The 57,671-nt window shown below is 65.3% G+C and carries 42 protein-coding genes and 4 tRNA genes (1 of these 46 running past the window's edge); 24 read left to right on the forward strand and 22 right to left on the reverse strand.

Going from position 1 to position 57,671, the window contains the following annotated elements; all coding sequences use genetic code 11:
- The first annotated feature begins 138 nt into the window (after window positions 1–138).
- The gene (gene hutH / locus AC4CS3_RS06775; RefSeq protein WP_490782765.1) at window positions 139–1,737 is read left to right on the forward strand and encodes a histidine ammonia-lyase; all 1,599 of its coding nucleotides are present in this window, start codon (window positions 139–141) and stop codon (window positions 1,735–1,737) included.
- A 193-nt stretch (window positions 1,738–1,930) separates the two neighbouring features.
- Window positions 1,931–2,179 (forward strand): hypothetical protein, encoded by a 249-nt coding sequence (locus AC4CS3_RS06780; RefSeq protein ID WP_059388455.1) that lies wholly within the window; start codon window positions 1,931–1,933, stop codon window positions 2,177–2,179.
- 102 nt (window positions 2,180–2,281) lie between these two features.
- Here the strand turns inward: AC4CS3_RS06780 and AC4CS3_RS06785 are convergent, their stop codons facing one another.
- The 9 genes from AC4CS3_RS06785 to AC4CS3_RS06825 all read right to left on the reverse strand — a co-directional run bounded on the left by AC4CS3_RS06785 (window position 2,282) and on the right by AC4CS3_RS06825 (window position 14,373).
- Window positions 2,282–2,503 carry a hypothetical protein gene (locus AC4CS3_RS06785; protein WP_490782766.1) on the reverse strand — a complete coding sequence of 74 codons (222 nt, stop codon included), beginning with the start codon at window positions 2,501–2,503 and terminating at the stop codon, window positions 2,282–2,284.
- 99 nt (window positions 2,504–2,602) lie between these two features.
- Window positions 2,603–7,549: an NAD-glutamate dehydrogenase gene (locus AC4CS3_RS06790; RefSeq protein WP_490782767.1), complete on the reverse strand. Its 4,947-nt coding sequence runs from the start codon at window positions 7,547–7,549 to the stop codon at window positions 2,603–2,605.
- 177 nt (window positions 7,550–7,726) lie between these two features.
- Window positions 7,727–8,587, reverse strand: a complete 861-nt coding sequence (locus tag AC4CS3_RS06795) for a phosphogluconate dehydrogenase C-terminal domain-containing protein (protein WP_490782768.1) — start codon at window positions 8,585–8,587, stop codon at window positions 7,727–7,729.
- Between the two features lies 1 nt (window position 8,588).
- Window positions 8,589–9,386: a sugar phosphate isomerase/epimerase family protein gene (locus tag AC4CS3_RS06800; RefSeq protein WP_490782769.1), complete on the reverse strand. Its 798-nt coding sequence runs from the start codon at window positions 9,384–9,386 to the stop codon at window positions 8,589–8,591.
- Window positions 9,383–10,222 carry a triose-phosphate isomerase family protein gene (locus AC4CS3_RS06805; protein ID WP_490782770.1) on the reverse strand — a complete coding sequence of 280 codons (840 nt, stop codon included), beginning with the start codon at window positions 10,220–10,222 and terminating at the stop codon, window positions 9,383–9,385. The genes AC4CS3_RS06800 and AC4CS3_RS06805 overlap by 4 nt, the downstream gene beginning before the upstream one ends.
- Window positions 10,206–10,676, reverse strand: coding sequence for a ribose-5-phosphate isomerase (locus AC4CS3_RS06810; RefSeq protein WP_234752804.1), 471 nt, complete (start codon window positions 10,674–10,676; stop codon window positions 10,206–10,208). The genes AC4CS3_RS06805 and AC4CS3_RS06810 overlap by 17 nt, the downstream gene beginning before the upstream one ends.
- The gene (locus AC4CS3_RS06815) at window positions 10,673–12,442 is read right to left on the reverse strand and encodes a dihydroxyacetone kinase family protein (protein ID WP_490782771.1); all 1,770 of its coding nucleotides are present in this window, start codon (window positions 12,440–12,442) and stop codon (window positions 10,673–10,675) included. Before AC4CS3_RS06815 ends, AC4CS3_RS06810 begins: the two co-directional genes overlap by 4 nt.
- A 211-nt stretch (window positions 12,443–12,653) precedes the next feature.
- Window positions 12,654–14,021 (reverse strand): MFS transporter, encoded by a 1,368-nt coding sequence (locus AC4CS3_RS06820; protein ID WP_490782772.1) that lies wholly within the window; start codon window positions 14,019–14,021, stop codon window positions 12,654–12,656.
- 163 nt (window positions 14,022–14,184) lie between these two features.
- The gene (locus tag AC4CS3_RS06825) at window positions 14,185–14,373 is read right to left on the reverse strand and encodes a hypothetical protein (RefSeq protein ID WP_490782773.1); all 189 of its coding nucleotides are present in this window, start codon (window positions 14,371–14,373) and stop codon (window positions 14,185–14,187) included.
- A 20-nt stretch (window positions 14,374–14,393) separates the two neighbouring features.
- On the opposite strand from AC4CS3_RS06825, the gene AC4CS3_RS06830 reads away from it, so the two are divergent.
- Window positions 14,394–15,137, forward strand: a complete 744-nt coding sequence (locus AC4CS3_RS06830) for a FadR/GntR family transcriptional regulator (protein WP_490782774.1) — start codon at window positions 14,394–14,396, stop codon at window positions 15,135–15,137.
- 46 nt (window positions 15,138–15,183) lie between these two features.
- Here AC4CS3_RS06830 and AC4CS3_RS06835 read toward each other — a convergent pair.
- Window positions 15,184–15,254, reverse strand: a tRNA-Cys gene (locus tag AC4CS3_RS06835).
- Window positions 15,255–15,465: 211 nt separating this feature from the next.
- Here AC4CS3_RS06835 and AC4CS3_RS06840 point away from each other — a divergent pair.
- Together AC4CS3_RS06840 and AC4CS3_RS06845 are read left to right on the forward strand one after the other, a co-directional pair.
- Window positions 15,466–17,217 (forward strand): D-apionate lactonase family protein, encoded by a 1,752-nt coding sequence (locus AC4CS3_RS06840; RefSeq protein ID WP_490782775.1) that lies wholly within the window; start codon window positions 15,466–15,468, stop codon window positions 17,215–17,217.
- Window positions 17,218–17,235: 18 nt separating this feature from the next.
- Complete coding sequence (locus AC4CS3_RS06845; RefSeq protein WP_490782776.1) at window positions 17,236–17,991, forward strand: SDR family NAD(P)-dependent oxidoreductase; 756 nt, start codon at window positions 17,236–17,238, stop codon at window positions 17,989–17,991.
- Window positions 17,992–18,065: 74 nt separating this feature from the next.
- On the opposite strand, the gene AC4CS3_RS06850 is transcribed toward AC4CS3_RS06845, so the two are convergent.
- The 6 genes from AC4CS3_RS06850 to AC4CS3_RS06875 form a co-directional block, all read right to left on the reverse strand.
- A complete protein-coding gene (locus AC4CS3_RS06850) occupies window positions 18,066–18,698 on the reverse strand; it encodes a TetR family transcriptional regulator (protein WP_490782777.1) in 633 nt (210 codons plus the stop codon).
- Window positions 18,699–18,700: 2 nt separating this feature from the next.
- Window positions 18,701–20,578 carry a glycoside hydrolase family 3 protein gene (locus AC4CS3_RS06855; RefSeq protein WP_490782778.1) on the reverse strand — a complete coding sequence of 626 codons (1,878 nt, stop codon included), beginning with the start codon at window positions 20,576–20,578 and terminating at the stop codon, window positions 18,701–18,703.
- Entirely contained in the window at window positions 20,575–21,423 is an 849-nt protein-coding gene (locus AC4CS3_RS06860; protein WP_490782779.1) for an ATP-binding cassette domain-containing protein, read from the reverse strand. The genes AC4CS3_RS06855 and AC4CS3_RS06860 overlap by 4 nt, the downstream gene beginning before the upstream one ends.
- A 3-nt stretch (window positions 21,424–21,426) precedes the next feature.
- Window positions 21,427–23,274, reverse strand: a complete 1,848-nt coding sequence (locus AC4CS3_RS06865; RefSeq protein WP_490782780.1) for a dipeptide/oligopeptide/nickel ABC transporter permease/ATP-binding protein — start codon at window positions 23,272–23,274, stop codon at window positions 21,427–21,429.
- Window positions 23,271–24,212, reverse strand: coding sequence for an ABC transporter permease (locus AC4CS3_RS06870; protein ID WP_490782781.1), 942 nt, complete (start codon window positions 24,210–24,212; stop codon window positions 23,271–23,273). The genes AC4CS3_RS06865 and AC4CS3_RS06870 overlap by 4 nt, the downstream gene beginning before the upstream one ends.
- A gap of 81 nt (window positions 24,213–24,293) precedes the next feature.
- Window positions 24,294–25,841 (reverse strand): ABC transporter substrate-binding protein, encoded by a 1,548-nt coding sequence (locus tag AC4CS3_RS06875; protein WP_490782782.1) that lies wholly within the window; start codon window positions 25,839–25,841, stop codon window positions 24,294–24,296.
- A 197-nt stretch (window positions 25,842–26,038) separates the two neighbouring features.
- On the opposite strand from AC4CS3_RS06875, the gene AC4CS3_RS06880 reads away from it, so the two are divergent.
- The gene (locus tag AC4CS3_RS06880) at window positions 26,039–28,225 is read left to right on the forward strand and encodes a glycoside hydrolase family 3 protein (protein ID WP_490782783.1); all 2,187 of its coding nucleotides are present in this window, start codon (window positions 26,039–26,041) and stop codon (window positions 28,223–28,225) included.
- A 111-nt stretch (window positions 28,226–28,336) separates the two neighbouring features.
- Here AC4CS3_RS06880 and AC4CS3_RS06885 read toward each other — a convergent pair whose 3' ends face one another.
- The gene (locus AC4CS3_RS06885; protein ID WP_490782784.1) at window positions 28,337–28,972 is read right to left on the reverse strand and encodes a TetR/AcrR family transcriptional regulator; all 636 of its coding nucleotides are present in this window, start codon (window positions 28,970–28,972) and stop codon (window positions 28,337–28,339) included.
- A gap of 186 nt (window positions 28,973–29,158) precedes the next feature.
- On the opposite strand from AC4CS3_RS06885, the gene AC4CS3_RS06890 reads away from it, so the two are divergent.
- From AC4CS3_RS06890 to AC4CS3_RS06930, 9 genes are all read left to right on the forward strand, one after another.
- Complete coding sequence (locus tag AC4CS3_RS06890; RefSeq protein WP_490782785.1) at window positions 29,159–30,682, forward strand: ABC transporter substrate-binding protein; 1,524 nt, start codon at window positions 29,159–29,161, stop codon at window positions 30,680–30,682.
- A gap of 108 nt (window positions 30,683–30,790) precedes the next feature.
- Window positions 30,791–31,732: an ABC transporter permease gene (locus AC4CS3_RS06895; protein ID WP_490782786.1), complete on the forward strand. Its 942-nt coding sequence runs from the start codon at window positions 30,791–30,793 to the stop codon at window positions 31,730–31,732.
- Window positions 31,729–33,585 (forward strand): dipeptide/oligopeptide/nickel ABC transporter permease/ATP-binding protein, encoded by a 1,857-nt coding sequence (locus tag AC4CS3_RS06900; protein ID WP_490782787.1) that lies wholly within the window; start codon window positions 31,729–31,731, stop codon window positions 33,583–33,585. Before AC4CS3_RS06895 ends, AC4CS3_RS06900 begins: the two co-directional genes overlap by 4 nt.
- A complete protein-coding gene (locus AC4CS3_RS06905) occupies window positions 33,582–34,442 on the forward strand; it encodes an ATP-binding cassette domain-containing protein (protein ID WP_490782788.1) in 861 nt (286 codons plus the stop codon). Before AC4CS3_RS06900 ends, AC4CS3_RS06905 begins: the two co-directional genes overlap by 4 nt.
- Window positions 34,443–34,490: 48 nt before the next feature.
- On the forward strand, window positions 34,491–35,927 hold the full coding sequence (locus AC4CS3_RS06910; protein WP_490782789.1) for a GH1 family beta-glucosidase: 1,437 nt from the start codon (window positions 34,491–34,493) through the stop codon (window positions 35,925–35,927).
- A 41-nt stretch (window positions 35,928–35,968) separates the two neighbouring features.
- Window positions 35,969–38,470, forward strand: coding sequence for a beta-glucosidase family protein (locus tag AC4CS3_RS06915; RefSeq protein ID WP_490783042.1), 2,502 nt, complete (start codon window positions 35,969–35,971; stop codon window positions 38,468–38,470).
- Complete coding sequence (locus AC4CS3_RS06920; protein ID WP_490782790.1) at window positions 38,467–39,996, forward strand: glycoside hydrolase family 43 protein; 1,530 nt, start codon at window positions 38,467–38,469, stop codon at window positions 39,994–39,996. The genes AC4CS3_RS06915 and AC4CS3_RS06920 overlap by 4 nt, the downstream gene beginning before the upstream one ends.
- 45 nt (window positions 39,997–40,041) lie before the next feature.
- The gene (locus AC4CS3_RS06925) at window positions 40,042–42,948 is read left to right on the forward strand and encodes a family 78 glycoside hydrolase catalytic domain (RefSeq protein WP_490782791.1); all 2,907 of its coding nucleotides are present in this window, start codon (window positions 40,042–40,044) and stop codon (window positions 42,946–42,948) included.
- A 15-nt stretch (window positions 42,949–42,963) separates the two neighbouring features.
- On the forward strand, window positions 42,964–44,745 hold the full coding sequence (locus tag AC4CS3_RS06930) for a DUF5605 domain-containing protein (RefSeq protein ID WP_490782792.1): 1,782 nt from the start codon (window positions 42,964–42,966) through the stop codon (window positions 44,743–44,745).
- An 81-nt stretch (window positions 44,746–44,826) separates the two neighbouring features.
- On the opposite strand, the gene hutG is transcribed toward AC4CS3_RS06930, so the two are convergent.
- Both hutG and AC4CS3_RS06940 read right to left on the reverse strand, forming a co-directional pair.
- Window positions 44,827–45,792: a formimidoylglutamase gene (gene hutG, locus AC4CS3_RS06935; RefSeq protein WP_490782793.1), complete on the reverse strand. Its 966-nt coding sequence runs from the start codon at window positions 45,790–45,792 to the stop codon at window positions 44,827–44,829.
- Window positions 45,793–45,866: 74 nt separating this feature from the next.
- Window positions 45,867–47,309: an NCS2 family permease gene (locus AC4CS3_RS06940; protein ID WP_490782794.1), complete on the reverse strand. Its 1,443-nt coding sequence runs from the start codon at window positions 47,307–47,309 to the stop codon at window positions 45,867–45,869.
- A gap of 114 nt (window positions 47,310–47,423) precedes the next feature.
- Here AC4CS3_RS06940 and AC4CS3_RS06945 point away from each other — a divergent pair, with 114 nt between their 5' ends.
- Window positions 47,424–48,095 carry a copper resistance CopC family protein gene (locus tag AC4CS3_RS06945; protein ID WP_490782795.1) on the forward strand — a complete coding sequence of 224 codons (672 nt, stop codon included), beginning with the start codon at window positions 47,424–47,426 and terminating at the stop codon, window positions 48,093–48,095.
- On the opposite strand, the gene AC4CS3_RS06950 is transcribed toward AC4CS3_RS06945, so the two are convergent.
- The gene (locus AC4CS3_RS06950; protein WP_490783043.1) at window positions 48,092–48,712 is read right to left on the reverse strand and encodes an FAD-binding protein; all 621 of its coding nucleotides are present in this window, start codon (window positions 48,710–48,712) and stop codon (window positions 48,092–48,094) included. The genes AC4CS3_RS06945 and AC4CS3_RS06950 overlap by 4 nt on opposite strands.
- A gap of 397 nt (window positions 48,713–49,109) precedes the next feature.
- Here AC4CS3_RS06950 and AC4CS3_RS06955 point away from each other — a divergent pair, with 397 nt between their 5' ends.
- Window positions 49,110–50,159 carry a universal stress protein gene (locus AC4CS3_RS06955; RefSeq protein WP_441412886.1) on the forward strand — a complete coding sequence of 350 codons (1,050 nt, stop codon included), beginning with the start codon at window positions 49,110–49,112 and terminating at the stop codon, window positions 50,157–50,159.
- A gap of 39 nt (window positions 50,160–50,198) precedes the next feature.
- Complete coding sequence (locus AC4CS3_RS06960) at window positions 50,199–52,937, forward strand: PEP/pyruvate-binding domain-containing protein (protein WP_490782796.1); 2,739 nt, start codon at window positions 50,199–50,201, stop codon at window positions 52,935–52,937.
- A 73-nt stretch (window positions 52,938–53,010) separates the two neighbouring features.
- Here AC4CS3_RS06960 and AC4CS3_RS06965 read toward each other — a convergent pair whose 3' ends face one another.
- Window positions 53,011–53,370 (reverse strand): metallopeptidase family protein, encoded by a 360-nt coding sequence (locus AC4CS3_RS06965; RefSeq protein WP_490783044.1) that lies wholly within the window; start codon window positions 53,368–53,370, stop codon window positions 53,011–53,013.
- Window positions 53,371–53,698: 328 nt separating this feature from the next.
- Here AC4CS3_RS06965 and AC4CS3_RS06970 point away from each other — a divergent pair, with 328 nt between their 5' ends.
- Window positions 53,699–54,751, forward strand: coding sequence for a LacI family DNA-binding transcriptional regulator (locus AC4CS3_RS06970; protein ID WP_490782797.1), 1,053 nt, complete (start codon window positions 53,699–53,701; stop codon window positions 54,749–54,751).
- Between the two features lie 27 nt (window positions 54,752–54,778).
- Window positions 54,779–55,699, forward strand: coding sequence for a carbohydrate kinase family protein (locus tag AC4CS3_RS06975; RefSeq protein WP_490782798.1), 921 nt, complete (start codon window positions 54,779–54,781; stop codon window positions 55,697–55,699).
- Between the two features lie 46 nt (window positions 55,700–55,745).
- Here the strand turns inward: AC4CS3_RS06975 and AC4CS3_RS06980 are convergent, their stop codons facing one another.
- On the reverse strand, window positions 55,746–56,654 hold the full coding sequence (locus AC4CS3_RS06980) for a DMT family transporter (protein ID WP_490782799.1): 909 nt from the start codon (window positions 56,652–56,654) through the stop codon (window positions 55,746–55,748).
- A gap of 300 nt (window positions 56,655–56,954) precedes the next feature.
- Here AC4CS3_RS06980 and AC4CS3_RS06985 point away from each other — a divergent pair.
- The 4 genes from AC4CS3_RS06985 to AC4CS3_RS07000 all read left to right on the forward strand — a co-directional run.
- Window positions 56,955–57,027: transfer RNA gene (locus AC4CS3_RS06985), tRNA-Glu, on the forward strand.
- Window positions 57,028–57,130: 103 nt separating this feature from the next.
- Window positions 57,131–57,204, forward strand: a tRNA-Asp gene (locus AC4CS3_RS06990).
- A 50-nt stretch (window positions 57,205–57,254) separates the two neighbouring features.
- Window positions 57,255–57,330 (forward strand) — tRNA-Phe (locus AC4CS3_RS06995).
- A 288-nt stretch (window positions 57,331–57,618) separates the two neighbouring features.
- Window positions 57,619–57,671, forward strand: partial view of an Asp23/Gls24 family envelope stress response protein gene (locus AC4CS3_RS07000; RefSeq protein ID WP_441412881.1) — the start only. It continues 421 nt past the right edge of the window; the window shows 53 of its 474 coding nt (coding positions 1–53); the start codon lies at window positions 57,619–57,621; its stop codon lies beyond the right edge, outside the window.

The raw sequence follows: 57,671 nt of genomic DNA on the forward strand, positions 1-57,671 counted from the left end.
CCCACGAACGCGGCGTCCGCATCCCCATGGAAGAAACCCGCTAACCAGACCCGACAACCCCAACTAGCTCGCAATAGTTGTCGTTATGGGACCCCAAAACGACAACAACTGCCAGCTAGTTGGGAAGAACGAGGAAAAATGACCATCACAGCAACATCCCTTGGCCGCCAGACGGTCATCCTCGGCTCCAGCGGAGTCACGCCCGAGGACGTCGTCGCCGTCGCGCGCTACGACGCCAAGGTGACCATCTCCCAGGAAGCCCTGGACACGGTCGCCAAGGTCCGCGCCCACATCGACGGCCTCGCCCACAGCGAAGTTCCGGCGTACGGCGTCTCCACGGGCTTCGGTGCCCTGGCAAACCGCCACATCCCCAACGAACTCCGCACCCAGTTGCAGAAGTCGCTCATCCGCAGCCACGCCGCCGGCATGGGCCCGGCAGTGGAGCGCGAAGTGGTCCGCGGCATCATGTTCCTGCGCGCCAAGACCCTGGCCTCGGGCCGCACGGGCGTTCGTCCCGTGGTCCTGCAGACCATGGTGGACGTCCTCAACGCGGGCATCACCCCCGTTGTCCGTGAATTCGGCTCCCTGGGTTGCTCGGGCGACCTCGCACCGCTGTCCCACTGCGCCCTGGTCCTGATGGGCGAAGGCGAAGCCACCGGCCCCGACGGCGAGCTCTACGGCGCCGCCGGAAAGAAGCCGGTTGCCGAGCTCCTCGCCGCGCACGGCATCGAGCCGGTGGTCCTCGCGGAAAAGGAAGGCCTCGCGCTGGTCAACGGCACCGAGGGCATGCTCGGCATGCTCCTGATGGCCATCGCCGACCTGCACCTGCTGCTTACGACGGCGGACATCACCGCCGCGCTCAGCGTCGAGGCGCTGCTCGGCACCGACCAGGTGTTCCTGCCGGAGCTCCACGCGGCCCTGCGGCCCCACCCGGGCCAGGCTGCAAGCGCAGACAACATGTTGCGCGTGCTTTCCAACTCGCCGATCGTTGCTTCGCACCGCGTCAACGACACCAAGGTCCAGGACGCGTACTCGCTCCGCTGCGCACCCCAGGTTGCCGGCGCGGTCCGCGACACCGTGACGCACGCTGAACTCGTGGCCTCCCGCGAGCTGGCAGCAGCCATCGACAACCCCGTGGTGCTCCCGGACGGCCGCGTGTCCTCCAATGGCAACTTCCACGGCGCTCCCGTGGCCTACGTGCTGGACTTCCTGGCCATCGCTGTGGCAGACCTGTCCTCCATCGCCGAGCGCCGCACGGACCGCATGCTGGACCCGGCCCGCTCGCACGGACTCCCGGCGTTCCTTGCCGACGATCCCGGCGTGGACTCGGGCCTCATGATCGCCCAATACACCCAGGCCGGACTCGTCTCGGACAACAAGCGACTGGCCGTTCCGGCATCGGTGGACTCCATCCCGAGCTCCGCCATGCAGGAAGACCACGTCTCCATGGGTTGGCACGCGGCCCGCAAGCTCCGCAAGGCCATCGAGAACCTGCGCCGGGTCCTGGCCGTGGAACTCGTGACGAGCGCCCGTGCCCTCGACATCCGCACCAAACTGTCCGGTGGGGAACTCACTCCGGGGCCAGCCGGCACCGCCGTGATCGAGGTGCTGCGCGGCGTCGTCGACGGTCCCGGAACTGACCGTTTCCTCTCACCTGAACTGGAAGCGGCAGACCGTCTTGTAGGCGCCGGCGACGTGCGAGCGGCCGCCGAATCCGCCGTCGGAATTCTCGCCTGACGCCGAACAAAATACTGTTCGAGTGAACAATAGGAAGCGCCCCGGAAATGTTTGGCAAAACGTACCTCGGGGCGCTTTCTGTGTAGTAGAACTTATGAGGTACGGCATGTCCGCGCCGACGATGTCGTGGGCCTGCCGGGAAAGTCCGTTTACAACTGAAAACAACGAACATCCACAAAGGGGTAGAAGTTCAATGAAGGCACGCGGGACAGTCCTGTCCAGGCGAATCGCACAGTCCGCCGTCGTTTCCAACTGGGGAACGTTGAAGGTGGGGGAGCGGATCGAAGTCGTAAGGCACGCACATGTGGTCGCGGCGGGGGAGGTGCAGGAAGTCTCGGGCAGCGGCAACGTTGTGTGGCTTGAACCCGCAGGGCCTGGCGCCGACGAAGCCGCCAAACAGCTTTTCATGAAGTCCGACGGCGTGGAGTTGCGCCGGGTGTGATGACCGCTTAAAGAACCGGGGCTTGTTTCCCATTCCGCGCCTTCTTGGCGTGGTCTGGAAAACAAGCCCCGGTTTTGTTGTGCGAACCTGTTCCTAGGCTTCCTAGGCGGCGAGGACCTCGCGGGTCTGGCCGAACGGGACCGACTCGTCCAAGGCAACCGTGTAGTTTCCAGGCTCCCGGCGGGTCACCAGGATCCCGCAGCTGCCGTTGTCGGCAGCGGCTTCGATGAGCGAGCTGACGGCTTCGTCAAGTCCTGCATGGACTTCGTCGACGGACGCAAAGGACAAATGGATTTCGTTGCGTTCTATTGTTGCGGTGTTCATTGGGGGGCTCCTTCTGCAGGGTGCCGCAGGGGGGAGCGGCAATTCCTGCATAAAAAGATAGCAAAGTGTCATGGGATGTCCGGCATTCTGGGAGCTGGATCACCGGCGGACCATAGCGCGCAGTAGCTTCACGGCCACGGAGAGTGCCGCGATGTCTACCGGGCCGGGCTTGATGGCTTCCTTGATGGTGTCCTGGATGCGGGCGAGTTGTTCGATGTTTCCGCGTTCCCAATCCATGATCCTCGCTACGGGGTCGGCGACTGCCTCGGAGGAGCGGGGAGTATGCCGGACTACGGCCTTGGTCATGTCGGCAAGGACCAGGTACATGTCGTCACGGAGGGCTGCCCGGGCCAAGGCCTCCCAGTGGGTGTCCCGCGGCAACAGCGTGATGTGTTCCAACAGGGGGATAGCCGAGATCCGTTCGAACACGGCGAAGTAGACCTCCGCCACGTCCTCAACGGGCTCCTGCAATTCCTCGGCAATCGCGGAAATGTCCAGAAGGCCGTAGCTGACGAGGAGTTCCGAGGCTCGAAGTCCCAGTTCGTGTGGCAAGCCCACCGAATCCGAATGGGCGAGGCGCGTCAACGAGTGTTGCAGGTTGATCCCGTGCAGGAGGCGCGTGAAATTTGCCCGCATCAGCGACATGGTCCGTTCGAGCCGCGCGAGGGCGTCCGCAATGGGCTTGTCCCGGAAATCGTGGGTGACGTACCAACGGGTGGACCGGTCGAGGAGGCGGCGCATGTCCAGTGCCACAGCGCATCCGTGCTCGCGCGGGATGCTTGCCGGCACCCGGGCGATGGCTTCAGTGACCGAATCGAAATCCCAGATTCGGCGCATGACCACGAATCCACGCGCCACCGCGGCCGCCGAAACCGTGGTTTCCTCCATCGCGCGGAATGCAAACGCTATGCCGCCGAGGTTGATCATGTCGTTGGCCACCACGGTGGCGACGATTTGGCGGCGCAAGGGATGCGTGGAGAGGTCATCGCCGAACCGTTCTGAAAGTTGGCGGGGGAAATACTCGCGCAGCGTTTGCGAGAACCACGGATCGTCAGCGAGCCCGCCCTCCGTCAGTTCCCGGACGAGCTCGATCTTGGCATAGGCCGCCAGCACAGCCAGTTCGGGCGAGGTCAGTCCAACTCCGGTCCCTACGCGTGCCTGGATTTCCTCGGTAGTCGGCAGGCCTTCGAGCTGCCGGTCCAGGTCCGTGGCTGATTCGAGCCAGTCCATAGTCCGTTCGAAGCTCGGGCTCCACTCAAGGACCAGCTGTTTGTCATTGAGGAGGAGGACGTTTTGGTCAACGTTGGTTTTCAGCACGAGCCGCCCCACCTCGTCCTGGAGTGAGTGCAGGAATTTCGTTCTTTCATCCGGGGACATCTTGCCCGCGGCGATCATCCGGTCGAGGAAGATCTTGATGTTCACCTCGTGGTCCGAGCAGTCCACGCCGGCGGAGTTGTCGATGGCATCGGTGTTCACGAGGATTCCGGCAAGCGCGGCCTCGATCCTGCCGCGTTGGGTTATGCCGAGATTGCCACCCTCAGCGATGATCCGGGTACGCAGTTGGGCGGCGTCCACCCGGATGGCATCGTTTGACTTGTCTCCGACCTCGGCATTCGTCTCGCTGGAGGCCTTGACGTAGGTGCCGATTCCGCCGTTGTAGAGCAGGTCGACGGGGGCCATGAGGACGGCCCTGAGCAGCTCAGGCGGGCTCATCGCCGTCGTGCCCTCATCCAATCCCAAGGCGAGGCGGACCGGTTCGGTGATGCTGATTGACTTCTCGGCCCGGGAGAACACCCCTCCACCGGGACTGAGCTTCGCGGGGTTGTAGTCGGCCCAGGACGAACGGGGTAGCTTGAAGAGCCGTTTCCGCTCGGCGAAGGAAGTGGCTGGGTCCGGGGCGGGATCCAGGAAGATGTGCCGGTGATCGAAGGCTGCCACCAGCTTGATGTGGTTCGAGAGCAGCATGCCGTTGCCGAACACATCGCCGCTCATGTCGCCGACGCCCACCACGGTGAAATCCTCGGTCCGGGAGTCGATGAGCAGTTCGCTGAAATGGTGCCGCACGGACTCCCAGGCGCCTCGGGCCGTGATGCCCATCTGCTTGTGGTCGTAACCCACTGAACCGCCGGACGCGAACGCATCGCCCAGCCAGAATCCGTACTCTGCGCCGAGGTCGTTGGCGATGTCGGAGAACGTGGCTGTGCCCTTGTCAGCGGCGACCACGAGGTAGTAGTCGTCGCCGTCGTGCCTCACCACGCGGGTCGGCGGAACAACGCGCTGCGGCGGAACAGTGCGTTGCGGCGGTACACCGCGGCCGTGCGAACCGCCGTCGGGTTCGGCAACCAGGTTGTCCGTGATGTCCAGTAGTCCACGAACGAAGATCCGGTAGCTTTCCTGACCCGCGGCCAGCCAGGCCGCGCGGTCCTCGGCGGGGTCCGGGAGCTGTTTGGGGTAGAAACCGCCCTTGGCTCCGGTGGGAACGATGACGGCGTTTTTCACCGTCTGGGCTTTCACAAGTCCCAGGACCTCTGTGCGGAAGTCCTCACGACGGTCGGACCAGCGCAAGCCTCCGCGGGCAATCGGGCCGAAACGCAAGTGGACGCCTTCCACCCGCGGCGAGTAGACCCAGATTTCGAACTGTGGCCGGGGTGCCGGTGCGGCGGGGATAGAGGAGGGATTGAGCTTGAAACTCAAATACGGCTTGTTCAGGTAGAAGTTGGTGCGCAGGGTGGCCTCCACAAGGCTCGCCAGAGAACGAAGCAGGCGGTCGGCGTCGAGGACCGGTACGGCGTCGATCGCTTCCGCCAGTTCCTTGCGCGCGGCGTTCGTGGCTTGTGTCCGCGAGCTGTATTTGCTGCGGTCCGTTTCGAACAGATCGCCGCCAGCGGGAATCTGCCCGGTCGGCGTCGGTTCAGACGGCGTCGGCTCAGCAGGCGTCGGCGCGCGCAGTTCAGGATCGAACAGATCGGGTTCGAACCGGTCCGGATCGAATTTCGCTTCGAACAGCGAAAGCAAAGCGTGGGTTGCACGCACATTCTCACGGAGGGTATCCGCGATGAATCCGTAGGAATTGGTGCTCCCCAGCTGCCGAAGGTACTTCGCATACGCGCGCAGGATGGCTGTCCGCCGCCAGTCGATCCCCTCCCGGATGACCAGGATATCGAAGGCGTCCGACTCCGCGTCTCCCCGCATCGCGGCACAGAACGAAGCGGCCAGCAGATCGCCGGTTCCCACGGGATCAACTCCCCGCGGATACACGAGGCCGAGGTCGTAAAGGAAGAAGGACCGCCCGTCGGCACGCTGCACATCGAACGGCCGCTGATCCAGCACGCGCAAGCCCAGGTTGTGGAAGAACGGCAAAATCTGGCTCAGGCTCTGCGGGCGGGTCAAATAGAGCCGAATCCGCGCATCCTCAGCGAGGACGGCAGTTCCCGGGCGCTTGTAGACGGTGAGCAGCGGGTCCGCGGCGTCGCCGTCTGTCACGTCTCCGTCCCGGGGCGCGAAGCTCTCGAACCGGACGATGTCCTGAACCGCGTCTTCCACCTCGTAGTCTGCTTTGTAGCTGGCCGGAAAGGCGGTGGCCCACTGCCGGGAGAGCCGTGCGGCCTCCTCCGAGGGGAACCTCGCCCGCAGGGCTTCGTCCAGGCCTTCAGCCCAGGACCTTGTGGCGGCGATGATCCGCTGCTCCAGTACTGCAGGGTCGACGACGGCGGGCGCCCCCTCGCGGGGCAACAGGACCCGGAAAAACACTCGGGCCATGGCGGATTCGCCCAGGCGGAGCTCGAACTCGATGGCCTCGGAGCCGAAGGCATCGCGAAGCTCGCGTTCAATGTTGAGCCGGACCGCCGTGCTGAAGCGTAGGCGCGGCAGGAAGACCAGGGCTGTCATGAAGCGGTTGCGCGAGTCCGGACGAAGGAGCAACCGTGTGCTGTGCCGTTCTTGGAGGCGCAGGATGTCCCGCGCGTGCTCGGCCAGCTGCCGGGCATCGATGTGGAAGAGTTCGTCGCGCGGATAGGCCTCGACCACCGCCAGGAGTTCCTTGCCTCGGTGTGATGTGGCCGGGTAGTCGAACGTGCGCAGCACCTCGTCCACGGTGTCCCTGATGACGGGAATCTGGAGTGCCGAGCGGGACGCCGAGCTGGGAGCGAAAAGTCCGACGAAGGTGCGCTCCCCGATTCCGTCAGCCCCGCCGAGGCTGATTTCGTCGAGGTAGGCGCGCCGGAGGACCGTCGAGCGGAGCGTCGATTTGGTGAGTGTCAGGAGGGGCGCCGCGGACGGCTCGCCTGCGGACGCGGTGGCCGCCACATTCCTGAGCAGGCCGAGACCCTTCCGGCCGCAGTAGCCGAGGAAGACGAAATTCCCGTCGTCCAGCCAGCGCAGCAACTCCTGGACCTCCCGCGCTGCGGGGGCGGCTTGCGCGAGCCCGTCCAAGCCCCTGACCTCGTTGGCTAGTTCCTGGTGGATGGCAGCCGCGTCTTCCGCGGCGGCCCGGACATCGCCAAGGACGGTCTGCAGCCGTTCAATGAGGTGCTCGGCACTCGTTTCGTCTGGAAGCCGGGAAATCTCGACGGCGATCCAAGCCTCCGTGAGCGGCCCGCCGTCGTCGTGGTCCATAGGGGTGACAGCTGCGGAAGGCTCGACGCCGGACGGGAGTCCCGTCCGCAGGGGACCGCGGCGGACGTCGATCAGGCGATGGGTGGCTGCATCACGGGTGACTGTGAAAATGGGGTGGACCAGGAGCCGGATGGAGGCGTTGTCCCTGGCAATTTCCGCGGTGACCGACGGGACCAGGTAGGGCATGTCCTCGGTGACAATAGCTACGAGGCTGGCGTCGGCCTCGTTCAGGATGCCGATCACAGCTTGACCGGGAGCCCGCCGTTCCGCCAATGAGCGATGGTACCGCGCACGCTCCAGGAGTGTGTCCGTGGTGTAGTCGCGGACATCGTCATCGGCCACGTGCTCGTAGTAGTCGGTCAGGAATCGGTCCGGGGAGCCGGGGGCGGTGCCTCCCAAGGCGTCGTCCGCGGGCTCGATCCTGGGTGACATGTCGCTGCGCCTCCGCCGCGCAAGGAGCGGCCGTGCTGTAGCGGTCGGCGAAGTCCTGCGCCTGATTTCATGATGGCTGGCGCGGGCCGGGCAGTAAAGGCTTGGAATGCACTGCGAGATGGCAGTTCGCGGCAGTAATTGCAGTGAACTGCCATCTCGCGAGTGGCGAGGAGGAGACTAGCGCTTGACGGCGTCGAGCTTGAGCATCTTGGCGATGACGCCGTCGAGTTCGGAGTCGTCGAAGATCTTCTTCCAGTCGTCCTTGATGATGGTGTCCTTGCCGTACTGGATGGCGATTTCGCAGGCCTCGGAGAACGGGTTGGAGCCGCGCAGTGCGTTGGTCAGGGCGATCTGCACGTGGCCGAACAGCATGGCCTTGGCTGCTTCTTCCGGAACGCCGGCGGTGTGCACGGTCTCGTGCAGGGCTTCGTTGAGAAGGGTGCCGATCATGCAGGCCACAGTCTCCACGAGGGTGGGTTCGAGGATGGCGAGCTGCTTCACGGTGACCCAGTGGACGTCGATGACCGGCGCGTAGATGGTGCGGATGGTTGCTTCGGCTGCATCCCGGGTTGCTGCGGGGGCGCCCTCGTCGATGGCTGCGACGACGTTCTGCGGGGCCCCCTGGCCGCCGAAGGTGTCGGCCCATTCTTCCTTGGTGGTGCGCTCGAGGAACACGGACGGGTGGCAGGGGTGGGCGACGGCCTGGACGACGTCGTCGCGCTTTGCCAGCAGTCCGGCATAGGCGGCGGCGGGGTCCAGGGTGAGCAGGATCGAGCCCGGCTTCATCTGCGGGACGACGCCTTCGGAGACGATGCCGAGGACGGTGTCCGGCACGGCAAGGATCACGACGTCGGCGCCCTTGACGGCGTCGTCCGTTGCGGTGATTTCGCGGCCTTCGGCGCGGACGCGGTCCTGGCCGGCGGGGGAGTTCTCGCTGTAGGTGACGGTGTGGTTGGACTTCTGGAGGTTGGCGGAAACGCGCATCCCCATCTTGCCACCGGCTCCGACAACGGCGACGGTCAATTGTTCTGCTGACATTTCACTTGCTCCTTAGGAATTCGAGGCTTTGTTGGGTCCACTGGTTTTCGAGGCGGATGGTTTCCGCTTCGGAGTCCTGCCAGGGCAGCCAGTGTTCGACGATCTGGTTGATGTTTCTTTGCGCGGGCTGGAATTTTCCGGCCATGTAGTCGTAGTCCAGGAGTCCTTCGCCGAGCGGTGCGCCTGAGTACGTGAACCCGACCCACCCCTCCTGGCGGCTGAACGCAAAGTCTTTGATGTGCATGTTCAAGACATAGGGCGCGACGGCGTCAATCACCTCGCGGGGCATCTCCAGCGCCGCGACGGTGTTGGCAGGGTCGCTGCAGATGCCGAGGTACGGGTTGTCCACCCGGCGGATCACTTCCAGGATCCGTGCGGTGGGCACCTGCTCGTAGGTTTCGACGGCGATCCGCACGCCTGCCGCTTCGAAGGCCGGCAGGACCTCGGTGAAGATCGCGGTGGCTTCGTCGGCGTCGGGCGTGTGGCCGGGGACGTTGAACATGGTCCGCAGCAGCTTGGCTTCCAGGGCCACAGCGATGTGCAGGAACCTGTGCAGGTGATCCGGGCGGATGCCCTTCGTGCCGAGTTCCAGCGTGATGCCCAGGGAGTCCGCGGTGGCGCGGACCGCGGCGAGTTCCTGGCCGGACATGTGCTCAAGGGGAGCGTAGTCGCAGATCTGGAACAGCTGCACGCCCAATTCCGCGGTGCGCGCCAGCGCGTCGTGGATGCTCAGCGGCGCCGAGACGGCGTCCGAGAGCTGCCAGAAGAACGCGTAGCTGCTGAGGCCGATGCGGCTCATACTGTCCCCCCGTTTGCCGGAACTGCAGCGGTAGCCGCGAGGCGTGCTGCTGCCTCATCAAGGATGGTCTTGAGCGCTTCCGGATCGTGCGCGAAGCGCCCCAGGAATAATCCGGCGACGGACACGTCCAGTTGGCTGATCAGTCCGGGGCCGGCGCTCCCGCCGTAAATGACCCGGCTCTCGGACTGTCCCGGAAGGTTCCGGAGGTGCTCGTCCAAACCCCGGACCACGGCGCTGATGTATCCGGGCGTCGCGGGTTCCGGTGCGCCGATGGCCCACTGGGGTTCGTAGGCCACGATCGTCCGCTTGGCGAGATCGAGGCTGGATGCACGATGAAGGACCGCGTCTAGCTCACGGGCGCAGTAGGCGACAGCCTCTGCGGCCGTGCCTTGCACGGGTTCGCCGATGCAGAGCACAGGAGTGAGCCCGTTGCGGTAGGCTGCCGCGGTCTTGAGCCCGACCACGTCATCGTCTTCGCCGAAGATGCGGCGGCGTTCGGCGTGGCCCACCTCTACGTAGGACCCGCCGAGTTCGGTGATCATGGGACCGCCGACCTCACCGGTGTACGCGCCTTCGTCTTCCCAGAAGATGTCCTGGGCTCCCGTCCCGGTCCCGGAGGGGGCAAGGACGCTCCCGGCCTCGCTGATGACAGGGAAAGCGGGGAGGGCGAAGAGCTCGATGCTGCCGTCTTGGACGGCCGGGTGGGCTGCGGCGATATCGGCCACGGCGCGGCACCATTCGAGCGTGCGTTGGTAGCCGAAGTACATCTTCAGGCTGACGCCGATGATGGCCTTCTCATTCGTCCCGCCACCGGCGGGTTTAGCAGGAAGTGACACCCTCGTAGTCCTTAATGAGCGTGACTTTCTCGGCGGAGGCAGAGGACTCGTCGAAGGTGTATGTGAGCCATTCCTTGGCGAGGCGGCGGGCCAGTTCCAGTCCGACGACGCGCTGGCCGAAGGTGAGGACCTGGGCATTGTTGCTCAGGACGGCCCGTTCCACGGAGAAGCTGTCGTGGGCGGTGACGGCGCGGATGCCGGGGACCTTGTTGGCAGCGATGGCCACCCCCAGTCCCGTGCCGCACACGAGCAGGGCCCGGTCGGCCTTGCCCGCGGCGATGAGCTCGGCAGCAGCGATGGCCACGGAGGGGTACGGGGTGTGGCTGATGGCGTCCACTCCGACGTCGGTCACGGATTCGACCAGTTCGCTGGACTCGAGGTCCGCCTTCAGGGCTTCCTTGTATTCGAATCCGGCGTCGTCCGATCCGATGACCAGGCGCAGTTTGGTGCTCATGCTGTCTCCTTAATGCTGTTTTCGACGGTGTTCTCATTGAGAAGCGACTCGTGGATTGCCTTGACGATCAGGGCCATCGAGACAGCTCCGGCGTCCGGGGTGCCCAGGCTTTTTTCGGCATGCGGGCGGGCACGGCCCATGAGCGGCAGCAAGTTCGCGGTGGCTTCCGCGGCCTGTTGGGCTGCCACGACGGCGGTGCCCCACGAGTCCGTCAGGGACCGGCCGTCCTGTACCCCTGCTCCGAGGGCGTTGCGGAACGGGACCAGGACATCCACCAAGGTCTTGTCGCCTACCTTGGCCTTGCCGAAGTTCATGATGGCCGCGGCAGCGTCTGCCACGCCGGTGGCGACAGCGCCGCCGTCGGGCGCGTTGGCGTCGCCCAGGGCGTCACCGACGGCCCGCAGCGCCATGCCCCACAGCGCACCGGAGGTTCCGCCGGCCTTGTCGGCCCAGGCGTCCCCGGCGAAGTGCAAGGTGGTGGCCGCACCGGCACCGCGTTCGACGGCGCCTGCCGCGGCTTCCACGGCGGCGCGGACTCCGCGTTCCATGCCGATGCCGTGGTCGCCGTCGCCGGCGATCGCATCGATCCGGCCGAGTTCGTCGGCGTTGGCGTCTACGACGTTTTTGGCGGCGCCAAGTGCGGCGAGGACGCGGACGGCGGCCGCGCGGGACTCAGCCGAGGCGGCAGGGATGGAAAGTTCGACGTCGGCCAGCTCGCCGTTGTCTGTGCCTGCGGCGTCGGTTGCCAGGGCTTGCGAGGTGATCGCGCCGCGGCGGAAAGCAGGCGCGTCGGCCGGCGCGAGCCAGAATTGTTCGAGTTCCTCGTCCAGCCAGAAGAGGGTCAAGGATGTGCCCGCCATGTCGAAACTGGTCACGAGCTCGCCCACCTGCGGATCCACGACGTCGAGCCCCGCTTCTGCGAGAAGTTGCGCGACGCGGCGGTACACCACGAACAGTTCCTCGTACTTCACGCTGCCCAGGCCATTGAGGATCGGGACGACGCGGGCAGCGCTGATTTCGACGCCTTCGGGAACCTCGGCGAGGAGCTTGGTGACCATCAGCTCGGCGAGCTCGTCCGCCGTCGGGATGTCCGTTTCGCCGATGCCAGGTTCGCCGTGGATTCCCATGCCGACGGCCATCCGACCCTCGGGGACGGTGAAGAGCGGCTGCTCCGCACCGGGAAGCGTGCATCCGGTGAACGCGACGCCGAAGGAGCGCGTGCGGTGGTTGGCGCGTTCTGCGATCTGTACGACGTCGTCCATCGTGTAGCCGGCTTCGGACGCTGCAGCCGCGACCTTGAAGACGGTCAGGTCCCCGGCGATACCCCTGCGCTTCTCCTTCTCGCTTGCGGGGGCGGAAAAGATGTCATCCGTCACCGCGATGCTGCGGCAGTCGATTCCCTCCTTGCGGAGCTTCTCCTGGGCCTGGGTGAAATGCAGGACATCGCCGGCGTAGTTGCCGTAGCCCAGAAGCACGCCGCCGCCGTTGTCCGCAGCCTTGGCCACGTTGTAGACCTGCTGCGCGGACGGCGAGGCGAAGAGATTGCCCATCGCTGCGCCGTGCGCCAGGCCCTGGCCGACGAGGCCCCCGAAAGCCGGGTAGTGGCCCGAACCGCCCCCGATCACCAGCGCTACCGTGCCGGGAGTGCTCCGGGTGCTGCGGGCAACGCCGCCGGAGACGCGCCGTACCCAGCGGCCGTGCGATGCGACGAAACCTTCGATCATTTCGTCAGCGAAGGCTGGGGGTTCATTGAACAAGCGGGTCATGCGGAACTCCTGGACCTAATAGCGAGGATTGGGGTGGTGCCGGATGGCGGGACTGGGGGCGTGATGCATGGGGACCCAACTGACTAACAGTTGTTGTCGTTCTGAGCCCCCAAAACGACAACAACTGCGTGGGCCCACGCCGCCAGGGTTCCCTGGCCGAGCTTGCGAGGCGAGGGTGGCGGTGGGGACTAGTTGGGTGTGCCGGGCGGGGTTAGGGCTCTGCGTGGTGGCCGGCGCCTGCGGGATCCAGTGCCTCGGCGGGGATGCCGTCGCTGGCCTTGCCCCGGCGGCTGAGGACAACCATCAGGATCGAGGACAGGAGCATGAAGCCACCCACCACGAACATGGGCACCACGTAGCTTCCGGTCCAGTCCTTGAGCCAGCCTGTGATGTAGCCAGCGCTGAAGCCCGCCAGGTTGCCGACGGTGTTGATCAGCGCGATGCCGGCTGCGGCCGCTGCCCCGGTGAGGAACTGCGTAGGCACCGTCCAGAAGTTCGGCAGTGCCGCGAAGATGGACATGGCGGTGATGGTGATGACGGCGATCGTGGCAGCCGGGGATCCTGCGAACAGCGCCAACGGGATACTGACGGCGCCGGTCAGTGCGGGAAGCGCAATGTGCCACGTCTTGACGCCGCGCTTGGTGGCGTCCCTGGACCAGAAGTACAAGACGACAGCGGCAGGCAAGTACGGGATGGCGGTGATGAGGCCTTGCTGGAAGACATCGAATTTCGTGCCGAACTGGGACTCGAATCCCTTGATGATGGTCGGCAGGAAGAAGCCCAAGGCGTAGAGACCGTAAATGAAGCCGAAGTAGATCAAGGAGAGCATCCAAACGCGGCCGTTGCCGAACACTGTGCGGACACTGACGTGCTTGTTGCTGGCAGCGGTCGTCGCCTTTTCCCTTGCGAGGGCACCGGTCAGCCAGGTCTTTTCCTCCGACGTCAGCCACTTGGCCTTGGCGGGGGAATCGGCCAGATAGAACCAGGAGATGACGCCGATGGCGATCGCCGGGATGGCGACGCCGAAGAACATGAACCGCCAGCCTTCAAGGCCGAAGAACACGCCGTGCTGCTGGATCAACGCGCCGGCCAGCGGAGCACCGATCACCGTGGTCAAGGGCTGTGCCAAGTAGAAGAGGGCAAGGATCTTGCTGCGGTGCTTTGCGGGGACCCAGAGGCTCAGGAAGAGGATGGCGCCGGGGAAGAATCCGGCCTCGGCCACGCCCAGGATGAAACGCAGGATGTAGAGCTGGTCCACGTTGCCCACCCAGGTGAACACGAGGGACACAACGCCCCAGCTGACCATGATGCGGGCCAGCCAGCGGCGTGCGCCGAACTTGTGCAAGGCCAGGTTGCTGGGGATCTCCAGCAGGATGTAGCCGATGAAGAAGACTCCGGATGCGAAGCCGAACTGCGCTGCGGAGAGCGCCAGGTCCTTGTTCATGCCGTTGGGGCCGGCGAACGAGATGGCCGTCCGGTCCAGGTAATTGATGAAGAACATCAAGGCGACGAACGGCACCAGCCGGATCGCGACCTTCTTGATGGCCGATCTTTCGACCACCGATTGTGTGGTGTCCACATTGACTCCTAGAGGTTGCCGGGGCGCGTTGTCCTTCTGCGGACCAGGCGGCTCGGGTTTTTCTTAGTGCCGATCCGTGGACTTCTATGCCTCAGGACCGAGCTAAGCGTGTGATAAAAACCATAAGCCCTGAAGCGTAAATTGGTCAACCGGTTGACTGATCTCAATTTTCGGACGCCGGGCTCGCGAACGCCGGGCTCGCGGACGCCGGGCTCGCGGACGCCGGGCTCGCGGACGCCGGGCTCGCGAACGCCGGGCTCGCGAACGCCGGGCTCGCGAACGCCGGGCTCGCGTGGCGGCGGGACCGCGTGACGCCGGCACCCGCGATTTCGCGGCGGCAGAAATTGGTCATCCGGTTGCTACGCTGTGAAGATGTCAGCGAATTCCGCCGCCGCAGCGGCCCATATGACGGCAGCCCTTGCCCCCATGGAGCACGGCTCCGTCGTCTCCGAGGTTGCAGAGAGGCTGCTCGCGTACTTCACCAGCGGCGACATCGCGGCGGGGACGCGCCTCCCGGCCGAGCGGCAATTGGCGGCATCGCTCGGCGTCGGGCGTTCAGCGGTTCGCGAAGCGTTAGCCGCTTTGGAAATCCTCGGCATTGTCATCGTGCGGCCTGGATCCGGAACGTACTTGCGCGACGGCGTCTCCGAATTGCTGCCCCGCACCCTCAGTTGGGGGCTCATGCTGGGCGAGCCACGCACGCGCGAACTCGTTGAACTCCGCAGTGGCCTGGAGGTCCAGGCGGTTCAATTGGCCGCGGCCCGCATTACCGACGAGGCCTTGGAGCGCATGCGAACCAACCTCGACGCGATGGAGGCCGGCTTGGACAACCTCGCGGTCTTCGTCGAGGCCGACGCAGCATTCCATAAGGAAATCGCGTCCGCTTCAGGGAATCAGGTCCTCCAGGAACTCCTGCAAAGCATCAGGTCGCTTTTGAGAATCTGGGTGGACCGGGCGCTGACCGATGAAGGCCACGCGGCCGCCGCGCTCGCCGAGCATCGAGCGATCTTCAAGGCCCTCGAGTCCCGGGACGCCGCCTCGGTGACAGAGGCCATGGTCTCGCACATGGGCACGGCGTCTCGCCGTCTGCTGGCGGGCTACGACGCGGCCCAGTAGCTTCGCCGCCCGCGCAGGGCCGTTTTCGCCCGGGACAACACATGAGACGTGGTGGCGGGATTCGAACCCGCGTGCGCTGCTTTGCAGGCAGCTCCCTGGCCTCTCGGGTACACCACGTGCATCGAGGTTAGGCAGGCTGTGGCGCGCGAACCAACAATGGTTTCGAAGCCTTTCGCCGGGTTTCGCGGCGTTGCTTCAGGTGACCTCCCGCGACGCGGACGCCGCGCTTGCGTTCTCAAATATTGGTCAACCGGTTGACTTGTCGCATGGCGCGCATCACAATTGATTCCGATTACGCTTACTTCCGTCCTCGCTGCAAAGGCCTGTTGTGATCAATGACGAAAACCACTCCAGGCTGTTTGCTCCATCGGAAGCGGTGGAGGCGGCAGGATGGCGTGCCGAGCTGCGCAACGATGAGCTCTCGGACATCACGTTCAACGGCATTCCGGTCCTCCGCGCCATCCGGGCAGTGGTCCGCGATCACGACTGGCGCACCCTCGTGCCCACTGTCAGCCGGGTCGCGCAACACGCCCGCGACGGCGGTGTCACGCTCCTGCTCGACATCGACTTTGCCGGTTTCGGCTCCAGCTACGCCGGCGAGCTCGCCATTCACCTCACGGAGGACAGTGTCAAAATGACGTTCGACGGCGTCGCTCCCGCTCCCTTCCGCAGCAACCGGATCGGGCTGGTGGTCTTGCATCGCCCCGACGACGCCGGCCGCGCGGTGAGCATCGGCGGCCCCGGCGGCGCTAGCACGCCGTCTTTCTTCCCCATGGACGTCAGTCCGCATCAACCCTTCATGGACGTTTCTTCCATGGGATGGGAGCGCGACGGAACGCGATTCAGGCTCGACTTCCACGGCGACGTCTTCGAGACCGAAGACCAGCGGAACTGGACTGACGCCTCGTTCAAGACGTACAGCACGCCGCTCTCGAAACCATTCCCGGTGGAGATTTCCGCCGGCCACCGCGTCCACCAGTCGGTGCTCCTGACGGCGACGCCCGGGCCTGTGGCGCCGTCAGTTCGGCAGCCAGACGGTGTGCTCACAGTGCTCGACGGCGGCACGGCCCGGGTGCCGGCGCTTTCGGTTTCGGCAACCTCCGTCTCGGCAACCTCGGCTTCCACGACAACATCCAAGACCCGTTCCGAACCTATCCCCGGCTTGGACGCGCTGCTTCTGGAGCTGGCGCCCGGCCTGGACGCAGAACACATACTCCGGCGCGCGACGGCAGAAGCCGCAGATCTGGACGTTTCGCTGGATGTGCGTCTGTCGGTCGATTCGGCGGATCGCATCGGGGAACTCCTCGACCTCCTGACGTTGGGCGATGTCGTGCGGCTCGCGGTGTTCGACGCTTCCAGCCACGTCACGGAGCCGGGGCTCTGGGTTGAACTCAAGGACCAGGCTCGGCGGCGCGGATTTAGCGGCGCACTGCTTGCCGGCGCGCGGTCGCACTTCACTGAGCTGAACCGCAACGCGGACCGCCTCCCCCCGGACGCCGACGCCGTGTCCTTCAGCATCACCCCGCAGATGCACGCCACCGAGGTGCCGCACGTCGTCGAAACTCTGCCCATGCAGCGGCTCGTCGCGCTCAATGCCCTGCGGATCGGCTCTGGACGGCCGCTGCACCTTGGGCCGGTGACCCTGAAGGCGCGGTTCAACGCCGTCGCCACCGAAGGCGACGAGGCGGCAGCCGAAGCCATGGCCACCGACCCGCTGCAGCCTGCGACACTTACAGCCGCTTGGCTATTGGGCAGCATCGCGGCGCTCAGCGTTCCCGGCGTCGAATCCGTCAGCTATTTCGAGGCAACAGGACCGCGCGGTATCCGTGAAACCGGCGGCCTCACGCCTGCGGGCGAGTTGCTGGCCGCCGTCGCGGCCGTGCGCGGGTGCGAGGTCCTTGACGTGGCCGGCGAGGTGCCCGGCGTCGTGCTGTATCCCGTGCGCGACGGCGGCCGGACGGTTTTGTTTTCCGCTAACCTCACTGCCGAATCGCTGAGCGTCGTCGTCCGGCTGCCGGGCGGCGACAGTACCAATCTTGAACTTGAGCCGTGGACTGCAGATGTCCGCCGCGTGGACTGAACTGAAAGAGGAACCACTATGAGCAATAGGCTTGACGGCAAAAGCGCGCTGGTCACCGGCGCAGGCTCAGGCATAGGACTGGCGGTGGCCCAGCGCTTCGTTGTCGAAGGCGCCCGGGTGTACTTCGCCGACATCAATCTGGAAGCCGCCGAGAAGGCTGCCGCTGTCACGGGGTCGGCCCTGGGCCGGGCTGTGCGCATGGATATTTCGGACGAAGCCAGTGTGGTTGCGGCCTACGCCGCCGTTGCCGAGGGCGGCCCGCTGGACGTCGTGGTGGCCAATGCCGGGGTACAGCTATTCGGCCAAGATGCCCGCGTGGGAGACCTGGATCTGGCGGTCTGGGAGAAAACCGTCGCCATCAACCAGCGCGGCGCATTCCTGACCCTCAAGCACGCAGTCCGTGCCATGGAAGGTCGCGGCGGGTCCATTATCTGCACCGGCAGCCCTACCGCGGTGGTGGCTTGCGGGCAGACCTTCACCGCCTATACGAGTTCCAAAGCCGGGGTGCATGGCCTTGCGCGGGTGGTGGCCGCCGACTATGCGGTCGAAGGAATCCGAGTGAATACGGTTGTTCCCGGTTACACCGAGACCCCGCTGGTGCAGACCATCGCGGACGATCCAGTGAGCCGCGCGGGCCTGGTGGACTCCACGATGTTGGGCCGCCCCGGAACCGCGGCCGACGTCGAGGGCATCATGGTGTTCCTCGCCAGCGATGACTCCGTGTACGCCACGGGCGGGCTGTTCACCGTGGACGGCGGACTGACGGCCCTGTGACCTAGGGCGCCTGCTTGCCCAACTGACTCGCAGTTAATGTCGTTCTGAGCCTTCTAAACGACAACTACTGCTAGCTAGTTGGGCTGGGTGCTCTCGGCTGCCGGCCTCTCGCTGGGATGCGCGTACTTGTTCCATAAGGCGTCCACGGTTCCGGGCAGGTCGATGGTCGGATCGATCGCCCACTGGGACTGAAGGCCGTCGGAGAGGGCCAGAAGCATGCGGGCCACCACCCCCGCGTCGGCCTCCGGATCGAAAAGACCCGCCTTCTGGCGCCGTTCAATGTCCCGGGTCACCCTGCTGTGGGTCACCACGTCGCGGTCCAGAAAATATTCATGGGACGGGTGCTCCGGATCGACGGCCTCGGCCTGGAGCCTGACGTAGAGCTGCACCAGGCCAGGCGTTTCCACGTTGTGGTGCGCCAGCTTGATGATGAGCGGGAGCTCGTCGAGGTCCGAGGAAGGGGTCAGGATCTCACGGTTGACTTCGTCACGCTTCCGGAGGACCTCCGCGAGCAGCTTTTCCTTGGTGTCGAAATGGTGGAGGAGGCCGGCCTGCGTCATGCCCACCTCGTCAGCAATGTCCCGCAAGATCGTGGCGCCGTAGCCGTTCCGGCCAATGACGTCCAAGGCGCTGCGGAGAATATTCTCCTTGGTCGCCCGTCCACGCGCGTAAGAACCCCTGCGGGGCCGGACTTCGGGACTCTTCACCGTCATAGCTCCATCCCAAATCCACACTCGTAAAGGGCATCCTCCGCGTCTCCGGGGACGTCAGGTCGTGATGCTATCACCGACGCCTCGGAGCGAGGAAGCTGGAACGGCAAGCGTCCCTCCGGACGCACGGCACCCGTCAGCGCTTGCAGGACAGCCGCGTCCGAAGCACCGTAAACCGCCGCGATGGCGGCGCTGTGTGGCTCCAGCGATGTGAGGACCGCCGGCCTGTCCAAATGGGCAACCACGACGACGGGAACCGCCTCCGCGAGCCGGCCCACTGTCTTGACCGTCTCGGCGTCGAATTCCAAGCTCCCGGCATGGAAGCTGGACTCAAGCATGTACTGGTCACGGAAATCGAAGGGGGCGTTGACCCGTACGATGGCGACGTCGGCGTCTTCGGCGTTGACTGCGCGTTCCAGTCCGGCCAAGGCCAGCGCTTCCGGGGAGACTTCCCGGGAGAACACCCGCGTGCCGGGACGGAGCGGCAGGATCGGCCTCAGGGCGGAAACCGCCCCGCCGTCGTGGACTGCAGAATTCTTCAGCACCGTCACGGATCGGGCCTGGGCACGAGTGCCCGCATCGACAAATTCAGGGAGTCCCGTCCGTTGCTCTACGAGGGATTCATCCACGAAGGGGTCATCGAACAGGCCGAGCTGGAACTTCACTCTGAGCAGCCTGCGGACGGACTCGTCGATCCGTTCTTCGCTGACCCGTCCCTGGCGGACCAAATCCACCACCACTTCCGGGCACTCTTCGCCGCCAAGTTGGTCGCAGCCAGCATCGATGATCTTCAGCACCCGGTCCTCGACGGAAAGGTGCTCGACGCCCCATGCGCGCGGCGGCAACTGCCTTCCGTGAAGACGGGATTCAGTGACCAGTCCCCAGTCCGTGCACACGACGCCGGTGTACCCGAGTTTCTCGCGGAGGAGGCCTCGGATAATCTGCCGGTTGTAGCCGAAGCCGACCTCCTCAACCGGCTCGTCGTCGAGCTCCAGGCCCACCGGCATTCCGTAGTACGGCATGATCGCGGACACCCCCCGGGAGATGACCCGACGGAACGGCTCCAGGTGGTAGTCGAACATGCCGCCTGGGTAGACCTGCTCCCGGCCATACGGGAAGTGGGCGTCCTCGCCGTCGAGTTGAGGACCGCCGCCCGGGAAGTGCTTGGCCATGCAGGCGACGCTGCCGTCGTCGAGCGCTTCACCCTCGAAACCGTCCAGGTACGCCAAAGCCAGCCGGGACACCAGGCCGGCGTCCTGCCCAAAGGTGCCGTACTGGCGGGCCCACCGGGGCTCCGTGGCCAGGTCAATGGTCGGGTGCAGCGCGGCGCGAATTCCGACGGCGGTGTACTCCTTACGGGCGATGCCGGCGAATTCGCGGACCAGCTCTTCGTCTCCGATCGCCGCCATGCCGAGCGGCTCGGGCCACGCGGAGAAATGGATCGCCGTGAACGACGCTCCCCAGTTTTCGGCGAAGGAATGCCGGGGATCCGTGGAGAGCGTCACGGGGATACCGTGCGGAGTGTCTGCTGCACGCCTCTGCACCTCGTTCACCCACTTTGCTGCGAGTCTGGGCTCGGGGAGGAAATGGACGTTGATGTGGTTGATGAGTTTGTCCCCAACGAGCTCGGCTGCGCCGGAGCGGCCCGCGCGTGGCGCGTCGTCGTCAAGCGAGCCGCTCTCGGTGGCGCTGGCCATCGTGTGGAACATGAGTCCGGCCTTCTCCTTGAGCGACAATCGGCCTAAGAGGTCCTCAACCCGCTCCTGCACGGGCCGCCGCGGATCCTCGTATGGATCCATGACACCGTTGCCGTTCAGGTCGCGGAAGGCTACCCCGTCCGGGCTCTGCCTGAACTCGTCTCGTATCGCCACGCTCATGCTGCCGGCTCCGCAGCGGCCGCCACCAACTGGCGCCGGGCTTCCCGCCGCTCGCGCTGCTGGGTGGGATGGGGCACCGGCGCGGACATGAACAGCTTTCGGGTGTAGGGGTGCACGGGCTCGGACGTCACTTGCTCCGCCCGGCCGTGTTCGACGATCCTCCCCTTGTAGAGGACGATCACATTGTGGCTGATGTGCCGAATGACGCTGAGGTCGTGGGAAACAAACAGGTAGGACACTCCCGTGCTCTCCTGGATTTCGACGAGGAGGTCCAGGACCCGGGCCTGTGTGGTGAGGTCCAGCGCGGACACGGGCTCGTCGCAGACAATAAGCCGGGGCTCGACGGCGATGGCCCGGGCGATGGCGATGCGCTGGCGCTGGCCGCCGGAGAATTCCCGCGGCAAGCGGCTCCCCGCATCCGAGGGCAAGTGGACGCTGTCCAGGAGGCCCCGGATCTTCTGGATGGCGTCTTTCCTGCTGGTTCCCAGGATAGTGAGTGGCTCGGCGAGGATGTCCTCCACCGTCATGGACGGGTTCAGCGAAGTGTAGGGATCCTGGAAGACAACCTGGATGTCCCTGCTCAGTGCCCGCCGTTCATTGCGGCCGGCCTGTGTGATGTCTTTGCCATCGAAGGTGATCCGGCCAGCGGTGGGTTTGACCAGGCCGAGGATGGACCGCCCGATTGTCGTCTTGCCCGAGCCGGATTCCCCTACGAGGCCCAGGGTCTCGCCGGGGCGGAGGGAGAACGAGATGTCTTCGAGGGCGCGGAAAGCAGGCTTCCGGCCCTGGCCGGGGTACTCCACGGCCAGGCCGTCCACCTCGAGGAGGCGCTTGTTGTTCGGCATCGCTTACTCCCTGCCATGGGTCGGGGACGTCATTGCGTCGTTGGTGAAATGTACGTCGTCATCGAACGGATACGGGCGGGCCGGACCGTCCTCCAGCATGGAACGGAGCAGCTTGCGTGTGTATTCGTGATCCGGATCGCTGAGGATCTTCTCGACGTCGTCCATCTCCACAATGCGGCCGGCCTGCATGACCGCCACCTTGTTGCAGATATCGGCCACGACGCCGAAGTTGTGGGTCACAAGGACTACCGCCATTCCGGTTTCCAGCTGCAGGTCGCGCAGCAAGTCCAGGACTTCTGCCTGGACGGTGACGTCCAGTGCCGTGGTCGGCTCGTCGGCGACGAGCAGGCGCGGGTTGCAGGACACAGCGCCGGCGATCAAGACGCGCTGCGCCATACCACCGGAGATCTCATGCGGGTAGGACTTGAACGTCTTCTCCGGGTCTTCGATGCCCACGCGGGCCAACAGGGCAAGGGCGCGTTTCTCGGCGTCCGGCTTGGACAGGCCAAGCCGCCTCCGCATGGGGACTGTGAGTTGGTAGCCGATCCGGAAAGACAGGTCCAGGTTGCTCATGGGCTCCTGCGGGACGTAGGCGATGTCGGTGCCTCGGAGTATCCCCCGTTCCGCCTTCCCTAACGCGGTGAGTTCCTTGCCGTCGAACATGATCGAGCCGCCGCTGGCGCGGCCGCCGTCGGGCAACAGACCCAGGATGGCGAAGGCCGTCTGGGTCTTGCCGGAGCCGGATTCACCCACGAGTCCCAGCACTTCGCCAGGCCCCACGTGGAAGCTGACGCCGTGGACTACTTCTTTCTGCGTGGCACCGGTGCCATAGGCCACTTTGAGGTCTTGGACGGACAGGAGCGCCTCTTTCGGGTGCTCAGTGGCGAGTGTCGCTGCCGCCGTCATCGAGCTGCCTGCCGACAGTGCGGCAACCGGCGCGGCAACCTTCGGAGCTTTTGCCGCACGCCCGCTCGTGCCGGAATGGCCGCGTTCCTCGAGGGAGTCGCGGAGGGCGTTGCCGAAGAGGACCAGCGCCATGCACATGAGGCCGATGGCCAGGCTCGGCCAAAGGATCAGTGATGGGTTGAGGGCGATCTTACGGAAGCCCTCGTTGAGCATATTGCCCCAGGATGGGACAGAATTGTCGCTGACGCCGAGGAACTCGAGTCCGGCCTGGATCGCGACGGCGATGCTGGCCACTCGAGCTGCCTGGATGATGACGGGTGCGCGGACAACCGTGAGGATGTGCCGGGCGATAATCCGTGCGTCGCTCAGTCCCGAGACGCGTGCGGCGTCGACGTAGAGTTCGTTCTTCACGGCCTGCACGGCGCCGCGGACCACCCGGTAGAAGCTGGGGGCCAGGTGCACGCCGAAAATGGTCATTGCGATCCAAACGGAGGGGCCGACGACGGCGCGCACGGCCAGCAGGACGACGATGCCGGGCAGCGCCATGTTGAGGTTGTTGAACCACGACGAGGCGGTGTCGAACCAGCCCCCGTAGTAGCCGGCGACGAGTCCGGCGGACACTCCGATTACGAGTGCCACGACGAGGGCGATGGCGGCACCGATCAGGTTTACCCGGCTACCCCAGAGGAGGCGGCTCAGGGTGTCCCGGCCAGAGCCGTCCGTGCCGAGGAAGTGCCGTCCGCTCGGCGGCTGCATGGCTTCCCTGAGGTTAACCGCGTTTGGATCGAGCAGGCTGAGCAGCGGCACGACGATCGCGATGACGATGATCACTGCGAGGACGATGCAGGATGCCAGACCGAGGGGATTCCGAAGGAAGCGCCGGACCAGGCCCGGGCGGGCAACCACGGGTTCGACGCCGGTGGGGACTTCTGTCGCGAGGGTCATGACAGGCGCACTTTCGGATTGAGCCACGCGACGAGGACGTCGACGAGGAGATTGACGATGACGATGATGAGCACGACGGCGAGCACTACCCCGATGACGAGAGGCAAGTCGGTGCGGCTGGTCGCCTCGACGGCCAGGGAGCCAAGGCCCGGGAGGGCGAAGACCGATTCGATGACGACGGCGCCACCCAGGATGCCGACTACCTGCACCGCGATGGTCGTGAGGCCGTTGGTGGACGCGTTGCGTAGGACGCTAGTGAGGATGATCCGCCGTTCGGAGAGCCCCCGGCTGCGCACCGTGCGGATGTAGTCGTGGCGAAGCACCTCCAGCGTGGCGCTTCGGACCTGCGTGGCGACTCCGGCGACGCCCCCAATGGTGAGGGCGATCACCGGCAAAGTGATGGCCCGGACCCAGCCGCTGGGCGATTCCGTCAAGGGGATGAAGCCCGTGGCCGGGAACCATTTCAGCTGGATGGCGAAGTACGTTACAAGGAACAGCGCCACGATGAAGGATGGCAGTGCGTCCCCGAGCGTGGCGAGGATCTGCAGCGTGCGGTCCACCCATCCCTTCCGGACTGCGGCGTAGATACCCGAAGCGAACGCCAACACGCCGGTCAACAAGGTCACGACGATTACCAGGCTGAGCGTCACGGGCAGCCTGACCATGAGGGTGCTCCACACCGAAGCGCTGCCGAAGTAGGAAGCGCCGAGGTCGCCGCCGAGAGCCTTCATCAGCCAAGTGAAGTACTGGACGAGCAGGGGCTGATCCAACCCGAGTTCGTGGTTCTTCAGGGCCACCTGGGCCTCTGAAGCGTTCTCCCCGAGGATGTTGCGGGCGATGTCGCCGGCCGCCGGGTAGAGCAGCACATAGGCCAGGAACGACACAGCCAAGAGGAGGACCACCGCGGACAGTAGCCGCCGTAGTAGGAAATTGGTCACCTTGGACTCCTTGGTCAGGGTACAGGTCAGGTCTGGAGCGGATAAACGGGTGCCGGGTCTCCAGCCCCGGCACCCTCGTTGCTACTTGCCCGTGGGCTTGTAGTTGTAAATGGACGGAACTGCTTGCTCGGCCTGGTTCTCCACGGCGACCTTGTCGTTGTGGTAGAAAAACTGCTCGAGGCGGTACAGGGGGCTGAACCAGTGCTGGTCAATGAGGTACTGGTTGAGTTGCTTGGCTGCGTCGCCTGCGGTCTTTTCGTCGCCGGTCTGAACCTTTTGGATCAGGGCGTTCAGCTCAGGGGTCTGGGACTTCAGCGGGTTGTACGGGGCATTGGGCGCAATGAGCAGCTGGATGTTCCGCCAGTCGTCACGCTGTACGAGACTCATGTAGGAAACAGCGAAGTCGCCCCGCAGCATTGACGGGATTGCTTGTCCGGGACCCCATTGGTGCCGGACCACCTTGACGCCGATCGCCTTCCAGTTCTGCTCGATGGAGTCGTAGATGGCGGGGTCGAAGACCGGGCTGATCGGCAGCGTCACGGTCATGTTCTCGGCGCCGGCATCCTTGAGGAGCTGCTTTGCGCGTGCGGAATCGTACTTGTAGGCGCCGTCGAGGCTTGCATCGTAAGCCGGGACATTAGGGCGGAAGGTCTGGCTGGTCAGCTGGCCCTTGCCCAGTGCGACAGCCTGCAGGAGGGCGTCACGGTCGATAGCCAGGGTAAGGGCTTCGCGGACGCGGGGATCCTTGAGCTCGGGTGTCATGGTCCCGTTACGGTCGAAGAAGAAGATGCCCTCCCAGTTCGTCGAATACGGCTGGTGCAAAAGCCCGGCCGTTTCGGCGTCGGTTGCAGACGCCGCGCGAGCAAGTATCGCGGCGTCAATCTGACCTGATTTCAGGGCGTTCAGGCGTGCGGTCTCGTCTGTCAGGATCTGGAACTCGACTTTGTCATACGGGAGCTTGTCACCCCAGTAGGAATCGTTCCGCTTGTACGAGATCTTGGATCCCGCCACAGTGTTGGCGGTATCCAGGATGTAGGGGCCGGTGCCTACCGGGTTGGTCTTGATTCCCGGCGTCTCCAGCGCGTTGGGGGCGCCCATGTAGCCAGCGGCATTCGTCAGTGAGTATGGGATTCCGGGATCGGCCGCCGACAACTTCAGTACCGCGGTGGTCGGGTCGGGAGTTGTCACGGACGCGACGGACTTCAAGGAGCTGGCCAGTGGGCCGTTGGCCTTTTTGAAGTGCTCCACGTTGGCTTTCACTGCAGCTGAGTCAAAGACCTCGCCGTCGCTGAACTTGACGCCTGTGCGCAGCTTCAGGGTGTAGCTGAGTTTGTCGGCGCTCGCCTCCCACGAGGTGGCAAGCATCGGACTCAACGTGCCGTCCGGGTTGAGCTTGATCAGGGGATCGTAGGCGGCTTGGTAGACCGGGGCCAAGTGGCCTTCGTTGGCCTGTGCCGGGTCGTAGCTGGTCGGCTCCTGCAGGGAACCGATTCGAAGCAGGGGTGCGGTGGCGGGTCCAGCCTGCGTCTGCTGTGTTTGCGTTGACGTGCCGCCGCAGGCGGTGAACGCCAGGACCGAGACGACGGCGGTCACCACCATCGGTATAAGCCGGCTCTTGATGCCCATCATTCCTCTTCCTAAGACTCCGTTGTGGTTAGGGTCGGCACCGAATAAGCATGTGCCGCTCGTCACATGCTAAATTGAATTAAGTATTCGGCGCAAGGTGTGACGATCAAAGCCTGAAACGCAGGTCACAGTTGCAGCCGAATCCGAAATCGAATTTTGTTTCCACTCCAAAGCTGCGTAAACCCGGTAGGTAGCCAGCAATGACCGACGACGAAGTGAGGATCATGAACCAGGAAGTCACCGCCTTTGAAGCCGCCGTGGCGCGAATCAGGGCAGGATCCCATCCGTACGCTGAAGCCAAGGCGCTGTACGAAGAGTTGAGCGGCGACGAAAGGCTTGGACTGCTCGACGGCGACACTCCCTTTTGGGAGGGCATGGCCGAGATTTCGCGTGGATACAACCAGCGCCCGTATGTCCACGGAGAAGTAGACCGTTTGGGTGTTCCTGGCATCCGCTTCGTTGACGGTCCCCGCGGTTGCGTCCCTGGACAAGGTACGGCGTTCCCCGTTTCCATGGCGCGGGGAGCCACCTGGGATCCGGCCTTGGAGGAGAAGGTGGGTGAGGCCATCGGCCGGGAAGTCCGCGCACAGGGCGGGAACCTCTTCGGCGGAGTGTGCATCAACTTGCCGCGCCATCCCGCGTGGGGTCGGGCGCAGGAGACATACGGCGACGATCCCCACCACTTGGGCGAGTTCGGGGCGGCCCTGACGCGGGGGGTCCAGAAGTACGCCATGGCATGCGTGAAGCACTATGCCGTGAACTCCATGGAGAACGCGCGGTTCCATGTGGATGTAACCATCGACGAGGCAACGCTCCACGAGATGTACCTGCCGCATTTCAAGCGCTCGATCAATGAGGGTGCCGCGGCGATCATGACTGCGTACAACTCAGTTAACGGGGATTGGTGTGGCCAGAACACCTACCTTCTCACCGACGTGTTGCGCGATCAGTGGGCTTGGGACGGCATCACCGGGAGCGACTTCATCTTCGGCCTGCGCGACGCGGCTGCCTCCCTCAATGCGGGGCTCGATGTCGAAGAACCGTTCTCCCAAGTCCGCGGGATGCACTTGCGCAAGGCGTTGGAGGATGGGCACACCTCATGGGAGTACGTGGAACGTGCCGGATTGCGCCTGCTGACGGTCCAGCTCAGATCCTACGCGCAGCGGATTGAACATGAGCCGCCGCTCACGGTGATGGCTAGCGGGGAGCACCGCGTCCTGGCTCGAGAGGTAGCGGCCCGTGCCATGGTGCTCCTGAAAAATGACAACGTCGGCGCTTCGGCAGTCCTGCCTTTGGACCCGGACGCGGTCCACAGCCTCGCCGTGATCGGACGTTTGGCTGTCCGGCCGAACATGGGGGACTTCGGGTCATCCAACGTCCACCCCCCGAGCTCCACGTCGCCGCTCGAAGGCATCCGCGCCGCGTTCCCCGGAGCAAGAATCGTCGTTGTGGACCAGGACGATCCGGAGGCCGCGGAGAAGGCGGCCCGGGAGGCTGACGTCGCGATCGTCGTCGTCGGCTTCGACGAGAGGGATGAGGGCGAATTCATCGGAGCCGGCACGCTGACCGACCCTGAACTTCTGGGGCTATTCCCGCCGCGGCCGGCTGGCGTCGAAATGCCGAAACCCAAGAAGGGTGCGGGGATGACCGCGGGCGAAGGCTATGGCGGGGACAGGACTTCCCTCCGGCTGCGTCGCGTCGATGAGGAGATCATCCTTGCCGTGAGTGCCGCGAATCCACGCACTGTGGTGAATGTCGTGGCCGCTGGCGCCGTCATCTCCGAAAACTGGCGCCACGACGTGCCAGCGATCGTCATGATGTGGTACCCGGGAATGGAAGGCGGCCATGCCTTGGCCGATGTCCTCACCGGTGCCCACAACCCATCAGGCCGTCTTCCGTATTCCATTCCCACCTCGGAGGAGCACCTTCCGGCCTTCGACCGCAATGCACGTGCGATGACCTATGACCGGTGGCACGGCCAGAGGCTGCTGAACAAACTTGGCGTGGAAGCGGCCTTCCCCCATGGATTCGGGCTGTCCTACACCACCTTCGGCATCCGGGAAGGAAGCGTTACATCGGGCCCCAGCGGGGTCACGGTATATGCCAAGGTCACCAACACTGGAGCACGCGATGGACACCACGTAGTGCAGGTCTATGGACAGCGAACGGACGGCATTCATGCCGGCGAATGGTTGCTTGCGGGATTCCTGAGCGTGTTCGTCCCGTCGGGCGCGACAATCGACGTGGCCGTTCCGGTTTCGCTCGAAGCCCTGGGCTCCTGGAACCCGGCCACGAAGACCATCGAGGCACCTTCGGTCACGTCGGTGAGCTTCAGGGTCGGCGCCCATGCCGAAGACCCCCAGGCCCTCCACCTGGCAGTCTCGTAGGCCCGACCCCGGCACCCTCCGGCCCAACTGCCGCACCCGGACCCAAGTAACTCGCAGTTAATGTCGTTCTGGGCCCTCTAAACGACAACTATTGCGAGTTAGTTGGGTGGGCTAGAAGATTTCGGTCGTGACGGCGTTAAGGTACGCCGCGACTTCGGATGGCATGTCGACGGATTCGTTGTCGAGAAGCCACTGGACCTGCAGGCCGTCCATGAGTGCGATCAGTTGGCGTGCCGCTGCGGCAGGCGCGACGCCGGGCCGTAACGTGCCCGCGTCCGCCATGTGCGAGAAAGCATCGCTCAGCAAGCGGCGTACCCAGTCGTACCGGTCGCGGAAATACTTGTGGGCCGGGTGCTCGGGGTCGGTGGCTTCCGCGGACAGTACGCAGTACAGCGCCACGAGGCCCGGGATGGTGGTGTTGTGCCGGGTCAGATCCACCATGGCGTGCAGCAAGTCCGCACCCTTGGCATCCAAGGCCCCTGTGTAAATCGCGGACTCGTCGTCGCGGAAGGTCAGGAGTGCCTCAAGCAAGGCTTCCTTGCTGGGGAAGTGGTGCAGGAGACCGGCTTGCGTCAGGCCCACTTTGTCCGCCACGTCCTTCAGCGAGCCCGAGCGGTAGCCCGAGGATGAAAAGACGTCGAAAGCCGCCTTCAGGATTTCCTGCCTCCGCGCCTCCGTCTTGGCATAAGTGCCGCGGCGCCCTCGACGCACCGTCTCGGGCTGTGTGCCGCCCGCGGTCTCTTTCATGGATCAACCCTAACAACGTAGATTTTTGAATAAGTCCATCAATTGGTCAACCACTGTGCGCATCGTCACATTTCATAACGATTCAAAAAATTCATCTAAAACCTAGTGGTCGCTAGGTTTTAGCTGTTACGGTCTTTCCCAATGGCCGTCCATGGTGGACGCCACTGATCGTGAAAGGGACCAAAGATGTTCCGATCCAAGCGAATGGCCGCAGTCATTGCGGCTGTTGCCCTGGGGCTCACTGCTTGTGGTGGTGGCGGTGCCGCTGCCCCTCAGGACCAGTCCTCCCAAACCCTGACTCTGGGCGCGCTGCTGGCGCCCAAGACCTTCGCTGCAAACCAGTCCGAGTTCGCCAACCTGTCGCCGTTCTACCAGGCCGTGTACGACACTTTGATCCGGATGAAGCCTGATGGCTCGCTCGTGCCGATGCTGGCCAAAGACTGGAAGTACAACACGGACAAGACCGTCCTGACGCTCACACTGCGCGACGACGTCAGATTCACCGACGGCACCCCCTTCAACGCCGACGCCGCGAAGCAAAACCTTGAACGCTTCAAGGCAGGCACGTCGCCGGATGCACAATTCCTGGCGGCCCTGAAGACCGCCAAGGCCGTGGACGCAACCACACTGGAACTGACCCTGTCCGCCCCGGACCCGGCGTTCCTGAACTACCTGTCCAAGGACGCGTCCTTCATGCAGAGCCCGGCATCCTTCGGCAACGCGGACATCGCCACCAAGCCCGTCGGCTCCGGCCCCTACGTGCTGGATACCGCAGCCACCGTGACCGGTACGTCCTACAGCTACCACCGCAACCCGGATTACTGGGACAAGGGCCTGGTGCACTACGACAACCTGGTCCTCAACGTCTACGGCGACCAGACCTCCCTGCTGAACGCCATCAAGTCCGGGCAGCTCAACGCCGCCAACACCGCTGACAACAACACGCTCACGGAGATCCAGGCTGCCGGATACAAGGTCAATCCACTCCAGTTGAACTGGGCAGGCCTCATCCTGTTTGACCGCGCCGGTACCACCAACCCCGCGCTCAAGGACGTCCGCGTCCGCCAAGCACTCAACTACGCCTTCGATACCAAAGCGATGCTGCAGTCAATCGGCCAGGGCTATGGCGAGCTGACCACCCAGGTGTTCCCGCCGTCGTCGGCTGCTTATGACAAGTCCCTGGACTCCCGCTATGCCTTCAATCCCGCCAAGGCCAAGGAACTGCTCGCGCAGGCCGGCTACGCCAGCGGGCTGACCCTGAAGCTGCCGTCCTCCGCGCTCATGGGCAACACCCTCCCGGCACTGATCACCCAGCAGCTCAAGGACGTCGGCATAACGGCGGAGTTCACGGACACCGGCAACAACTTCATTGCCGACCTCCTGGCGCCGAAGTATGGCGTGAGCTACATGATCCTGGAGCAGCAGTCCGACTGGCAGCTGATCAACATGAAGATCGCGCCCGGTGCCCCGTGGAACCCGTACAAGTACGAGGACCCGAAGGTTGACGAGCTGATCAACAAGATCCACGTCGGTTCTACGGATGAGCAGACGGCCGCCGCGAAGGAACTGAACAAGTACATCGTGGAGCAGGCATGGTTCGCTCCGTGGTACCGCCCGCAGTCCAGCTTCGTCTCCGACGCCAAGACCAAGGTCGAGGTCCAGACGGGTAACGCCTACCCGTTCATCTGGTCCTTCTCTCCCGCCTCCTAGCGGACAGCTGCCGGGACCGGACCGCCCAGTCAGTGACAGAAATCGCTCATTGACACAAGCGGTGGCCTGGTCCCGGCGGCCCCAGGAACCTTCCCTTAAGGAACTTTGATGTACCGTTTCGTGCTGCGCCGCCTGCTCTCGGGCGTCCTCCTGCTGTTCGTCATTACAACGGTCGCCTACTTGCTGCTGTTCGCGGGTGGCGGCGATATCGCCCGCCGCATCGTGGGCCCCACAGCCAGTCAGGCCCAGGTGACACTGAAGGCCTCCCAGCTAGGACTGAACCGCCCGCTTGTGGTCCAGTACTGGGATTGGCTCACCCACGCCCTCACTGGCGACCTTGGACGCTCGTGGTTCAACGGCCAGTTGGTCGCCACCGGCGTCACCAGCCGGGTATCCGTGACCCTCTCCCTGGTGTTGGGCGCCACCATCATCGCCGCGGTGATATCGGTGGTCATCGCTGTCCTGGCCGCAGTGCGCCGGGGCTGGGTGGACCGCGTGGTCCAGTTCGTAGGCGTTCTGGGGTTCGCGATTCCCGGCTTCCTTATCGCTTTGGGACTCGTATCCCTGTTCGCCTTGAACCTCAAGTGGTTCAAGGCCACCGGTTATATACCGATGACGACGTCGTTTGGCGGCTGGGCGGCCACGGTCACCCTGCCGATCATCGCCCTTTCGATCGGCTGCATCGCCTCGGTGGTCCAGCAGGTGCGCGGCTCCCTGATCGATGCCCTGCGCCAGGACTATGTCCGCACTCTTCGTGCCCGGGGCCTCTCCTTCAACCGGGTGGTGTACAGGCATGTGCTGCGCAACGCCGGCGGTCCTGCCCTGGCAGTCCTCGCGGTCCAGTTCATCGGCCTGCTCGGCGGTGCCGTGATCGTTGAACAGATCTTCGCCCTGCCCGGCCTCGGGCAGATTGCAGTTGCCGCCACCAGCCAGGGGGACATCCCGGTGGTGATGGGCGTCGTCGTCGCCACAGCCGCCATCGTGGTGATCGTCAACCTCATCATCGACCTCGCCCAAGGCTGGCTCAACCCGAAAGTTCGGCTGTCATGATCGACACCTCCATCGCACTGCCCACCCAGGCAACCAAAGTCTCCTTGTTCCGCAAGCTCCTCACGAACCCCACCGGGGCCGTATCCATGCTGGTCCTCGCGCTCGTGGCGTTGGCCGCGGTGCTGGCACCTGTGCTCGCAACGCACGATCCGGGGCTCGCCAGCCTCCAGGCGGTTTTGGCCAAGTCCGGCCCGGACCACCTGCTGGGTGCGGACAGCGCCGGGCGCGACGTCTTCAGCCGCCTGCTCTTCGCGGGACGATTCAGCCTGGCCGGGGCACTGCTGGCGCTCTTGGTCGCCGTCGCGATCGGCGTCACCGGCGGCCTGGTGGCCGGATACTACGGCGGCTGGTTCGATTCGGTGTCCTCCTGGCTCACCGGCTTGCTCATGGCAATGCCCGGCATCGTGATCCTGCTGGCGGCACGGGCCGTCGTCGGACCATCGATGTGGTTGTCCATGATGATCTTCGGCGTCCTGCTTTCCCCGGCTTACTTCCGGCTGGTCTACGCCTGCGTGACGGCGGTGCGCAACGAACTCTACGTCGACGCGGCACGGGTCTCAGGGCTCAGTGATTTCCGGATCATCGGCCGCCACATCCTCACCGTGGTGCGCGCACCCGTCATCATCCAGTCCGCTATGGTCCTTGGCATCGCCATCGCCATCCAGGCCGGCCTGGAATTCCTTGGCCTGGGCGACCTGAACATCCCCACGTGGGGGAGCATGCTCAACGACGGCTTCATCAACCTCTACAAGGCACCCACCCTTGTACTGTGGCCAAGCCTCGTCCTCGGCGTCGTCTGCATCGCGCTGACCCTGTTGGCCAATGCGATGCGTGACGAACTCGAGCGCAGCCGCGGGCCGGTCAAGCGCCGCCGCAAGGAGGCCGCCGCCGTGCACCCCGCCGAAGCCGCCGCCAAGCGCGGCGAGCCGGCAGTGGTGCATCCCGAAATGCCGTCCGGGAATCTCGGTGAGATCCTCCTGGAGGTCACCGACCTGGGCGTCGGCTACGACCAGCCCGACGGTTCCACCACCCATGTAGTGAACCATGTAGGACTCACGGTCCGCCGCGGAGAAGTCCATGGGCTCGTGGGCGAGTCCGGCTCGGGCAAGACCCAGACCGCTTTCTCCATCCTCCGGCTCCTGCCGCAGGGCGGACGAGTCACCGGCGGCTCCATCATCTTCGACGGCACGGACCTGGCCCGCCTCTCAGAAAAGGAAATGACGAAGGTCCGCGGCAAGCGCATCGCCTATATCCCGCAGGAACCCATGAGCAACCTGGACGCCGCCTTCACCATCGGCAGCCAGCTCATGGAACCCATGCGGGTGTGCCTCGGCATCTCCAAAGCGGAAGCCCGGAAGCGCGCACTGGCACTGCTCGCCAAAGTGGGGATTCCCCACCCCGAACGGACCTTCAATGCCTACCCGCATGAGATCTCCGGAGGTATGGCCCAACGGGTGCTGATCGCCGGCGCGGTCTCATGCGAGCCGGACCTGCTTATCGCGGACGAACCCACCACGGCACTCGACGTCACCGTGCAGGCCGAAGTGCTTGACCTGCTGCGCGAACTCCAGGACGAGTTGAAAATGGGCGTCATCCTGGTGACCCACAACTTTGGGGTCGTCGCCGACCTTTGCGACCGCGTGACCGTGATGCAGACGGGCCGCGTGGTGGAAACCGGGCCCGTCCGGACCATCTTCAAGGACGCCCGCCACCCGTATACCCGACAGCTGCTGGAAGCGATCCTCGAGGACGCGGCACCGCGTGGCCCCCTCAACACCGGGGGACCGCTGAACCCGGGCGGGGAACTCACCACCAGCGGCCAGTCCAAGGCATTGAAAGGAGTGACGTCATGACCGAAACACTGCTCGACGTCAGGGACGTCGTCGTCGAATATCCACTCAAGGGCTTCCGGAAGGAACCCTTCCAAGCACTCAAGGGCGTTTCCCTGGACATCCGCCCCGGCGAGACCGTGGGCCTGGTGGGGGAGTCGGGCTCCGGCAAGACTACGCTGGGCCGCGCCATGCTGGGGCTCGCCCCGGTCACCGGGGGCAGCATCAAATACCGCGGCCAGGAAATCTCCAAAGCAACCAGGGCCCAGCGCAAGGAGCTCAGCCACGAGATCCAGGTGGTGTTCCAGGACCCCTACACCTCGCTCAACCCGTCCATGACCATCGAACAGATCCTCACCGAGCCGCTCACCGTCCGGAAGGTGGAACGCCAGGCCGCCAACAAGCGGGTCGCCGAGCTGCTGGACCAGGTCAGGCTGCCGCACGGCGCTGCCCACCGGCTGCCGCGCGAGTTCTCCGGCGGGCAGCGCCAGCGCATCGCCATCGCCCGGGCCCTGGCCTTGGACCCGAAACTGATCGTGTGCGACGAACCCGTCTCGGCCCTGGACCTCTCCACCCAGGCCACGGTGCTGGACCTTTTCATCGAGATCCAGGAACGCACCGGCGTCGCCTACCTCTTTGTCTCCCATGACCTCGCGGTGGTCCGCCACCTCAGCCACCGCGTGGCCGTGATGTATCACGGCGAAATCGTGGAATGGGGCGAGGGCGAGCAAGTCACCGGAGAACCGGAACATCCCTACACCCAGCGCCTCTTCATGGCCGCCCCGGTTCCTGACCCGGACCGGCAAGCCCAACGCCGCGCCGACCGCCTCCGCTTGCTGGACATCCAGCACCAACAGAACGTCCAAGCCGGCGTCGCCTGACGCGAAGCAAGCCTCTATGACCAGCACAGACACACGAAAGGCGAGCCCATGACGCAGCCGCCACTGTCCGCGAGCACGGAACTCTCCCCAGCCGCCGCTTTTCCCGCCGACTTCGCCTGGGGCGTGGCCACCGCGGCGTACCAGATCGAAGGTGCCGTCAACGAGGGCGGGCGCGGCCGGAGCATCTGGGACACCTTCTCCCACCAGCCCGGCACCACCATCCACGGTGACAACGGCGACATCGCCTGCGACCACTTCCATCGCTGGGAAGCCGATCTTGACCTCATGGCTGATCTGGGAATCCCGTCCTACCGGCTGTCCTTGTCCTGGTCCCGGCTGCAGCCCACCGGCGTCGGTCCGCTCAACCCCGAGGGGGTCCGGTTCTACCGGGATCTTCTGGCGGGCTGCGCCGCACGCGGGATCACTCCGTACGTGACGCTCTACCACTGGGACCTGCCTCAAGCCCTGCAGGACGACGGCGGCTGGCCGGCCCGGCACACTGCCTACCGTTTCGGGGAGTACTCCGGTCTCGTGGCCGAGGCCCTGGGTGAACTCGCCGAGCACTGGATCACGATCAACGAGCCGATGTGCGCCGCTTTCCTTGGCCACTCCTGGGGTATGCAGGCCCCGGGCTTCAAGGACGACCGCCTCGCCGTGCGTGCAGCCCACCACCTGCTCCTGGCCCACGGGCTGGCGCTGGCCGAATTCCGTGCCCGCCGCCCTGAGGCCAAGGTGGGCATCACCAACATCATCGGCAACCTCAACCCGGCCAGCGATTCCGAAGCCGACCGCAGGGCCACGGAATACTGGGACGCCGTCAGCAACCGGATCTTCCTGGACCCCGTCTACCGAGGCCGCTATGCCGAGTCGACCCTTGAGGCCTACGGTCAGTACGGACTGACCGCCACCGGCGAGGGGGCCGCGGCAGAAGACCTGGTCCAGCCTGTGGATTTGGCCATCATCTCTGCACCAGGCGACTTTGCCGGCATCAACCACTACACCAACATGCTGGTTTCCGCGGACGAAGCAGCCCCGGGTGGGGTGAGCTGGACGCACGTGGAGCCGGCGCCGTCGTCGTTTGGCTGGTCCAATACGCCCGATGCGCTCAAAGCGGTGCTCAAGCGGGTCGCCGCCGAGTACACCTCCCTTCCGCTGTACGTCACGGAAAACGGTGTGACGTTCCACGACTACGTGGATCCGAACGGCGAGGTCCGCGACCCCGAACGCATCGATTACCTGCGCGGGTACATTTCCGCAGTAGGAGAGGCGATCGCCGACGGCGTGGACGTTCGCGGCTACTTCGCGTGGTCCTTCATGGATAACTTCGAATGGGCCGAAGGCTACGACAAGCGCTTCGGCTTGGTCTACGTGGACTACGGCACCCAGGCCCGCATCCCCAAGTGGAGCGCGTACTGGTACCGAAACATCATCGCCACCCAACGCGAAGCCGGCGCGGCCGCAGTCACCACGGGCGCCACCGTATGAGCATCGACACTTCATCTCTCAAGACAGACAAGAAAGCCACCATGGAACTCCTCGCCGACAAGACCATCGACCAACGCCTCGAGTCCCTCCTGGCCCGGCTGAGCCTGGAGGAGAAGGTGCGGTTGCTGACGGGCCGGGATTTCTGGACGACGTGGCCGGTGGAGCGGATCGGGCTGCGGCGGATGTTGTTCTCGGACGGGCCCACCGGTGTGCGGGGCGAGGTGTGGGACGAGCGGGAACCGTCGATGAATTTCCCGTCCGCGACGGCGATCAGTTCGTCCTGGGATCCTGCGATGGCGGACCGTTTGGGGGCTGTATCGGCGGTGGAGGCCCGGCGCAAGGGGGTCGACGTCGTGCTTGGCCCGACGATCAACCTGCACCGTTCCCCGTTGGGTGGCCGGCATTTCGAGGCGTTCAGCGAGGACCCGGTCTTGACCGCTGAACTCGCGGCCGCGTATGTCGCCGGGGTGCAGCGCAATGGGGTCGGTGCGACACCGAAGCATTACGTGGCCAATGATTCGGAGACGGATCGGTTCACGGTGGATGTGCTCGTCGACGAGCGCCCCCTGCGGGAGCTGTACCTGCTGGCGTTCGAGAAGGCCATCGTGGACTCGAAGGCGTGGCTGGTAATGAGCGCGTACAACTCGGTCAACGGCGCCACGGCCACGGAGAACGAGCTGCTGGAATCCCCACTGAACACCGAGTGGGGCTTCGACGGCGTGGTGATCAGCGACTGGACCGCGGTCCGCAGCGTGGAGAGCGCGAAGCATTCCCAAGACCTGGTGATGCCCGGCCCGGACGGTCCCTGGGGTCCGGCGCTCGTGCTGGCGGTGAAGTGCGGCACGGTTTCGGAGGCCAGCATTGACCGGAAAGTGTTACGGATCCTGCAGCTCGCCGCCCGGGTGGGCGCCCTGGAGGGTTTCGAACCGGCGGCCGCGGAACAGGTTGACGGAGTGCCCGCCGAGCGGGAGGACCCGCTTGCGTTCGCGAGGGAGGCGTCCGTGGCTGGCACGGTGATGGTGAGGAACGACGGCGTGCTGCCGCTGGCTCCCGCGGCCGTCACCAGGGTGGCGGTGATCGGGCACAATGCCCGCCATGCCCGGACCCAGGGCGGCGGGTCCGCGACCGTGGTCCCGGAAAAGATCGTCACCCCGCTGGACGGGATCCGTGCCGCATTCGGCCCCGAGAACGTCAGCTACAACGTGGGCGCGGTGGTGCAGGAAGGCATCGCCGAACTGCCCCTGGAACAGCTGAGGAACCCGGTCACGGGCGAACCGGGGCTGCGGGTGCGCTTCTTTGCCTCCACCGGCAAGGAACTCTTCGCGGAGGACCGCCGCTCCACCGCGCTGGTCTGGTTCGGCGGGGACGCCCCCATCGCGGAGTCCTCCATGGTCCAGTTCCACACCCACTACACTCCCGGGGAGAGCAGCGCGATCCGCTTGGGCTTCTCCACCGTGGGGCACGGGCGGATCTTCGTGGACGGGCAACTCCGGCATGAGGCGTCCATCGAGGCCACGGGCACCGACCTGGGCGCTGCGTTCCTGGCCCCGCCCACCGCCTCCGTCCCGGTCGCGGCGACCGCGGGTGTTCCGCTGGAAGTGACGGTGGAACTGGACCTCGCCGGGCGCACCGGCGCCCTGGGCAACGCCCTGGCCGTGACCATCGGGCTCGAAGCGGACAGCACCGACCCCGAGGCCCTGATCAACGACGCCGTCGCCGCAGCGAAAGCGGCGGAGGTCGCCGTCGTCGTGGTCGGCACGAACTCCCGCGTCGAATCCGAAGGCTACGACCGCACCACCCTGGAACTGCCGGGCCTGCAGGACCGCCTGGTCCGTGCCGTCGCCGCGGCCAACCCGCGCACCGTGGTGGTGGTGAACTCCGGGTCCCCGGTGCTGCTGCCCTGGCGGGACGAGGTGGCCGCGACCCTGATCGGGTACTTCGGCGGGCAGGAATTCGGCACCGCCCTCGCCGAGATCCTGGTTGGCGCCGCCGAACCCGGCGGCCGGCTCCCGACCACCTGGCCCGCCACGCAGGAGGACGTGCCGGTCATCAACACCACCCCTGACGCGAACGGGGAACTGGCTTACACCGAAGGGATCCACATCGGCTACCGCGCCTGGCTGAAGACCGGGACGGAACCGGCCTACGAATTCGGGCACGGACTCGGCTACACCCACTGGACCCTCGACACAGCCGAGGCCCCCGCCACCGCGGCGCCCGGCGCCATCGTGCCCCTCACGGTGACGCTGTCCAACACCGGCAACCGCGCCGGCAAACAAGTGGTCCAGGTCTACGCCGAACGGCCCGGCTCCGCCGTCGACCGCCCCGTGCGCTGGCTCGTCGCCTCCGCCCCCCTGTGGGCCGAACCCGGCCAGACCCTCACCGCAACCCTGAATGTGCCCACCCGTCTCCTGGCCTACTGGGACAACGGCTGGACCTACGAACCCGGTGACTACCGCCTGCGCATCGGCACCTCAGTCAACGAGCTGCCGCTCGAAACCGTTCTCACCCTGACCGACGCAACCCTTGGAGGCGCCGCATGAAATTCCCTAACCCACTGATTCCGGGCTTCAACCCTGATCCCAGCATCGTCAAGGTCGGCGAGGACTACTATCTGGCGACCTCCACGTTCGAATACCTCCCCGGCATTCCGATCTACCACAGCACCGACCTGGTCAACTGGGACCGGGTCGGCCATGTGGTGGACCGGGAAGGGCAGCTCGACTCAAGGGACGTGCCCACCCTTGGCGGCGCTTGGGCACCCACCATCCGTTTCCACGACGGCCTGTTCTACGTCGCTGTCACCGACGCCATGGCGCGGGGGACCCTGGTGTTCACTGCCAAGGACCCCTCCGGCCCGTGGAGCGACGGACTCGTCATTGAAGGCGCCATCGGGATCGACCAGGATCTTGCCTGGGACGAGGACGGCACCGCCTACATGACGTACTCGGGACTCGACACGGTCACCGGGAACATCGGCGAGCACGGCGGCATCCTCCAGCTTCGCGTGGATTTGGAAGCGGGCAAGGCTCTTGAGGAACCCCGGAGCGTGTGGTCCGGCACCGGCCTGATGTTCCCCGAAGCACCGCACCTGTACCGCCATGGCGACTACTGGTACCTCATGATCGCCGAGGGCGGCACTGAGCGCGGACACAGCGTCAGCATTGCCCGCGGAACGTCGCCGGCCGGTCCGTTCGAGGGCAACCCCGCCAACCCCATCCTGAGCGCCCGCAGCACCGACCGTCCCATCCAGAACACCGGCCACGGCGACCTCGTGCAGACGCCCGACGGCGGCTGGGCCATGGTGCTGTTGGGCATGCGGCCCAAGGGCATGACCCGGGCCTTCTCCGCCTTGGGCAGGGAAACCTTCATCGCCCCGGTCACGTGGGAGGACGGCTGGCCCGTCGTCGAACCGGTCATCCTCAACCCGCGCCCCGGCGGCGGCGAGTTCGAGGACAACTTTGCGGACGCCGAGCTCGACGGCGGCTGGATCGCCGTGCGGCGATTCCCCGGCACGTTCGCATCCGTGGAGAAGAACCCCGGGCGCCTCACCCTGGTCAGCGACGGCACCGGCCTGGACGATTCCCGGCCTTCCTTCCTGGGGCGCCGCCAGCGCTACCAGGTGGAGACCATCGCCGCGCTGGTGGACACCGGATCTCCCGAGGAACTTGACCCTCTTGCCGGGAAGGGGAACGCCGGTGGACTCGCCGTCCGTTATGACGAGGCGCACCACTATTCGATCGAACTGAACGGGACCACTCTCACGGCAAGGGCACGGATTTCCTCAATCGAACAATGCTGGACGCGACAGGTTCCTCCGGGGCCGCTGGAACTTCGCATCGAAACCCGCCAGCCGGATTCGGGTGTGGGCTTCGGGCACCTGAGCTCGGACACCATCGCCCTCCATGCGATCGTCGACGGCGAACTGGTCACCTTGGCCGAACTGGACGGCCGCTACCTCTCGGCGGAAACCGCGGCCTCCTTTACGGGACGGGTTGCCGGCGTCTTCGTGAGCGGCGGCACGGTCACGTTCGACTGGTTCCGTAGTGAAGGCCGCGAACCACAGTAGGAACTCCAGCGCCCGCCCACCCACCGTTTTCCGAAAGGCCCCTCCGTGACATCAACCTACCTGGCACCGCAGCCAGCGGGTCTCCGCCAGACTTCTGTCAGCCGGTTCAGCGCTGAGTACCGGACTGACACCGCCTTCGTGGCCAATCCGCGGCCGCGGCTCAGTTGGGTCGTCGCCACTGACAGCATGGATTGGCAGCAGATTCGTGCCGAACTGCGGCTGAAGCGTGAAGGGACTGTCGAGTCGGCAGTGCACGAAGGCCCTGAATCGGTGCTGGTGGACTGGCCTTTTGCGGCCGTCGCCGCCGGGGAACAGGTCGCGGTCGAGGTGCGGGTCACGGGGAACGACGGCGGCAACACCGCTTGGAGCGAACCCTTGACCTTGGCGGGCGGTTACCTTGAAGGGCCATGGCAAGCCGAGGCCATCGGCTTGCCCGCCGTCGCCGGAGTGGAAACCCCGCTGGGGCAGCCGGGACAGCTGCGCCACGAATTCACGGTAGGCCCGGGCTTGGCCAAAGCCACCTTGTTCGCCACCGCGCACGGCGTCTACCAGGCCGAAATCAACGGCTTGGAAGTGGATGACCACGTGCTCAAACCGGGTTGGACCGCCTATGCGGACCGACTCAACCACGAAACCACCGACGTCACATCGCTCCTCCAACCGGGGGCCAACGCTATTGGTGTGTGGCTCGCGGGAGGCTGGTACACGGAAAAGTACGGCTTCCACGGCTTCGCTAAACCGTTCTACGGCGTGCAGCCGGCCGTCAAAGTGGAACTGCATCTCGAATACGCAGACGGTACACGTCAAACCGTGGCCAGCGGACCGGACTGGCGGGGCACCACAGCGGGCCCGCTCGTTTCCAGCGGCATCTACGCGGGGGAAGCCTTCGATGCGCGGCGCCTGGAGGTCGGCTGGTCATCGCCGGGCTTCGACGATTCACACTGGCTTCCCGCGTACGTGGACTCCGGAGCAGCGGACTTCGAGTTGTGGGCGGAAGCAACTCCCGCCGTAGCGCCTCCGGTCCGTCGGATCGAAGAAATGCCAGTCATGGAAGTCCTGACCACGCCCTCCGGTGCCGCCGTCCTGGACTTCGGCCAGAACCTGGTGGGACGCCTGCGGATCCGGGTAAGCGGCGATGCAGGACATCGGATCACGCTCCGCCACGCTGAGGTCCTGGAGGGTGGTGAACTGTCCCTTCGTCCGCTTCGCCTGGCCTCCGCCACGGACAGCTACACGCTCGCCGGCGGCGAAAACGGTGCCCCGGAAGAAGAATGGGAGCCCCGCTTCACGTTCCATGGGTTCCGCTACGCCCAAGTAGACAACTGGCCCGGCGAGCTGGACCCGGCGGCGATTACCGCCGTCGTCATCCACAACGACATGCGCCGCACCGGCTGGTTCGAGTGTTCGGACCCGATGTTGAACCGGCTGCACGAGAACGCCCTGTGGGGAATGCGCGGCAACTTCCTGGCGCTGCCCACCGACTGCCCGCAGCGCGACGAGAGGCTTGGCTGGACCGGAGACATCCAGGTATTCAGCCCCACGGCCAGCTACCTGTACGACTCCTTGGGGTTCCTCAGTTCCTGGCTGCAGGATCTCGCCATCGAGCAAAGCCACCGCAACGGCGTGGTGCCTATTGTCGTACCGGCGGTGCTCGGCATGCTGGAATCGCCGGTGGCCGCCTGGGGTGACGCCGCCACCGTGGTTCCGTGGGTGCTCTATGAACGCTTCGGTGACCGTGGACTGCTGGGAAGGCAGTACCAAAGCATGAGCGATTGGGCCGATGCGTTGCTCCGCGTCCGGGACAGTTCGGGGTTGTGGCAGGGCCAGATGCAGCTGGGCGACTGGTTGGACCCGGCAGCACCGCCGGACAAGCCCGGCGCCGCCCGCACCCATGGCGACATCGTGGCCGGCGCCTACCTTTTCCGTTCCCTCGACCTCACGGCCAAGGCCGCGGCCGTGCTGGGCGCCGACGACGACCACGGCAAATACTCAACCCTCGCCGAAGGCGTGCGCAGCGCGTTCCTCTCCGAGTACGTCACGCCCTCCGGCCGCATGGTCTCCGATGCCCAGACAGCCTACTCGCTGGCACTCATGTTCGGGATCAGCACGGATCCCGTCCAGCGCCAGGCACTTGGCGACCGGCTCGCGGAGCTCGCGCGGCTGGGCGGCTACAGGATCGCCACCGGGTTCGTCGGCACGCCACTCATCGCGGACGCCCTGACAATCACCGGGCACTTGGATGCTGCCGAGCGCTTGCTCACCCAGACCGAATGCCCGTCCTGGCTTTACCCGGTCACCCAGGGTGCCACCACCATCTGGGAACGCTGGGACTCCATCTTGGAGGACGGCAGCATCAACCCAGGCGAAATGACGTCCTTCAACCACTACGCGCTCGGCGCCATTGCCGACTGGATGCACCGGACGGTGGCGGGCCTGGCTCCTGCGGGGCCCGGATACCGGAAACAGGGCATCGCCCCGCGTCCGCTCCGCAGCCTGGAGCATGCCAGCACCTCACACGAGACGCCTTACGGGCTGGCTAGTGTGGCCTGGAAGCGTTCCGGCGAGCGAATCCTTGTGGAAGCAGTCGTGCCTCCGGGGACCACCGCCGTCGTTTCTTTGCCGGACGGTTCCGAAGAGTTCGAGGTGGGATCCGGTCGGTACGCCTGGACCGTGCCCGACGCCGGGCCTCCCGCGGCGCCCGGTGCCGTGTCCCTGGACTCGCCGCTGTCCGCCATCATGGACGATCCCGAGGCCTACGCGGCAGTCTGGCAGGCCATCGACGCGCACGATCCCGTCGCGGCCGCCCAATTCCGCAAGAACACCGTCTGGTACCGCCAGACGTCGCTGAATCAGGGGCTGATCTTCACTCCAGCGCCTATCAAGGAAGACATCGGCTCCGCATTGTTGGCCCTGAACGGCACACGCGCTGCTGTCCCGTCCACGAAATCCTGAAACGAGAAGGCAAAGATGACCACGTTCACCACTGAAAGCCCCCTGTACTTCGTGATGCGGCACGCCGAAGGCAACCGCATCCTGAGCGAGCGCGTCCCTACCCTTGTTAACAGCCCGGCGCTGCACACGCTCTACTTCCACGAGGTGGGCACCATCTTGGGGACCGAAGAAGCCCTGCAGGGGAAGCCCGAGGAAACCGCGGAAATCCTGCGCCTCCTCGGCGAGTTGGAACCCGAGGATCTTGTTGCCCAGCGCGCGGCTGAGGCGGCGGCTGACCTTCCCGCCCCGTCCGGGGACTATGAGCTTGGCTCTGTGGTGCGCGGCAGTGCGATTGCCGCATACCCGACGACGGCGGCCGCCCGGGAGCGGTTCGAGCTCACCCTCGCCGGCCCGTCGCACGGCAATCCGTTCACAGATGTCGAAGTCCGGGCCGTGTTCACGTCTCCGTCCGGCGGCACGCTCAGTGTGCCGGGTTTCTACGACGGCGGCGGTGTGTACCGCGTGCGATTGCTGGTGCCGGAGGCGGGGGAGTGGACGTTCAGCACCGTGAGCAACGCGCGCTCGCTGGACGGCGTCACCGGCGCGTTCACCGCCGGCGAGGCGGTTGCCGGGGCGAAGGGGGTTGTCCGGGTGGCCAAGGCTTTCCACTTCGCCTACGAGGACGGCACCACGTACCTGCCCATCGGCACTACGTCCTATGCGTGGACCCATCAGGGCGATGCCCTGGAGAAGCAGACCCTCGACACACTGGCCGCCGGGCCGTTCAACAAGATGCGCATGTGCGTGTTCCCGAAGTCCTACTTGTTCAACGAGGACGAACCGGAGCTGTACCCGTTCGAAGGATCCCTCGCTGCCGGGTTCGACTTCGAGCGGCCCAACCCGGAGTTTTATCGGCATCTGGAACACAGGATCGGGCAGCTGGAGGAGCTCGGCATCGAGGCGGACCTGATCCTGTTCCACGCCTATGACCGCTGGGGCTTTTCCACCATGAGTCCGGGCCAGGATGACCGCTACCTGAAGTACGTGGTGGCCCGGCTGGCTTCGCACCGGAACATCTGGTGGTCCCTGGCCAACGAGTACGATCTGTTGTTCCGCAAGACCACCGAGGACTGGGAACGCTTCGCCGGCATCGTCCAAGCCAATGATCCCAACGGTCACCTGCTGTCCATCCACAATTGCCATGCGTTCTACGACTACTCCCGGCCGTGGATCACGCACAGCAGCATCCAACGCCAGGACGTGCACAAGACGGCCGAATTCACCGAGGAATGGCGGGAACGCTGGGGCAAACCGGTGGTCATCGACGAGTGCGCCTACGAGGGCAACATCGACCAGGGCTGGGGAAACATCACCGGAGAGGAAATGACCCGGCGGTTCTGGGAAGGGGCCGTCCGGGGCGGCTACGTAGGCCACGGCGAAACCTACATGCATTCCCACGACGTGCTGTGGTGGGCCAAGGGCGGGGAATTCCATGGGTCCAGCCCGGACCGGATCGCCTTCCTGCGCCGCATCCTCGAGGAAACCCCGGGAGGGTTCCTCGAGCCGCTGCCCAGCGCCTGGGACGTCCCGACCGCCGGCATCCGGCACGAGTACGAGCTCAGCTATTTCGGTTTCAACCAGCCCACCTACCGGAACTTTGTGATGCCTGCCGGCCGCCGCTACGAGGTGGACATCATCGACAGCTGGAACATGACCATTTCAACCTTGCCCGACGCCGTGGAAGGACGCTTCCGCTTGGAGCTCCCCGGCCGCCAGTTCATCGCCGTCAGGCTCCGCGCCGCGGGCAGGCCCAACTAGCTCGCATTTGTTGTCGTTTTGAGGGCCCAGAACGACAACAAATGCGAGTCAGTTGGGTGGGCACGGCACCTTGGGGAACGGCTACGCCAGCAGCGTGTTCACCAAGCGCGCGGCCACCTTGGCGGTCCGCGAGTCGATATCGAACTCGGGGTTGAGCTCGGCAACGTCCAAGTGCAGGAGTTTCCCGCTCGCGGCAAGTTGCTTGCACACGGCGATGATGACGGGCAGCGGCACGCCATACGCTGCGGGGGCGCTCACCCCGGGAGCCACAGACGCCGGCAGTACGTCCAGGTCAATCGTCAGGTAGAGCACGTCCACGGTGTCCAGGAACCGTGCTACGAATTCCTGCACGGCCTCCGCGGAGCAGTCTTCGTCCTGCAGGTACTTCACGCCGAGGCGGTCTGCCGTGTCGAAGAGGGTGCGCGTGTTGTTGGGCTCGGAGATTCCGACGACGGCGTAGTTCAGTTCGCGGCCCTCGGCGGCTTCCGCCCGGGCCATCTGAAGGAACGGCGTGCCCGAGCTCGGCACAGGCTCGTCCCGCAAGTCGAAGTGCGCATCCAGGTTCAGGACGCCGAGGCGCTTGCCGCTCGCCACAGCCTCCGAGCCGGCCACGCCCAGGTAGCTGGCGAAGGCAGTTTCGTGCCCGCCGCCGAGCAGCACGGTGAGCTTGCCGGCGTCGAGCAATTCCGAAATCACGCGGCCCGCGCGCTCTTGGCCGGCCTCGAGCGAGCAGTCCTCCACAACGACGTCGCCGGCGTCGAACACGTCCCGGTCCAGATGGAAAGCCAGCGGGCCCAAGGCTTGGCGGATAGCCTCGGGCGCGGCCGCCGCGCCGATACGGCCCTTGTTGCGCCGCACGCCTTCGTCACTGCGGAAGCCCACGACGACGGCGGGCCGGGGCCCCGCTCCTGTCGCGCCGGGGGCGGCTACCTCCGGAGTGTGGGGCGCGACGGCCTGCCACCAGCGGCGGTGCTCATCGCCGTCGCCGTCGAAGCGGCCGGTCCACGGCGTCGGGCGGACATCGGCAACAGCGGGGGAAATCTCCATGATTCAAGCTCAGCGCATGGCGGCACCGAAAAGTACCGCTTGCGGGCGGCGGGTGTCCGGTATTCCGGAAAGGCCTACTTGACGCCCAGAATCTCCTCGACGGGACCGATCCCGAAGAACAGCAGGAATGCCGCGGCAACAGTCCACATGAGCGGATGGACTTCGCGGGCCCGGCCCTGGAAGGTGCGGATGAGTGCGAAGGAGATGAACCCGGCGCCCAGGCCGTTGGCGATCGAGTAGGTGAACGGCATGAGGGACATGGTCAGGAACGCGGGAATGCCGACACCCCAGTCCTGCCAGTGGATCTTGCCCACCTGGGACACCATCATGAAACCCACCACCACCAGGGCGGGAGCGACGGCCTCGAACGGGACCAGGTTGATGAGCGGGGTGAAGAACATGGCCACGAGGAACAGCAGACCGGTCACGATCGAGGCCAAGCCGGTCCGTGCACCTTCGCCGATGCCGGCGCCCGATTCCACGAAGATCTGGTTGGAGGACACGGATGAACCGCCGCCGATGATCGCACCGAGCGCGTCCACTTGCAGGACGCGGTCCACGTTGGGGATGTTTCCGTGCTTGTCGATGTTTCCAGCTTCCCTGGCGAGGCCCACCATGGTGCCCATGGCGTCGAAGAAGATGCTGAGCAGGATCACGAACGCCAGCAGTGTGGCTGCGATGATGCCAAGGTGCTGGAACGCGCCGAAGGGGTTCGCCTTGCCGATGAGGGACAAGTCCGGCGCGGCCCACTCGGTGAACTTGGGCGCCACCAGGGACCAGCCACGCGGGTTGTAGGTCTTGCCGTCGAAGCTCGGGCCGATGTGCAGGGTGAATTCCAGGATGGCCGCGAGGGCCGTGGAGACGATGATGCCGATCAGGATAGCGCCACGAACCTTGCGGACCACAAGGGCGATGGTCAGCACCAGGCCAACGACAAACACCAGGGTGGGCCAGCCAAGCAGCTTGCCGTCGACGCCCAGGCCAAGCGGGACCGTGGTGCCGGCGGCGTCCGGGATGCGGCGCACGAAGCCGGCGTTGACCAGGCCGATCAGGGCGATGAAGAGGCCGATGCCCACCACGATCGCGGTTTTCAGGGCCTCAGGCACGGCTTTGAAGACCGCGGTCCGGAAACCCGTGAGCACCAGGATCAGCATGGTCAGGCCCGAAAGCATTACCAGGCCCATCATGTCGGGCCACGTCAGGCCGGGGTGCGAGGCAATGGTGACTGCCACGAAGGCGTTGACGCCCAGCCCGGTAGCTATGGCGAAGGGGTGCTTGGCCCACGCTCCCATGAGGATCGTCAGGATGCCGGCTACGAAGGCCGTGGTGGCGGCGACCGCCGCGAAGCCAAGGGAAGCGCCACTCGAGTCCGTCCCGGAAAGGATCAAAGGATTGAGGACCACGATGTAGCTCATGGCAAAGAACGTCGCGAAGCCGCCTCGGATTTCTCGCGAGTAGTTGGATCCGCGTTCCGAAATCTTGAAGTAGCGGTCGATGGCTGAGCCCTGCTTGAGCATGGAAGTCTCCGGGGATCGGGGAAGTGTGCTCTCAAATCCTATGCCCGCGGCTTCGGCCCTCCCGCGAATTCGCCTAGTCTGTAAGGAATCCAACACCAAGGGAGTCATTCGCTCATGCGCCCTATCCGCCAGCTGCTGGCCGTCGTCGTCGCTTTCGCCGCGGTTCTGTTCTCTGCCGCTCTGTTCTCGGCGGCACCCGCCTTCGCGCACGACGTCGCCGAGTCAACGTCACCGGCCAACGGCTCAACGGTTGCCAACGTCCCGGACTCGGTGTCCATCACGTTCAACAACCGGCCGCTCCTGCTCGGCTCGCAGATCCGGGTGAACGACGCCTCAGGCCAGAACTGGGCAGATGGTTCGGTGGAGATTGTGGACGCCGTGGTGTCGCAGAAGCTGCGGCCGGGCGCGCCTGCCGGCGCCTTCACCGTCATTTGGCGAGTTGTCAGTTCGGATTCGCACCCCATCGAAGGCACCTTCACCTTCACCGCCAAGGCAGGAAGTACGACGGCGGGCAGCGGCTCCGCGAGCACCGCACCTTCGGTGGAGGTGCCCACCGCCGGCACGGCCGCACCGGGTTCCACGGCGACGCCGGAGAAGGTGCCCGATGCCTCCCAGCCGTTCCCCTGGAGCATTGTGGTCTTCGCGGTGGTGGCTGCGGGCTTGCTGGTCTTCCTGGGCATCACGGCACGACGCCAGCTCGCAGGCGGGGGTTCTGATGATTCCGCGGATGCCGAGGATTCCGACGATGCCGAGGACGAGCCCAGCAGCCCAGGGAAGAAGCCCTAGGCCAAGGCAGGAACTGCTGCAAAGGTGCCGGTGAGGGCCCCGTGCACGCTGTCCGGGTAGACCTTGGCGGATATCGCCTGGCCTACCACCTTGGCTTGGCGCAGGACTTCCTTCGGGGTGGGCGTGGCAAGTTCGCCGACGCCAACAAGGTACATTCCAATCGCGCGCATGGCTGCGACGAGGTTCTGGCCGATCGCGATGCCGAGCTCGGCAAGCATCCGCCGCAACTGGCTTTGTCCACAACGGGTGACAACGACGTGGTCGGCCAGGAGAACTCCGTTTGCAGTGTGGACGGCCCACTGGGTCCCCACGGCAACTTCGTCCAGGCGATCGAGCCGGACGGCTCGCGTCGTGTTTCGCACATCGAGCCCGTGACTGGCTGCGTAATTGCGCAGATGCCGCAGGATTTCGCTGCGCTCCTGGAGGCACGCTGCGTCCGCGGCGTCGCAGCGCTGCAGGATGCCGGTGTTGAGCGGCTGTAAGGGTGCGGGGACATACATTCCGTCCACCACGATGGCGTCTACGCCGTAGCGGCTGAGTTCGCTGGCCACGGCCAAGCCAGGCATACCGGCACCGATGACCACAGCAGTGGTGCGTTCCGTACTCGCAGCAGGCATGGTTGACACAGCTTGGCTCCTCTTTGAAGGTGCGTTGCCGAGGCAACACCGTCGGTGGCGTCCGGGTCCCCAAGCGGTCGCGAATGATGGCCGTTGATGTGTTGAAAAACACGATCCCCGGTCACCAGTGCCTCGAACATTACAGAAGAAATCCCGTGGTGGATAGCCCCGGCACCGGCATGTCCGCCGATGCGTTTTTCGTGCCACGATTCGGCAGATTTCCACGCCCTCGGTCGGGTTTCCACATGCGCTTCTTCCGGCTTGATTCGGCCCTTGCAAACGAGAATAGTGAGCATTGGAGGCCGCAACTCACGGCAGTCAAGCGAGAAACACGTTGTGGGCGCAGCCTCTGGCAGAATAGCCGCAACATCAGCAGCAGTGCGAGGAGGCAGGCCCCATGGACCAGCACGGCAAACACTCTGAGAGCCATCGACCAGAGACCGAAGGCAACAGGGAGGAACCATCCATTGCCCCAGGCGGGATTGTGGTGGGCGTTGACGGCAGCGAACACGGGCAATGCGCCCTCATTTGGGCCGCCCGCGAGGCTGAACGCAGGCAGCTTCCCCTGCATGTAGTCACGGCCTACTCCGTGCCCATCTTCGCGGCTTCCGGCCTGGACGGCGGCTATGCAACAGTGGATGACTCCGTTATCCGGGACGGCGCCGAAGCAATCGTCAAGCAGGCCCTCGAGAAGGTTTCCGGCTACGCCATCGACGTCGATGGATCGGTGGAGAACGGAGATGCCTCCGGCGTGCTGCTCGATCTGTCCGAAACGGCCGAGCTCCTGGTCTTCGGCACCCGGGGACGCGGAGGGTTCGTCGGCAGGCTCCTGGGCTCCGTGAGCAGTGCCCTGCCGGCGCACTCCAAGTGCCCCACCGTGACAGTCCCGCTCTTCTGCGCGGACCGATTGGGCGAAACCACAGACGACAAGCACATCAAGGCCGAACGCGCGAAGGCCGGTTCCCGCGTGATCGAAAACGTCGTCGCAGTCGGCGTGGACGGCTCCGAACAGGCCCGCGTTGCCGTCCTGGAAGCCGCAGAGCAGGCCGAACGCATGGGCGCCAAGCTGCGCGTCATCTGCGCCGTACCCGAGTACAGCGGTTCCTTGGCGTGGGTTCCGGCACCCCTGGACCGGGAGGCGCTCTTCAAGGACATCAGGGTTCAGCTCGACGCAGGCCTGGCGTGGCTCAAGAGCCACTTCCCCAAGCTTCCAGCGGAAACTCAACTACTTGATGGTTCGCCCGTAGAAGTTCTCGTGGAAGTGAGCCGCAGCGTCGAACTCGTGGTGCTGGGCACGCGCGGGCGGGGAGGCTTCGCAGGAATGCTCCTGGGATCGACGTCGGATGGCGTCCTGCACCATGCCAAAGGACCCGTGCTGGTTGTTCCCGACCGCGAGGACCCCAGGCTGGCGGACCGCGCCAACTTCGGTCCGATGCTCGCCGCATAACAGGCAAACCCAAGGACCGGTGGACGCAGGCGGACGGCAATGGTGGAGCATGCACAGCCCGGTGAGGCATCGCGCTTGATCGTCGAGCTGCGCCGGATCCGGGCAACCATGCTTCCAGAGGTCGGCGGCAAGGCGGCCAATCTCGGCGAGCTGATCTGGGCGGGACTTCCGGTCCCGCCCGGGTTTTGCCTGACCACCGAGGCTTACCAGCGAGCGCTTCAGCCCGATGGCAGCTCCGGGTCGGCGCTCCCGGACATCCTCCGTGGCCTTGAGGCCGTGGAACCCGGCGACCTTGAGGGGCTCGCTTCCCTCGCGGCCCGCGCCAGGGAAGCGGTGCTCGACGCCGGGATCCCGGCCGACGTCGAAGACGCCGTTCGCTCGGCCTACTCCGCGCTGGGCTCGGAAGTCGCGGTGGCCGTCAGGTCCTCTGCCACGGCCGAGGACCTGCCTTTTGCGAGTTTCGCCGGCCAGCAGGACACCTACCTGAACGTCGTGGGGGCCGACGCCGTGCTGCAGGCCGTCCGGAAGTGCTGGGCGTCGCTGTGGACCGACCGGGCGGCCAGCTACCGCGCAAGCAACGGAATCGACCACGCGAAGGTGACGCTCGCCGTCGTCGTCCAACGGATGGTGGAGGCTGAAGCTGCAGGGGTGTTGTTCACCGCCAATCCGGTGACCGGGCGGCGCCGCGAGGCGGTCATCGACGCCAACCCGGGGCTCGGTGAGGCCGTGGTGTCCGGCGCGGTGAATCCGGACCATTTTGTGGTGGATTCCCTCACCGGCAGGATCACGGAACGAAGGATCGGCGACCGGAAGCTCGTGATTCGCTCCATTCCCGGCGGCGGGACCGAAAGACTCGGCCCGGCGGCGCAGGCCGAAGACGGAACAGCCGGGGATGCCTGCCTTGCCGACTCCCAGATCAGGGCGCTCGCTGTCCTTGGCCAGCGCGTCGAGGAGCATTACGGAGCACCGCAGGACACTGAATGGGCCATCGATGGCGAGGGCAAACTGTGGCTCACCCAAGCCCGGCCTATCACCACGCTCTACCCCCAAATGACCCGCCAACCCGCAGTCCCCGGGCCCCACGCGTACCTTTGCTTCAGCCTCGCCCAAGGGCTCACCCGTCCCCTGACTCCCATGGGCCTCGCGGGCATCCGGCTCATGGGGTCCTCGGTAGCCGACGCGGCGGGATTCCGCGTTCCCGAACCGCGGGACGGGCCTTCGCCCTACTACGAGGCAGGGGAGCGGATCTATTTTGACCTCACTTCCGTGTTCCGAAGCAAGGCCGGGCGGGCCATCGTGCCCAGGATCTTCGACGTCATGGAAGCACGTTCCGCGGCCATTGTGCGCGGCCTGTTCGAGGACCCGCGTTTCGCCGTCACCAGCAAGACGCCCTTCAAACTGCTCAGGCACGTTGGCCCGATCGTGCTCCGCTTCCGCCTTCCGGAGATCCTCCTGCGCGCCCTCTTTCGGCCGGACGTTGCCCTCGACAAGGTGGAACAGCTGGGCGGGAAACTGAAGGCCATACATGAAGTTCCCGCCGATGCCGCTCCCCGTGAAAAGCTGGACAACGCCGAGCGGATACTTCGCGAGGGATTATTCCCCATACTGCCCAATATCCTGCCTCCGGTAGCTCTTGGCTTCGCGATGATCGGGGTGGTCCGGAAGATACTTGGCGAGCAGGCCTCCTGGGGTGAGCTTCAAACCATCATCCGCGGCCTGCCCAACAACGTCACCACCGAAATGGACCTTGCCCTGTGGCGGCTCTCGGCCAGCATCCGCGACGATCCCGCTTCCGCGGAGGCCTTTACCGGTGGCGATCCCGCTGAGCTCGCGGAGCGCTACCGCGGCGGCGGGCTTCCGGTCGTCGCGCGGGCGGGATTGGCCTCGTTCCTGCGCGACTACGGGCACCGGGCCATCGCGGAAATCGACCTGGGCATGCCCCGCTGGTCCGACGACCCCACCCACATCATCGGAGTCCTGGTCAATTACCTTCGCCTCGACGATCCCCGCCTGGCGCCGGACAAACAGTTCGAAAAAGCTGCCCACGACGCCGAGGAGCAAGTCGCCGTGCTGGTGGCCCGTGCACGGTCCAAGAGTCCGTTGCACGCGAGGATCGTGAAAATGGCCCTTGAACGGACACGCATGTTTGCGGGACTGCGTGAGCTTCCCAAGGACCACCTCGTGCGGGGCTTCGCCGCGGTCCGCGCCCAGCTTTCGGAAGTAGGGGAGGCCTTGGCGGACGCGGGAGTCATCGACGACGCCGGCGACGTCTTCTTCCTGGATTTCAATGACGCCCGCCGCGGCTTGGACGGCAAGCATTTCCACGATCTGGTAGCGCAGCGGCGCGAGGCTTACGAACTTGAACTCAAGCGCCGGCACGTGCCGCGCGTACTGCTCTCCGACGGCACCGAGCCGGAAGCCCTGCCCGGTTTCCTGAGCGGCGGGACGGGGGCACCGGCGTCGGACGGCATGCTGCTGGGAACTCCGGCTTCGGCGGGAACAGTGACGGCGGTAGCAAGGGTGATCATGGACCCGGTGGGCGCGCATCTCGAACCCGGAGAAATCCTGATCGCGCCCTCCACGGATCCCGGCTGGACGCCCCTGTTCCTGACCGCCGGCGGACTCGTGATGGAGATGGGCGGGCCCAACTCACACGGCGCCGTCGTGGCTCGTGAGTACGGGATTCCCGCAGTCGTCGGCGTCCCGGATGCCACGTCCCGGATCAGTTCCGGCGACACGATCACAGTGGACGGCGCCGCGGGGACGGTGGCTATCTAGCCGAAACCGTGGGTGTGGTCCGGGAGCTGCGTTCCGGAACGCAGCGTGCGGCCCGCACCCAAGATCCCGGCGCCTATCCCCAGCCGAGCTCGTGCAAGCGGTCGTCGCCGATGCCGAAATGGTGGGCGATTTCATGGATCACGGTGATGGCCACCTCGTCGATTACTTCCTGGCGGGATCCGCAGATATCCAGGATCGGCTGCCGGAAAATGGTGATCCGGTCAGGGAGGGAACCGGCATCCCACCAAGAGTCCCGTTCCGTCAACGGCACACCCTCGTACAGGCCCAGAAGTACGGTGTCCGGATCCTCTCCAGGCTGCGGGGTGTAGTCGTCTTCGATGAAGATGACCACGTTGTCCATGGCCCGGGCCGCTTTGTCGGGGATCAGGAGCAAGGCATCGCTGACGGCCGCCTCGAAGTCTTCCGGCGACATCGCGAACGGAACGGTATTGAACTGCGCAGCCCCAGCGCTAGCGCCAGTGCCAACCCCCTCGCCAGCACCAGGGAGCCGGGAGGAAATGAGCTGGCCGCCAGGGGTATCGCCTTCGGGAACAATCGGCAGGCCGGGAGGTAGATTCGCGGGCATGATCTGACTCTAGTCCGTGGCCCGGTCGTTGACGCCGGATGTCGTGGCAGCTAGAGTTTTCCGCGGTGGTAATTCGTATAACTCGGCTCCAGGTTAAGCCCGGCCAGCCGTGCGGATCAGGTGCAAGCACCCCCAGCGCATTCAACAGAAACGCATTCAAGAGACAGGCCGGCCCATGACCCGCCCCGGAAGCCGCTCCGGCACGACGATGAACGACGTCGCTGCCGCTGCCGGTGTTTCCCAGGCCACGGTCTCCCTGGTGCTCAACGACGCCGCGGGAACCAGGTTCTCGGAGGAAACCCGGCGCAGGGTCCATGCCGCCGCCCACGAACTCGGATACCGGACCAATGCACACGCCAAAGTGCTCCGCGACGGAGTGGCGGGCATGATCGGCTTCGTGGGCGACTTCGTGGCCACTGCGCCATTCGCGGGCAAGATCATCGAAGGCGCCCAAGCAAGGGCTTGGGAGGCCGGGCTGCTCCTCCTGACCGTCAACACCGGCGGTGACAAGGACCTCGAGGCCGCTTCATTGGAGGCCATGCTGTCCTACAAGGTGGCCGGGGTGGTCTACGCCGCCATGTACCACCGGGTCCTTGACGTGCCGGACGTCCTGGCCGAGGTGCCCTCCGTCGTGCTCAATTCGCGCGACCGTTCCGGGCGCTTTCCGAGCATCGTCCCCCGAGAGGAGCTGGGTGGGTACACCGCTACCAAACACCTGCTCGACGCCGGTCACCGCCGCATCGCGATGATCAACATCGGCGCAGTGGACGGTGAGCTTCCCGCCGCCGTCGGACGCCATGCGGGCTATCTCCGCGCACTCAAGGAAGCCGGCCTCAATCCGGACTCCGGGCTCCACAGGATCGGTGACGGTCATGAATCCGGCGGTTTCGATAATGCCCTAGCACTCATGACGGGTCCGCAGCCACCCACCGCCATCTTCTGCGCGAACGACCGCACAGGCTGGGGTACCTACCAAGCGCTGGCCCAGCTCGGGCTGTCGATCCCGCACGACGTGTCGCTGGTGGGTTTCGACAACCAGGAAACGCTCGCCCCGCACTTGCGGCCAGGGCTGACCACGCTGGAACTGCCCTTCGTTGAGATGGGCAGGCGCGCCATCGAACTGCTGCTGGCCGGCGCGGAACGTGACGGCAGTACCGAATACTTTGAATGTCCCCTCATCGAACGCCATTCCGTGGCGGCGCCCCTGAAAACCACAAGTAGCCACTGAAACTCCCCAACCAAGGAACAGGAACCTATGAACCACTCGCCCCTTGCGTCCGAGCCGCTCGACGTCGTCGTGGTCGGCGAAGCCCTCATTGATATCGTCAACTCGCCCGCAGGCCAGACCGAATACCCCGGCGGCTCGCCTGCGAACGTCGCCTACGGCCTCGGGCGGCTCGACGTGAAGGCCGGGCTACTGACCGCCGTCGGGCGTGATTCCCGCGGCGAGTCCATCGCCGCGCACTTGGCAAGCGCCGGTGTAGTTGTCCTGCCGGGTTCGCAATCACTCGCGAAGACCGCGACGGCGACGGCGGAGATCGCCGCGGACGGTTCGGCCGAGTACACCTTCGACATCGAGTGGAAGCTGGGTCCCGCCGCGCTCCCTTACGCCCCGAAGGTGCTCCACACGGGCTCGATCGCGACGTTCCTTGAGCCCGGTGCCGGCGTCGTCAGGACCCTTCTGGAGCAGGCCCAAGGCGGGTGCATCGTCACGTACGACCCCAATATCCGCACCGACCTCCTGGGCAGCCACGGCGAGGCGCTCCGCATTTTCGAGGAACTCGTGCCGCTGACCAGCGTGGTGAAGCTCAGCGACGACGACGCCTTCTGGCTCTACCCCGGCAAGTCCCTGGAAGAGACTGCCAATCACATCCTGGGCCTCGGTGCGGGCCTGGCCGTCGTCACGCGCGGCGCCCAGGGTTCCCTCATGGCGACGCCGCACACCCAACTGACGGTTCCCGCGGTGACCTCGGTGGTGGCGGACACCATCGGCGCCGGCGATTCCTACATGTCGGCACTGATCCTCGGGCTGCTGCTGCGCGGCAGCCAAGGGCTTGCGCCCACGGTTCTCGAACGCATCGGGCAGACGGCTTCCATGGCCGCTTCGATTACCGTGGGACGCCCGGGAGCCAACCCGCCCACGCACCGCGAGCTTCTCGCCGGGATGGCGAGGTAATTGCGGCGGGGGTTCGACGGCGTCGGTTCGACGGCGGGACGTGATCCTAGCGGGACCGGCGCCGCGTCAACCCGACGCCCACGAGGCAGATGACGCCGCCCACGAGGCCCCAGATGGTGGGGATCTCCTTGAGCACTGCCCAGGAAATCAGAATCGTGGCGCCCGGGACCAGGTACGTCGTGGCGGCAAGTTTCCCGGCCTCAATGAGGGACAGCGCATAGGCCCACGTGGTGAAAGCGATGGCTGTCGGAAAGATCCCCAGATACACCAAGCCGAGAGTGGCCGGAAGGGGTGCGGCCTGCACTTGGGCCACCAGTTGTCCGGCCCACGGCAGGCAGCACACGGCGCCCACCATGATGCCAAACCAGGTGGCCTGTGCCGCCGAGAACTTGCGCAGCACGGGTTTCTGGACAATCACGCTCACCGCGGCGAGCACAGCGGCAAGGAGGCACAACAGCACTCCGGCGACATCCGCCGTCGAGCGCTGTCCCGAACCGAGCGCGATGAGCGCAACGCCGCCGAACGCCACGAGGCTGCCGATGATCAGCCACCGCGGAAAGCCTTCTTTCAGAATGACGCCGGCGAGGACGGCGATCAGGATCGGCGAGACGTTGATGAGCATGGCGCTGGTTCCGGCATCGAGCATGTGCTCGGCGGCGTTCAGGGCGAGGTTGTAACCTGCGAACCACATGACACCGTAGGCCACGATAGGCAGCCATTCGCGGCCTTTGGGCCAGCGCTTGAGCCTGGGCAGGGCGACAATGCCGAGCGCGACGGCGGCAACCACCAGCCGTCCGAGCGTCAGGGAACCGGGGGAGAAGCTGGGTCCCACGGCCCGGATGCCCACGAAGGCGGATGCCCAGAGGACAACGGTGACGATGACGGCGGCGATGCCGAGCTTACTGATGGTCCGGGAGGGGGTGGTCGCCGGAGAGATAGGGGTGCTTGTGGCCATGATGCCAATCTAGCCCGGGATGGGCTCGACGGACTGGCGGAATTCGGACGTCTTTCAACAAGAAACCGCCAACTCTGACGCAGTGGATTTGTACGGCGGTTTGAGGCCTGGTCTGCGTCCTGGTTTGCGTCCTGGTTTGCGTCCTGGTTTGCGTCCTGGTTTGCGTCCTGGTTTGCGTTCCGCAGGGTGCGATTTGGGAATATCCCCGACTATGCTCTAAAGTTTTAGAGTCCAGTTCGGACGAGCGAGAAGCGGTAAACGCAAAGCGTTGTTGACCGTCGCGAATTCGGATTGTTCCAGGCCCCCATCGTCTAGCGGCCTAGGACACCGCCCTTTCACGGCGGCGGCACGGGTTCGAATCCCGTTGGGGGTACGCAAGGAACTGGTCAGGCCGGACTGGAAAGTCTGGTAAGCTGGGATCCTTGAAAAAATCGCGGTAGAGATGCTGCGAGCGTAGTAGAGATACTACACTGCAAGGCCCTGTAGCGCAGTTGGTTAGCGCGCCGCCCTGTCACGGCGGAGGTCGCGGGTTCAAGTCCCGTCAGGGTCGCTCTGATTGCCGGAAGAAATTCCGGCAATCATGGTGACATTGTCACCTAAGGCTCTGTAGCTCAGTTGGTAGAGCGTTCGACTGAAAATCGAAAGGTCACCGGATCGACGCCGGTCGGAGCCACCACTGGGAAGCGTCAGTTCTTCGGAACTGGCGCTTTTCTTCTTTTAACCTGCACGGGAAAAGCCCGGGATATTCGGGTTGTGCCCAAAAGTCGAACATTTCCGTGCACGCGCCCCATTTTCGCGCTCAAGCGACGGATTCTGCTCAATCATTCGAATGGACAAATCTTGGACCTTTGGGATCACGCGGCCGGCAAGCTACGCGACTGGGAATGATCCAGCAGAATCGGTCGACGTCTCCGCCTTGTCTTGGCCAAGCGCTAGGGTGGTACTCAAGAGAAGGGGAGGGCTAATGGACCAGCAGGAAAGCTACACCGCGCCTGAACCGGAAGCCGTTGGGGCTCC

This window comes from Arthrobacter sp. SE2 (assembly GCF_058244265.1).

Excerpts from the sequence above, each read along its gene's own strand:
- AC4CS3_RS06955 (WP_441412886.1), top strand. The coding sequence starts at position 49,110 with ATGGACCAGCACGGCAAACACTCTGAGAGCCATCGACCAGAGACCGAA.
- hutH (WP_490782765.1), top strand. The coding sequence starts at position 139 with ATGACCATCACAGCAACATCCCTTGGCCGCCAGACGGTCATCCTCGGC.
- AC4CS3_RS06785 (WP_490782766.1), bottom strand. The coding sequence starts at position 2,503 with ATGAACACCGCAACAATAGAACGCAACGAAATCCATTTGTCCTTTGCG.
- AC4CS3_RS06905 (WP_490782788.1), top strand. The coding sequence starts at position 33,582 with ATGACCGAAACACTGCTCGACGTCAGGGACGTCGTCGTCGAATATCCA.
- AC4CS3_RS06945 (WP_490782795.1), top strand. The coding sequence starts at position 47,424 with ATGCGCCCTATCCGCCAGCTGCTGGCCGTCGTCGTCGCTTTCGCCGCG.
- AC4CS3_RS06980 (WP_490782799.1), bottom strand. The coding sequence starts at position 56,654 with ATGGCCACAAGCACCCCTATCTCTCCGGCGACCACCCCCTCCCGGACC.
- AC4CS3_RS06910 (WP_490782789.1), top strand. The coding sequence starts at position 34,491 with ATGACGCAGCCGCCACTGTCCGCGAGCACGGAACTCTCCCCAGCCGCC.
- AC4CS3_RS06880 (WP_490782783.1), top strand. The coding sequence starts at position 26,039 with ATGACCGACGACGAAGTGAGGATCATGAACCAGGAAGTCACCGCCTTT.
- AC4CS3_RS06875 (WP_490782782.1), bottom strand. The coding sequence starts at position 25,841 with ATGATGGGCATCAAGAGCCGGCTTATACCGATGGTGGTGACCGCCGTC.
- AC4CS3_RS06825 (WP_490782773.1), bottom strand. The coding sequence starts at position 14,373 with ATGACCAATTTCTGCCGCCGCGAAATCGCGGGTGCCGGCGTCACGCGG.
- AC4CS3_RS06975 (WP_490782798.1), top strand. The coding sequence starts at position 54,779 with ATGAACCACTCGCCCCTTGCGTCCGAGCCGCTCGACGTCGTCGTGGTC.
- AC4CS3_RS06845 (WP_490782776.1), top strand. The coding sequence starts at position 17,236 with ATGAGCAATAGGCTTGACGGCAAAAGCGCGCTGGTCACCGGCGCAGGC.
- AC4CS3_RS06965 (WP_490783044.1), bottom strand. The coding sequence starts at position 53,370 with ATGTCGCCGGAAGACTTCGAGGCGGCCGTCAGCGATGCCTTGCTCCTG.
- AC4CS3_RS06855 (WP_490782778.1), bottom strand. The coding sequence starts at position 20,578 with ATGAGCGTGGCGATACGAGACGAGTTCAGGCAGAGCCCGGACGGGGTA.
- AC4CS3_RS06930 (WP_490782792.1), top strand. The coding sequence starts at position 42,964 with ATGACCACGTTCACCACTGAAAGCCCCCTGTACTTCGTGATGCGGCAC.
- AC4CS3_RS06900 (WP_490782787.1), top strand. The coding sequence starts at position 31,729 with ATGATCGACACCTCCATCGCACTGCCCACCCAGGCAACCAAAGTCTCC.
- AC4CS3_RS06960 (WP_490782796.1), top strand. The coding sequence starts at position 50,199 with ATGGTGGAGCATGCACAGCCCGGTGAGGCATCGCGCTTGATCGTCGAG.
- AC4CS3_RS06915 (WP_490783042.1), top strand. The coding sequence starts at position 35,969 with ATGGAACTCCTCGCCGACAAGACCATCGACCAACGCCTCGAGTCCCTC.
- AC4CS3_RS06860 (WP_490782779.1), bottom strand. The coding sequence starts at position 21,423 with ATGCCGAACAACAAGCGCCTCCTCGAGGTGGACGGCCTGGCCGTGGAG.
- AC4CS3_RS06885 (WP_490782784.1), bottom strand. The coding sequence starts at position 28,972 with ATGAAAGAGACCGCGGGCGGCACACAGCCCGAGACGGTGCGTCGAGGG.
- AC4CS3_RS06830 (WP_490782774.1), top strand. The coding sequence starts at position 14,394 with ATGTCAGCGAATTCCGCCGCCGCAGCGGCCCATATGACGGCAGCCCTT.
- AC4CS3_RS06895 (WP_490782786.1), top strand. The coding sequence starts at position 30,791 with ATGTACCGTTTCGTGCTGCGCCGCCTGCTCTCGGGCGTCCTCCTGCTG.
- AC4CS3_RS06890 (WP_490782785.1), top strand. The coding sequence starts at position 29,159 with ATGTTCCGATCCAAGCGAATGGCCGCAGTCATTGCGGCTGTTGCCCTG.
- AC4CS3_RS06920 (WP_490782790.1), top strand. The coding sequence starts at position 38,467 with ATGAAATTCCCTAACCCACTGATTCCGGGCTTCAACCCTGATCCCAGC.
- AC4CS3_RS06970 (WP_490782797.1), top strand. The coding sequence starts at position 53,699 with ATGACCCGCCCCGGAAGCCGCTCCGGCACGACGATGAACGACGTCGCT.
- AC4CS3_RS06950 (WP_490783043.1), bottom strand. The coding sequence starts at position 48,712 with ATGCCTGCTGCGAGTACGGAACGCACCACTGCTGTGGTCATCGGTGCC.
- AC4CS3_RS06865 (WP_490782780.1), bottom strand. The coding sequence starts at position 23,274 with ATGACCCTCGCGACAGAAGTCCCCACCGGCGTCGAACCCGTGGTTGCC.
- AC4CS3_RS06810 (WP_234752804.1), bottom strand. The coding sequence starts at position 10,676 with ATGAGCACCAAACTGCGCCTGGTCATCGGATCGGACGACGCCGGATTC.
- AC4CS3_RS06815 (WP_490782771.1), bottom strand. The coding sequence starts at position 12,442 with ATGACCCGCTTGTTCAATGAACCCCCAGCCTTCGCTGACGAAATGATC.
- AC4CS3_RS06795 (WP_490782768.1), bottom strand. The coding sequence starts at position 8,587 with ATGTCAGCAGAACAATTGACCGTCGCCGTTGTCGGAGCCGGTGGCAAG.
- AC4CS3_RS06790 (WP_490782767.1), bottom strand. The coding sequence starts at position 7,549 with ATGTCACCCAGGATCGAGCCCGCGGACGACGCCTTGGGAGGCACCGCC.
- AC4CS3_RS06800 (WP_490782769.1), bottom strand. The coding sequence starts at position 9,386 with ATGAGCCGCATCGGCCTCAGCAGCTACGCGTTCTTCTGGCAGCTCTCG.
- hutG (WP_490782793.1), bottom strand. The coding sequence starts at position 45,792 with ATGGAGATTTCCCCCGCTGTTGCCGATGTCCGCCCGACGCCGTGGACC.
- AC4CS3_RS06940 (WP_490782794.1), bottom strand. The coding sequence starts at position 47,309 with ATGCTCAAGCAGGGCTCAGCCATCGACCGCTACTTCAAGATTTCGGAA.
- AC4CS3_RS06780 (WP_059388455.1), top strand. The coding sequence starts at position 1,931 with ATGAAGGCACGCGGGACAGTCCTGTCCAGGCGAATCGCACAGTCCGCC.